General features: G+C 36.4%; 51 protein-coding genes (2 of these 51 running past the window's edge). 39 read left to right on the top strand and 12 right to left on the bottom strand.

Annotated elements, in window-relative coordinates; genetic code table 11:
* The 17 genes from CQA43_RS05540 to CQA43_RS05455 form a co-directional block, all read left to right on the top strand.
* Nucleotides 1-600, top strand: the 3' portion of a protein-coding gene (locus tag CQA43_RS05540) for an MFS transporter (RefSeq protein WP_245944236.1). It extends 549 nt beyond the left edge of the window; only the last 600 of its 1,149 coding nucleotides appear in the window; its start codon lies beyond the left edge, outside the window; its stop codon occupies nt 598-600.
* Entirely contained in the window at nt 597-2,966 is a 2,370-nt protein-coding gene (locus tag CQA43_RS05535) for a dynamin family protein (RefSeq protein ID WP_115551608.1), read from the top strand. Before CQA43_RS05540 ends, CQA43_RS05535 begins: the two co-directional genes overlap by 4 nt.
* Nucleotides 2,960-5,008 carry a dynamin family protein gene (locus CQA43_RS05530; protein WP_115551607.1) on the top strand — a complete coding sequence of 683 codons (2,049 nt, stop codon included), beginning with the start codon at nt 2,960-2,962 and terminating at the stop codon, nt 5,006-5,008. Before CQA43_RS05535 ends, CQA43_RS05530 begins: the two co-directional genes overlap by 7 nt.
* 83 nt (nt 5,009-5,091) lie before the next feature.
* Nucleotides 5,092-5,901 (top strand): J domain-containing protein, encoded by an 810-nt coding sequence (locus CQA43_RS05525; protein ID WP_115551606.1) that lies wholly within the window; start codon nt 5,092-5,094, stop codon nt 5,899-5,901.
* A gap of 9 nt (nt 5,902-5,910) precedes the next feature.
* Nucleotides 5,911-6,789 (top strand): hypothetical protein, encoded by an 879-nt coding sequence (locus CQA43_RS05520; RefSeq protein WP_245944235.1) that lies wholly within the window; start codon nt 5,911-5,913, stop codon nt 6,787-6,789.
* Between the two features lies 1 nt (nt 6,790).
* The gene (locus CQA43_RS05515) at nt 6,791-7,660 is read left to right on the top strand and encodes an NAD(+)/NADH kinase (protein WP_115551631.1); all 870 of its coding nucleotides are present in this window, start codon (nt 6,791-6,793) and stop codon (nt 7,658-7,660) included.
* Nucleotides 7,660-9,228, top strand: coding sequence for a DNA repair protein RecN (locus tag CQA43_RS05510; protein WP_115551605.1), 1,569 nt, complete (start codon nt 7,660-7,662; stop codon nt 9,226-9,228). The genes CQA43_RS05515 and CQA43_RS05510 overlap by 1 nt, the downstream gene beginning before the upstream one ends.
* A 9-nt stretch (nt 9,229-9,237) precedes the next feature.
* Nucleotides 9,238-10,569, top strand: a complete 1,332-nt coding sequence (locus CQA43_RS05505; protein WP_115551604.1) for an NFACT family protein — start codon at nt 9,238-9,240, stop codon at nt 10,567-10,569.
* Between the two features lie 2 nt (nt 10,570-10,571).
* Nucleotides 10,572-10,898, top strand: a complete 327-nt coding sequence (locus CQA43_RS05500) for a hypothetical protein (protein WP_115551603.1) — start codon at nt 10,572-10,574, stop codon at nt 10,896-10,898.
* A 154-nt stretch (nt 10,899-11,052) separates the two neighbouring features.
* Nucleotides 11,053-12,393, top strand: a complete 1,341-nt coding sequence (locus tag CQA43_RS05495; RefSeq protein ID WP_115551602.1) for an MATE family efflux transporter — start codon at nt 11,053-11,055, stop codon at nt 12,391-12,393.
* A 391-nt stretch (nt 12,394-12,784) separates the two neighbouring features.
* Nucleotides 12,785-14,077 (top strand): serine--tRNA ligase, encoded by a 1,293-nt coding sequence (gene serS, locus CQA43_RS05485; protein ID WP_115551601.1) that lies wholly within the window; start codon nt 12,785-12,787, stop codon nt 14,075-14,077.
* A 4-nt stretch (nt 14,078-14,081) separates the two neighbouring features.
* Entirely contained in the window at nt 14,082-16,454 is a 2,373-nt protein-coding gene (locus CQA43_RS05480) for a tetratricopeptide repeat protein (RefSeq protein WP_115551600.1), read from the top strand.
* A 109-nt stretch (nt 16,455-16,563) separates the two neighbouring features.
* Nucleotides 16,564-18,030, top strand: coding sequence for a TolC family protein (locus CQA43_RS05475; RefSeq protein WP_245944234.1), 1,467 nt, complete (start codon nt 16,564-16,566; stop codon nt 18,028-18,030).
* A gap of 1 nt (nt 18,031) precedes the next feature.
* A complete protein-coding gene (locus tag CQA43_RS05470; protein WP_115551599.1) occupies nt 18,032-19,294 on the top strand; it encodes an efflux RND transporter periplasmic adaptor subunit in 1,263 nt (420 codons plus the stop codon).
* Nucleotides 19,294-20,073, top strand: a complete 780-nt coding sequence (locus CQA43_RS05465; RefSeq protein ID WP_115551598.1) for an ABC transporter ATP-binding protein — start codon at nt 19,294-19,296, stop codon at nt 20,071-20,073. The genes CQA43_RS05470 and CQA43_RS05465 overlap by 1 nt, the downstream gene beginning before the upstream one ends.
* A gap of 8 nt (nt 20,074-20,081) precedes the next feature.
* Nucleotides 20,082-21,302 (top strand): ABC transporter permease, encoded by a 1,221-nt coding sequence (locus tag CQA43_RS05460; RefSeq protein ID WP_115551597.1) that lies wholly within the window; start codon nt 20,082-20,084, stop codon nt 21,300-21,302.
* Nucleotides 21,303-21,664: 362 nt separating this feature from the next.
* Complete coding sequence (locus CQA43_RS05455; protein ID WP_115551596.1) at nt 21,665-23,110, top strand: major outer membrane protein; 1,446 nt, start codon at nt 21,665-21,667, stop codon at nt 23,108-23,110.
* A 137-nt stretch (nt 23,111-23,247) separates the two neighbouring features.
* Here the strand turns inward: CQA43_RS05455 and CQA43_RS05450 are convergent, their stop codons facing one another.
* A complete protein-coding gene (locus CQA43_RS05450) occupies nt 23,248-24,024 on the bottom strand; it encodes a sulfite exporter TauE/SafE family protein (RefSeq protein WP_115551595.1) in 777 nt (258 codons plus the stop codon).
* A 96-nt stretch (nt 24,025-24,120) separates the two neighbouring features.
* On the opposite strand from CQA43_RS05450, the gene selD reads away from it, so the two are divergent.
* Complete coding sequence (gene selD / locus CQA43_RS05445; protein ID WP_115551594.1) at nt 24,121-25,194, top strand: selenide, water dikinase SelD; 1,074 nt, start codon at nt 24,121-24,123, stop codon at nt 25,192-25,194.
* Between the two features lie 188 nt (nt 25,195-25,382).
* On the opposite strand, the gene rpsU is transcribed toward selD, so the two are convergent.
* Nucleotides 25,383-25,595 carry a 30S ribosomal protein S21 gene (gene rpsU, locus CQA43_RS05440; protein WP_006803152.1) on the bottom strand — a complete coding sequence of 71 codons (213 nt, stop codon included), beginning with the start codon at nt 25,593-25,595 and terminating at the stop codon, nt 25,383-25,385.
* 187 nt (nt 25,596-25,782) lie between these two features.
* Between rpsU and ccoG the strand changes: the two genes are divergently transcribed.
* The 4 genes from ccoG (at nt 25,783) to prfB (ending at nt 30,450) form a co-directional block, all read left to right on the top strand.
* Nucleotides 25,783-27,150: a cytochrome c oxidase accessory protein CcoG gene (gene ccoG, locus CQA43_RS05435; RefSeq protein ID WP_115551593.1), complete on the top strand. Its 1,368-nt coding sequence runs from the start codon at nt 25,783-25,785 to the stop codon at nt 27,148-27,150.
* A 69-nt stretch (nt 27,151-27,219) separates the two neighbouring features.
* Nucleotides 27,220-28,284, top strand: a complete 1,065-nt coding sequence (locus tag CQA43_RS05430) for an AI-2E family transporter (protein WP_115551592.1) — start codon at nt 27,220-27,222, stop codon at nt 28,282-28,284.
* A gap of 51 nt (nt 28,285-28,335) precedes the next feature.
* Nucleotides 28,336-29,334, top strand: coding sequence for a tRNA 2-selenouridine(34) synthase MnmH (gene mnmH, locus CQA43_RS05425; RefSeq protein ID WP_115551591.1), 999 nt, complete (start codon nt 28,336-28,338; stop codon nt 29,332-29,334).
* A 15-nt stretch (nt 29,335-29,349) separates the two neighbouring features.
* Entirely contained in the window at nt 29,350-30,450 is a 1,101-nt protein-coding gene (gene prfB, locus CQA43_RS05420; protein ID WP_115551590.1) for a peptide chain release factor 2, read from the top strand.
* Nucleotides 30,451-30,643: 193 nt separating this feature from the next.
* Here the strand turns inward: prfB and murJ are convergent, their stop codons facing one another.
* Nucleotides 30,644-32,095, bottom strand: coding sequence for a murein biosynthesis integral membrane protein MurJ (murJ, locus tag CQA43_RS05415; RefSeq protein WP_115551589.1), 1,452 nt, complete (start codon nt 32,093-32,095; stop codon nt 30,644-30,646).
* A gap of 96 nt (nt 32,096-32,191) precedes the next feature.
* Between murJ and CQA43_RS05410 the strand changes: the two genes are divergently transcribed.
* Genes CQA43_RS05410 through yedF form a run of 5 tightly spaced genes read left to right on the top strand, consistent with a single transcriptional unit; the run spans nt 32,192 to nt 37,323 of the window.
* The gene (locus tag CQA43_RS05410; protein WP_115551588.1) at nt 32,192-33,979 is read left to right on the top strand and encodes a flagellar assembly protein A; all 1,788 of its coding nucleotides are present in this window, start codon (nt 32,192-32,194) and stop codon (nt 33,977-33,979) included.
* A gap of 10 nt (nt 33,980-33,989) precedes the next feature.
* Nucleotides 33,990-34,571, top strand: coding sequence for a Holliday junction branch migration protein RuvA (ruvA, locus tag CQA43_RS05405; RefSeq protein ID WP_115551587.1), 582 nt, complete (start codon nt 33,990-33,992; stop codon nt 34,569-34,571).
* A gap of 13 nt (nt 34,572-34,584) precedes the next feature.
* Entirely contained in the window at nt 34,585-35,913 is a 1,329-nt protein-coding gene (gene rimO, locus CQA43_RS05400) for a 30S ribosomal protein S12 methylthiotransferase RimO (RefSeq protein WP_115551586.1), read from the top strand.
* On the top strand, nt 35,900-36,979 hold the full coding sequence (gene tilS / locus CQA43_RS05395) for a tRNA lysidine(34) synthetase TilS (RefSeq protein WP_181881635.1): 1,080 nt from the start codon (nt 35,900-35,902) through the stop codon (nt 36,977-36,979). Before rimO ends, tilS begins: the two co-directional genes overlap by 14 nt.
* Before the next feature lie 11 nt (nt 36,980-36,990).
* Nucleotides 36,991-37,323 carry a sulfurtransferase-like selenium metabolism protein YedF gene (gene yedF, locus CQA43_RS05390; RefSeq protein ID WP_181881634.1) on the top strand — a complete coding sequence of 111 codons (333 nt, stop codon included), beginning with the start codon at nt 36,991-36,993 and terminating at the stop codon, nt 37,321-37,323.
* Here the strand turns inward: yedF and CQA43_RS05385 are convergent.
* The 7 genes from CQA43_RS05385 to glyS form a co-directional block, all read right to left on the bottom strand.
* Complete coding sequence (locus CQA43_RS05385) at nt 37,313-38,380, bottom strand: glycosyltransferase family 9 protein (RefSeq protein ID WP_115551583.1); 1,068 nt, start codon at nt 38,378-38,380, stop codon at nt 37,313-37,315. The two genes, yedF and CQA43_RS05385, sit on opposite strands and share 11 nt — an antisense overlap.
* Nucleotides 38,352-39,290, bottom strand: a complete 939-nt coding sequence (locus CQA43_RS05380) for a lipid A biosynthesis lauroyl acyltransferase (RefSeq protein ID WP_115551582.1) — start codon at nt 39,288-39,290, stop codon at nt 38,352-38,354. Before CQA43_RS05380 ends, CQA43_RS05385 begins: the two co-directional genes overlap by 29 nt.
* Nucleotides 39,287-40,312, bottom strand: a complete 1,026-nt coding sequence (gene waaC / locus CQA43_RS05375; protein WP_115551581.1) for a lipopolysaccharide heptosyltransferase I — start codon at nt 40,310-40,312, stop codon at nt 39,287-39,289. Before waaC ends, CQA43_RS05380 begins: the two co-directional genes overlap by 4 nt.
* Nucleotides 40,309-41,793 (bottom strand): Ppx/GppA phosphatase family protein, encoded by a 1,485-nt coding sequence (locus CQA43_RS05370; RefSeq protein ID WP_115551580.1) that lies wholly within the window; start codon nt 41,791-41,793, stop codon nt 40,309-40,311. The genes waaC and CQA43_RS05370 overlap by 4 nt, the downstream gene beginning before the upstream one ends.
* A 15-nt stretch (nt 41,794-41,808) precedes the next feature.
* The gene (locus CQA43_RS05365; protein WP_115551579.1) at nt 41,809-42,060 is read right to left on the bottom strand and encodes a YfhL family 4Fe-4S dicluster ferredoxin; all 252 of its coding nucleotides are present in this window, start codon (nt 42,058-42,060) and stop codon (nt 41,809-41,811) included.
* Nucleotides 42,061-42,176: 116 nt separating this feature from the next.
* A complete protein-coding gene (locus CQA43_RS05360; protein WP_115551578.1) occupies nt 42,177-42,842 on the bottom strand; it encodes a beta/alpha barrel domain-containing protein in 666 nt (221 codons plus the stop codon).
* An 8-nt stretch (nt 42,843-42,850) separates the two neighbouring features.
* Nucleotides 42,851-44,908, bottom strand: a complete 2,058-nt coding sequence (glyS, locus tag CQA43_RS05355) for a glycine--tRNA ligase subunit beta (RefSeq protein ID WP_115551577.1) — start codon at nt 44,906-44,908, stop codon at nt 42,851-42,853.
* Between the two features lie 121 nt (nt 44,909-45,029).
* On the opposite strand from glyS, the gene CQA43_RS05350 reads away from it, so the two are divergent.
* From CQA43_RS05350 to CQA43_RS05295, 12 genes are all read left to right on the top strand, one after another.
* Complete coding sequence (locus tag CQA43_RS05350) at nt 45,030-46,379, top strand: PAS domain-containing sensor histidine kinase (RefSeq protein ID WP_245944233.1); 1,350 nt, start codon at nt 45,030-45,032, stop codon at nt 46,377-46,379.
* Between the two features lie 156 nt (nt 46,380-46,535).
* Nucleotides 46,536-48,125, top strand: coding sequence for a methyl-accepting chemotaxis protein (locus CQA43_RS05345; RefSeq protein ID WP_115551576.1), 1,590 nt, complete (start codon nt 46,536-46,538; stop codon nt 48,123-48,125).
* Between the two features lie 105 nt (nt 48,126-48,230).
* On the top strand, nt 48,231-49,025 hold the full coding sequence (locus CQA43_RS05340) for a putative metalloprotease CJM1_0395 family protein (RefSeq protein WP_115551575.1): 795 nt from the start codon (nt 48,231-48,233) through the stop codon (nt 49,023-49,025).
* Between the two features lie 46 nt (nt 49,026-49,071).
* Nucleotides 49,072-49,764, top strand: coding sequence for an AzlC family ABC transporter permease (locus CQA43_RS05335; protein ID WP_245944232.1), 693 nt, complete (start codon nt 49,072-49,074; stop codon nt 49,762-49,764).
* Between the two features lie 9 nt (nt 49,765-49,773).
* A complete protein-coding gene (locus tag CQA43_RS05330; protein WP_181881633.1) occupies nt 49,774-50,115 on the top strand; it encodes a branched-chain amino acid transporter permease in 342 nt (113 codons plus the stop codon).
* 10 nt (nt 50,116-50,125) lie between these two features.
* The gene (locus CQA43_RS05325) at nt 50,126-50,467 is read left to right on the top strand and encodes an arsenate reductase family protein (RefSeq protein WP_115551573.1); all 342 of its coding nucleotides are present in this window, start codon (nt 50,126-50,128) and stop codon (nt 50,465-50,467) included.
* Between the two features lie 4 nt (nt 50,468-50,471).
* Complete coding sequence (locus CQA43_RS05320) at nt 50,472-51,857, top strand: SH3 domain-containing C40 family peptidase (RefSeq protein ID WP_245944231.1); 1,386 nt, start codon at nt 50,472-50,474, stop codon at nt 51,855-51,857.
* Entirely contained in the window at nt 51,844-52,599 is a 756-nt protein-coding gene (locus tag CQA43_RS05315; protein ID WP_115551572.1) for a metal ABC transporter ATP-binding protein, read from the top strand. Before CQA43_RS05320 ends, CQA43_RS05315 begins: the two co-directional genes overlap by 14 nt.
* Complete coding sequence (locus tag CQA43_RS05310) at nt 52,592-53,950, top strand: FAD-dependent oxidoreductase (RefSeq protein WP_115551571.1); 1,359 nt, start codon at nt 52,592-52,594, stop codon at nt 53,948-53,950. The genes CQA43_RS05315 and CQA43_RS05310 overlap by 8 nt, the downstream gene beginning before the upstream one ends.
* A complete protein-coding gene (locus CQA43_RS05305) occupies nt 53,919-54,758 on the top strand; it encodes a metal ABC transporter permease (RefSeq protein WP_245944230.1) in 840 nt (279 codons plus the stop codon). Before CQA43_RS05310 ends, CQA43_RS05305 begins: the two co-directional genes overlap by 32 nt.
* A gap of 11 nt (nt 54,759-54,769) precedes the next feature.
* Nucleotides 54,770-55,000, top strand: a complete 231-nt coding sequence (locus CQA43_RS05300) for a DUF5408 family protein (RefSeq protein WP_115551569.1) — start codon at nt 54,770-54,772, stop codon at nt 54,998-55,000.
* Nucleotides 55,001-55,055: 55 nt separating this feature from the next.
* On the top strand, nt 55,056-55,973 hold the full coding sequence (locus CQA43_RS05295) for a DMT family transporter (protein ID WP_181881632.1): 918 nt from the start codon (nt 55,056-55,058) through the stop codon (nt 55,971-55,973).
* Between the two features lie 21 nt (nt 55,974-55,994).
* Here CQA43_RS05295 and CQA43_RS05290 read toward each other — a convergent pair whose 3' ends face one another.
* Both CQA43_RS05290 and CQA43_RS05285 read right to left on the bottom strand, forming a co-directional pair.
* Nucleotides 55,995-57,332 carry a type IV pili methyl-accepting chemotaxis transducer N-terminal domain-containing protein gene (locus CQA43_RS05290; protein ID WP_115551567.1) on the bottom strand — a complete coding sequence of 446 codons (1,338 nt, stop codon included), beginning with the start codon at nt 57,330-57,332 and terminating at the stop codon, nt 55,995-55,997.
* 2 nt (nt 57,333-57,334) lie between these two features.
* Nucleotides 57,335-57,671 carry the 3' portion of a Crp/Fnr family transcriptional regulator gene (locus CQA43_RS05285; RefSeq protein ID WP_245944229.1) on the bottom strand. 326 nt of this gene lie beyond the right edge of the window, so only the last 337 of its 663 coding nucleotides appear in the window; the start codon falls outside the window, past its right edge — the gene reads right to left on this strand; the stop codon is at nt 57,335-57,337.

Genomic DNA, 57,671 nt, shown 5'->3' with positions numbered 1-57,671 from the left:
ACAAATGCAAAAATCACACCAAAAATTGTTTTGGAGCTACTGAAAGATAAGCGATATGCAGTGCTTTATGCGGGGGCTTTTTTGGTGTTGTTTTGTTTTCAAGGCGCGCTAAACTTTATGCCTTTTGAAATCAAAGCCTTAAACCCAGACATTACCCCAGCACAGATTGGTTTTTTGTATCTAGGATATATTATTGGCATTGTTGCCGCGCTTTTGGTCGGGCGCATTAAAAGGTTGCTTGGAGGGGATTTGCGTGCAATCATTTTTGGCTTTGTGGTTTTTGGAATCGCACCTTTGATTATGCTAATCAAAAGCTTTTGGTGGCTCTTTTTTGCGGTGTTTGTGATTTGTATTGGAATGTTCATTGTGCATTCTGTTTTGTCTGCATTTGTGAATTCTATTTCTAGTGAGAAAAAGGGAATCACAAATGGCTTGTATCTTGCGTTTTATTATACAGGTGGCACGATTGGCACGACAATGCCGAGTTATCTTTATTATCATTTCGGTTGGGAAGTGCTTTGTTTGTTTTTGAGTGGGATTTTGTTTGCAAGTGCGTTAATGTTTTATAAAATTAGTCCAATCTTTAAGGAGGCAAAATGAAAGAGCTAGGGGAATATTTAGAATCAATCTTTAAAGAAATCGTGCCACTAGGGAATTTGCATATTTTAGAAAGCGAAAAAGCAAGTGAGATTGTAGCGATTTTTTTAAGTCAAGATTTGCATAGTTTTAATGTTTTTTGGCAGAGTGCTGTGCTACAAAATCTTTGTGAAAAATATTGCAAAACCTTAAGCTTTAAAGGAATCTTACAGGTGCAATACACCTTGCTTCTCAATATTCATAAAGCCTTTGAAAGAGAGCCAAAAAGAACGCAAAATCTGCTCAAAAAAGTTTTGGAAAACCTTGCTTTGCTGGAGCAACATAAGGTTGCAAAAGGAGAATTTTTAGAACAAATCAAGGCGCATTTAGAAAGGATTGCACATCAAGAAATCAAAGAAGTAGAGATTCTACAAAAACAACAAGAATCCACTTTGGATTCAAACTTTTTGCAAGATTTTTGGGGAAATAGTCTAAAACTCCTAGAGCAAAAAAAGGCAGTTTTGCAGGCAATGCAAGCGCAGAATCTTCTTAACCTCTCCTCAAGTTTAGCGGAGTTGGAATCTCTTTTGTTAAAGCTTAAAAATCAGCATTTTTCTATCGGAATCACAGGTGTGTTAAGCGCAGGGAAAAGCACGCTTTTAAACGCACTTTTGGGGCAGGAGATTTTGGGTAGCTCTACGATTCCAGAGACTGCAAGCTTGACGCTTCTAAAATACGCTCAAACACCTAGTGCGCAAGTGAGCTTTTGGAACAAGGCAGAATGGGAAGATTTGAAATCTACAATAGAAGATTCTACACTTGCTGAACTTTTAAATAATGCGGAATTTAAAGAGGTTTTGGAGAAATTTGTGCAGGATTCTACACAGAGTTTAAAGATTTCTTTGCAAGATTTACCCAAATACACTTCGGCAAATCATTCTAGCAGATTATGTAATCTCATCAAGGAAACCATACTCTTTACTCCTCTGAAATTCTTGGAAAATAAAGTAGAAATCGTAGATACGCCCGGACTTGATGACCCTATCGTGCAAAGAGAGGAAATCACCAAAGACTATATTTTGGGTTGTGATTTGCTCATTCACGCAATGAATGCGGCACAGAGTGCGACACAAATTGATGTGGATTTTATCTTGCAAACTTTGCAAAATGCGAATCTCTCAAGGATTTTGATTATCCTAACGCACGCGGATTTGCTAGAGACAAAAGAATTAGAATCTGCTCTGAATTACACGAGAGAAAGCATTAAAGCGCGTTTAATTCAGAGTATGTCTAAAGACAATGCGGAATTAATGCTCCAAAGGGTAGATTTTATTGCGCTTGCGAGCTATCCTGCCTTGCTTGCTCAAACCAATCCACAAAAAGCAAAAGAATTAGGCTTTAGCCTAGAATCGTCCAATTTTAATGCGTTGCTTGATTATCTCAATCAAACCTTGTTGGGTGGTAATAGCACCAAAGCAAAGGACTTGATTTTTTTAAGTGCGCAAGGGTTTGTGCGAGTTTTTGAAAACATCAAATCGGCTTGTGTTTTAGAAAAAAGTTTGCTTTTTGCTAAAGAAAGTGAGATTAAAAAACTTATAGAGGAAGCCAAAATAGAGCAAGAGCAGAGTCTGACAAAACTTCAAGAAACTAAAGAATCCCTAAACAATGCGACGCAACAATTACAAACTTATCTTGAAACTTTGCAAAAGGAACTTAATCAAAAGCTAGAACTTTCTAAAAATATTTTGAGTGAAAGGATTTTTGCGGATATTGTTTATGATTATGATAAGGGTAAAACGCCAAGTTATGAGCGATTGCAAAGAATCTTGGATTTGGGGTTAAAAGATACTTTGAGTGATATTTTGCGTTTTTGCACCCAAAGTTTGGACAAAAAGATTACGCAGTTACAAAGTCAGTTTGAAACGCAGGTGCAAGTAGGAGAAAAAGACTCTAGCATTTTGGAGAATTTTCATCTTCATTTTGATGAAAGTCTTTTAAGAAAAACTGCATTAAAGATTCTAAAATCTATCACAAAATCCGTGCAAAAGTTTGGCAAAAATCAAAGAAGTGAGCTTAAAAGCGCATTGGATTTAGATTTTGAAGCGGGGTTTGTGGAGTTTTTTGCGATGATTATCACACAGAATAAGGCATTAGAATCTAAACTCACAGAGAATTTTAAAAATTTTCTTGAGGATTTAGAGACAAATTTAAAAATGGACTTGGAAAACAAAGCAAAAATTTTGCAAAATGCTTTGCAAAATTCACAAAATAGTGCGCAAGAAAAATCCCAAAAGGAAAGTTTATTAAATCAAAACGAAGCAGCATTAGAGGAGGCTTTGCAGAGTTTTAAAGCCTTGCAAAGCTATGCTACAAGGAGCGCAAAATGCTAAAACAATATTTAAAAGAATGTGAAATCTTGCAAGCAAAAATTGCACAAAAATCTCCTACGCAAAGACTGATTCTTGCTTGTCAAGATAATTTAAATCCTAGTGATTATACTTTGAGTTTTTTTGAAAATTTACAGCAAAAAGAAGTAGAGCCTATGCAAATTGCAATTATCGGGCAGTTTTCAAGTGGTAAAAGCACTTTTTTAAACGCACTTTTGGGGCAGGATATTTTACCTACAGGGATTACCCCGATTACCTCAAAAGTATGCAAAATTTGTTATGGAGAGGATTATATTTTAGAAATTCTCTACAAAGATGGGCGCAAAGTCTTACAAAATATAGATTTTTTGCATAAACTCTCGCGTGAAAATTCTCAAAATATCCATCATTTTTGTCTTTATGCCCCGATTTTGTTTTTGAAAGAAATTAATTTCTTGGATACACCGGGCTTTAATTCTCAAAATTCTGATGATACACACACGACATTAAAAATCTTAGAAAATGTAGATGGAATTATTTGGCTCACTCTTATTGATAATGCGGGAAAAAATAGTGAAAAAGCGTTACTCAAAGAGTTTATTACGCATTTTGCGCAAAAAAGTCTTTGTGTTTTAAATCAAAAGGACAGACTAAAAGACGAACAAGAAGTGCAAACAAGCTTAGAATATGCAAAAGTGGCATTTGAGGGAATTTTCTCTGAAGTGATTCCAATCTCTGCTAAACTCGCATTAAGCGCAAGATTAAATACCCCGCAAAAATTCCTTGAGAACAAACTTCTTTCTTTTGCGCAAATAATCCAAACGCTTGCCTTGCAGGATTCTAATGGGGATTCTAAAAAGTCTCAAAATCCGCAAGATATTATGGAATCTTTGAATGCAACTTATCAGAATTTACAAGAGGGAATTTGGCAAGAATTAGAAACATTAAACTCTCAAAATGCGGAACAGCGAATGCAGGATTCTAATATGCCTTTGATTTTTGACTTTCTAAATCAGACTATTAAGCCCAAGGCAAGTTTTGCTAAATCTTATAGCACACTTAAAAAACTTCGCGAAATGCACATTTTGCTACATTTACAATATCATAAAATTAACCAATGTTATTTAATCTTGCAAAGAACTTTACAAAAAAACCTGCAAGAGTGTATTGCAAATTGCGCTCTTTCACAAGAAAAGGAACAAAAAATCTTTAATGATTTATATATCGGGTTGGATTTGTGGCTAGATACGCTTGCGCAAAGAATCTTTAGCGCATTGGAGAAAAAGCCCTTTACTTTTGCACAAAAAGAAAAAGGTCTTTTGCGCACAAAGTCTGTTGAAACTAATAAAGAAGTGGTAATTCTCCCAATAGAAAAGCTACATATAGAATTACAAAACCAAGATACGCAATTAGTGAAAGATTATAAGGCGCTAAGTGTGAAAATTAAGAACTTTTTGGATTTGTTTGTGCGCTCTATTGGGCAAAATACCAATGCCTTAAAACAAGAATTAGCAAAATGGCAGCATAATGCCCCCAAAAATATTGAGCTTTATCTTGTCGCACCTCAAAGTCAAGCATTGGGAAATTTGCGAGAATTTGCTCAAAATTGTTACGAAAATCTACTAGATGATTTTAACAAAAATGCTCTTGTTGCAACCTCTTATTTGCGTAGTGAATTGAATGTCTTAAGCAATTTTCTAGCTCTTAGCTATAATAATGCAATAGATTTGACTTTGAATCGTTTGGATTTAAAGATTAAAAATGCAATCACTAAGCATAGAGAAAATCAAGAGGAGTTTGCCTTGTTTAATCCGACTTTGGAAAATGTGCGAGAGAGTTTAAATGAAACTTTTTGCTTTGAACAATTTCAAGCGCGTCTTTTTGGACCAATGAATTGCCTTAAAAAAACTTATGCGCAGTTTTTGAATCAAAACGAACAAACCACACAGGATAAAATGCAATTAATTACGCAAGCCTCTTTTGAACTTAAGAAAGAAATAGATAAAATTATGCAGAATCTCACAGCAATTAAGGCAGAGCAAAAGAGTGTTGATATTCAAAAATAAAAAAGTGGAATTAGAATTGCTTAATCTACTTTAACACGCCAATAATGGCGACGAATTTAGGATTAAAGACTGAAGGGAAGTTTATGAAAGTAGAGCTCTTAGAGCCATACATTCAAATCAGCATCGAAAAAGAATCGCAATTTTTAAAACGTGCGGTGGATTTTGCTTATAAGCATTTTTCCAAAGCCTATCGTCTTTCAAGCTCTGTGCTAATCTTAGACGATGGCGAACGTTACAAAAAAGACTATTTTTTGAATTGGGCATACCATGTCGCAATGCAAGAGGAAGCCAAAAAAGACAGCGAGGATTTCCAAACAATTATTGATAGCAGTTATTTGCCTATTCGTATTAAAATGATTGAAAATCGGGCGGTATTGGAACATATTATTGTGTCTTTGCAGATTATTCAAAGCTCTTTTGGTAATTCGCAAGTATGCTTGAAACTCAATCGTCCAAGTCGTCTTGCAAGAAGATATTTGAGTTCTTTATTTCAAGAATTTGTGCTAAGCTATACAAGACAGGAGATTTTCTTGGATTCTAGTAGCCCTTATTTTTGGGAGAAGCTCATCGGCGCACTTTCAATCAAAGTGATTCATAATATTGTGTTGGATTTTGATTACGAAACTTTTAAAACGCACAATACTTTTGAATGCTTTGAGGAATATTTAACCAAAGAGGAAAAAATCCTTAAAAAAAGCTATAAGATTCTAGGTTGTGGCTATAATGATGATTTTGAATGTGTAAAAAATCGTTATATTGAACTTGCTAAAATCTATCACCCAGACAATGTTTATGGGCAAGATAAAAAAATTATTGATGGCTATGCGGAAAAATTCCGCTTAATTAACGAAGCGTATGAAAATATTAAATCCAATTTCAAACGCGTAGCATAAGGAGTGAAAATGTCTAATGCAACACAAAAAGAACCTAATTCAAATGAAGATGTATTTTCTACCACGATTCCAGACAATATTTTTGATAGTTTTGAGGAATTTAAAGGCGAGCCACAAGAGAAACAATCGGCAAAGCCAAAGGAGAAAGCATATGTGGAATATTCTTTAGAGGATTCCCAAGAAGATTCTAATAAAGGACGTTTTTTGGCGTATTTGTTTTTGCTTATCGTGCTAGTTGGGCTGATTTTTGGTGGAGGATATTATTTTCTTACACAACCTAGTGGAGAAGCTTTACTAAGCAAAGCACAAGAAATATTGGGATTCCAAACACAACCTAATTTGCAAAATGGAATCGTAGAATCACAAAGGGAAGCCATAAGTGAGTTTGCTAAAGAGGAGGAGATTAAACGCCTACAAGAAGCACTTTATCAAAAAGAAAAAGAGCTTGCAACGCTTTCGCAGTCTGTAGATAGCTTGAGTTTATCTGTCAAAGAAATGCAAAACGCAAATAGTGCAAACTCCAATACAATGGCTAGGTTGCGCTACACAATTAAGCCTAAAAAACAAATCATTACCGAATGTTTTTCTATGGGAGTTGGAACTTGGGAGATTCCACAAAGTTGCTTGCTCTCCATTGCGACAAAAGTAGATAAAGAATTGCAAGCAGATAAGCGTGTTGTTGCCTTTGAAGTGCAAGGAATCGTAGATACGAATCCTTATCGTGGATTGTCGCCAGAGCTTAAGCAAGAGGGACTTGCAAGCTTCCGCGCGTGGAACGCGATTCGTGCAATTAATGCCAAAATCCCTAATGCAACAGTGTTTGAGGGTCCAAGCTTGCAGTTAGAAAATAAACGCGGATACAGCATTAAAGCTTATTTTGTTGAATAAAATGAATTTAAATCCCCCCATTCACACTTTGGGCGTGTTTTTGCGCCCTTCAACTCCGGAATTGAAAGCTTATTTTTTAGAATTCCAAAGTTTGGCTTTGGATTTAGGTTTTAATGTTATTTTGGATTCTTTAAGTGCGGGAATGATTGGTATGCGTGGGTTGAACTTTGAAGAGCTTTGTATGCAATGCGATGCGTTAATTTCCATTGGAGGAGACGGCACATTGATTTCAACCGCACGACGTTCTTTCGCATTTGGTAAGCCAATTTTGGGCATTAATATGGGGCATTTGGGATTCCTTACGGATTTGCAAAAAGACGAAGTGGAATCCTTTTTGCCTCATCTTAAAACAGGAAATTACAATATCGCAAATCATATGATGCTAGAGGGAAAAATACAAAACAATCAAAAGAATAATGCGAGTTTTTTTGCCTTAAATGATATTATTCTTACGCGTTTAGACGAAGCTTCTATGATTTATTTAAAAGCATATATTGATGGAGAATATTTTAATGCGTATTATGGCGATGGATTGATTATCGCTACACCTACGGGTTCTACGGCGTATAATATTAGCGCAGGCGGTGCGGTGGTTTATCCCTTTTCTCGTAATTTGCTTTTAACTCCCATTTGTGCGCATTCTTTGACACAGCGTCCGCTGATTTTACCAAGTAGTTTTGAGATTCAAGTAGAGCTTGGTGAGCAAGGACGTTGCAATGTAGTAATTGATGGACAAGAGAGCAAGCCCTTGAAGTTTGGTGAGAAAATCGCAATTCGCGTTCAAGATAATGGCGTGAAACTGATTCATAATGCACATTGGGATTATTTTAAAATCTTGAAAGAAAAATTCCATTGGGGAGATTTTGAATAATGCAAAAGTTGCTCCTTCATCAAATCACCATTAAAGATTCCCCAATTTTTAAACAAATAACTTTTTCCCCTAGTGCGCATTTTAATGTTTTTAGCGGGGCAAGTGGAGCAGGGAAATCCGTGCTTATGGAATCTATCCTTGCTCTTTTTGGTTTGCGTGAATGCAATGCGCAAGTTTTAGAAGCAACTTTGGAATTACAAGGATTTGGAGAGGAGTTTAAGGGGCTTTTTGATGAGGGAGAGATGATTTTGACTTTGACCAAAAAAGACAAGATTCGCTTTTTTTTGAATGCGCAAAATGTCCCTAAAAAGAAAGTTCAAGCACTTTTTGCCCCCTTTTTGAAGCATTTAAGCACTAAAGCGGACGATGTGATAGGTGTAGAAAATTTATTTTTGATTTTTGATTCTTTTTGTTCCTCTAAGGATTCTAAATACAAGGTTTTATTGCAGGCTTATAAGGATTCTTTTGCACAATTTTTAGATGCAAAGGCTGCGCTTAAAAAACTGCAAGAGGAAGCATTAAAGGTTGCAGAGCTTAAGGAATTTGTGCGCTTTGAGATTCAAAAGTTAGAATCCCTTAATCCAAAAAAGGGGGAATATGAGGAGCTTTTGGAGCTCAAAAAAGAGATTTCAAAGAAAGAAAAAATCAATGAAAGTCTGCAAGGAGTGCAAGAGTTTTTAAGTCATCGCTCCAAAGTTTCCCATTTTCTAAACTTGCTTGGAAGTGAAAATGATACGATTTTGAATGCCTTAAACGAGTTAGAGGCATTGTGTGAGCAAGAAAGTGAGAGATTGGGGGAGTTAGAGAATATTAATCCTGAAGAGATTTTGAATCGTTTGGAATCTCTAAGTGCGCTAAAGCATAGATATGGAGGTGTAGAGGAGGCATTGGAATACTTGGAATCTAAAAAGAAAGAATTAGAAAAATATGAAAATTTGGATTCTATTTTAAAAGATTCTACTTTGCAATTTGAATCTGCTAAAAAAAGTTTGGTAGAAAGCGCGAATGCTTTGAAAAAGCTACGAGAAAAATATCTTTCTAGCTTTAAAGAAACTTTAAGTAATGCGTTAGAATCCCTTAAAATGCCTAAGGCAGAAGTTGCTTTACATCCTATTGAAGAGGTGGAATCCTATCAGCCTTTTGGCAATCAAATCTTGGAGATTTCCCTAAATACTGTGCTTAAAAATCTTAGTGCAGGGGAGTTTAACCGATTTCGTCTTGCACTTTTGCTTACACAAAGCGTGCAAGAAAAAAATCAAGCCATTATTATTTTAGATGAGGTAGATGCGAATTTAAGTGGCGAGGAATCCCAAGGGGTCGCAGAAGCTCTTAAGACACTCTCTGAAAATTATCAAATCTTTGCGATTTCTCATCAATCCCATATGCCAAGTTTAGCTGATACACATTTTTTGGTTCAAAAAGGTGCGCAAGGTTCAAAAATCATTCCTTTGGACAAAGAGGGCAGAATCCGCGAGATTGCGCGTATGATTAGTGGTAATGAAATCACAAAAGAGGCGTTGGATTTTGCTATGAAATGTATTGAGGGAAATCAATACAAAAAATCTTAAGATTCCAATATGAATCTCTTAACATTGCGAAAATTTGCGCATTATTTAAAGCAAACGCCACCCCTTAAGCTGCGCTCTATTTATAGAATCGCGGACAATTTGTTTAAAATTGATATCAATGGCGATTTGTTTTTTGTGGATTTAAGTAAGGGCAAAAGCACGATTTTTATCACGCAAGAAACGCTCCTTTGCTCTAAAGTTTATCAAGCTCCTTTTGATAAAAGCTTGCAAAAATATTGCTTTAATTCTTGGATTGTAGATGCAAAGGTAGATGGTAATAATCGTATTTTGCAACTTGTCTTGGAAACCAAAAACAGCTATAAAACTTCCCAAGTCGTCTTGCAGGCTGAATTTACGGGTAAAAATACGAATCTGATTTTGCTAGATTCCAAAAATATTGTGTTAGATGCCCTGCGACATCTTACCAAAGAGCAGTCTTTTCGTGAAGTAAGAATCACAAAACCTCTTTTGCCGCTACCACAGCCTACAAATACGCCAATGCTGAAAGAAGAGGGAGAGTTGTTTGCCACACTTGAAAACAACTTTAAGATTCTAAAGGCAAAAGATTTGCAGGCAAAGATTGCCAAGTCTAGTGCGCACCTTTCCCAAAAAATAGCCCAATTACAATACCATTTGGAATCCTTAGAAGATAGGAGTACCTTAGAAAACAATGCAAAAAAAGAAGCTTATTTGGGGCAGTTGATTTTACAAAATCTTTATTTGTATCCAGATTTTAAGGAAAGAGAAATTTGCTTGGAAAATGAGAAAATTCTCTTGCCTCTGCAAGCGCATTCTTTGAGCCATACAGCGCAAATTTTCTTTGAAAACTCCAAAAAACTTGCCAAAAAAGCCAAAAATATTCATCTACAAACACGCAATTTGGAGGAAAAAATCTTTTTTTATCAAAAACTGCTTCAAATGATACAAAATGTAACAAATTTGAATGATTTACAAATTTTGGATTCTAATTTGCAAAAGAAATCTAACATAAAAGAAGCAAAACAGAAACAAAAATTCTTTGAAAGTTTTTTCATAGAGGGCGTTAAAGTCTCTATTGGTAAAAATGAAAAAGAAAATATTGCATTACTTAAAGTAGCGAAAGCAGAGGATATTTGGTTGCATATTCGTGGAATCCCAAGCTCGCATTGCATTATCCATTGCGGAAAGGCTAAAATTTCTGATATAATCTTACGCAAAGCCGCGCAAATTTTAGCAGGATTTACAAGAGATTGTGATGAAAATTACGCAGTGGATTACACTAAGCGTAAATTTGTTAAAATCACTTTAGGTGCAAATGTCGTTTATGCCAAAGCTCAAACGATTCAGCTTAAAAAGGACTAATTATGGCAGTTTCTCCTATTGGCAATATCACTCATATTCATCAAAATGCCCAAGTGGGTTCTGTGCAACATGCAAATTCTCAAGTCAAACTTGACTTTCAGGCAATGGTAAATTTGCAGGAAATGCAAGATAAACAAGACGAGATTCAAGAAGTGCGCCCCGCTGAAGAAGTGCTTGAAACAAACGATGAACGTGAGGGAAATGGTAAAGAACCAGAGCAAGAAAAGGAAAAAAAGCAAGAAGAGGAATCGCAAGATACGCAAGAATCACAAGATTCTATACAGACAAAAGAAGATGGCACGATTGTGCATTTGAATATTTCTGTGTAAAACCTTATTTGTATTCCCACGCGATTTCTTTTTAAGAATCTCGCAGGATTTTGTTACAATTTGATGTTATGTTATTGTCCAAAAACACAAGAAAGAATCTTAAAAATAATTACAATTTAATTGATTTGTTAGCTAAGAAGCAAAAAGGAAGAAAATGCGCGATAAAATACGATTTTATTCCAAAGAGCGTAGCCATAGAATCCTAAATATCGCAATTCCCTCTGGTTTAAATTCGCTTTTGGATATTATTAATCTTTCCATAGACTTGCTAATGATTGGCACATTTGGAGCAAGTGCGATTGTTGCTGTGGGAGTGAGCTTAAACTTCATTATGTTGCTTTTTGCCTTTAGCACGATTATTTTTGTCGGAAATAGTGCTTTGGTTTCACGATTTTTGGGAGCAAACGACAAAAAGGCTGCTAATGAAGTAGTAATGAGCTTGAGTTTCGCCGCTTTTGTCTTTTCTCTGCCTTTAATGCTGTCTGCGTTTTGGGGCTTTGAATTTTTCTTTGCTTGGATTGGGATAGAATCCCAAGCACACGAAATCGGAAGTAGTTATTTAAGTGTCGTGCTTTTTAGTGTGCCTTTATTGTTGATAAAGCAAGTAAGCATTTCTGCATTTTCAGCAGCTGGAGCAACGAAGCTACCTTTTTATATTAAAATTGTCATTACACTTTTAAATCCCATTGTAAAATATACTTTGATTTTTGGATTCCTTTTTGTGCCTGCATTGGGTGTTGTGGGTGCAGCAATTGGAACTTTGGTGGTTAATTTTTTAGAAACCTCCGCTTTGTTTTCTTGCCTTTTATTTTACAAAAATAGCCCCATTTCGCTTAAAGGTAGAATCAATTTTGATTATATTAAACGCGCTTTTATTGTTGGAATCCCTAGCGGTTGTGAGCGTCTTTTTACGCTTTTTGCAATCATCGTGATGACGAAATTTGTCGCGTTTTATGGGACTTACGATTTAGCAGGCTATCAAATCGCTACGAGAATTGAAGGATTTGCTTTTATGCCCGGATTTGGTTTTATGATTGCTGCAATGGCACTTATGGGGCAGAATCTTGGAGCAAAAAAACCATTAGAAGCAAAATACTCCACCCTCAATACTCTACTGCTTGGCGGAATCTTTATGGGGATTGTGGGGTTTTTTATGAGTGTTTTTGCTCCCTTTTGGTCTAGTTTTTTTAGTGAGGATTCCGCTACGATTCTCGCAAGCGTCCATTATCTTGTGCCTATTGGAATCTCACAAATTGCTTTTGCGTTTATTTGTATTCTTGATGGTGCATTGCGTGGAGCGGGCATTACAAAAATCACGCTTGTGATTAATAGCATAATGATTTGGGGCTTGCGCGTTGTGCCTTGTTATTTTATTGCTACAAGAGGTTATCCCGCAATTTATATTTATCTTTGCATTTGTTTGGAAACTTTCTTGCGTGCGTTTGTGTATTGGAAAATTTTTCAAAGTGGTATTTGGAAAAACCAAAAAGTCTAAGAAAATAATGCAAAAAATAGGCTTAAATTAGAAAAAATGTAGAGCAAGATGATTCCAGAGCAAAGCAAAAAAGCTACTGCAAAGAGAATCTTTTTTTCAAAAGAAGTGAGTTTTCCTCCACTTTTACTGACTGAAATTGCGGTAATTGCCAAAACTACAATTGATACTAAACATAAAATACCAAGCACAATTGCAAAATTTCCAACTGAATTCAATTTTAATTCTCCAAAACAAATTATTTTTAGATTAAACCCAATTCTTTTAAAGCTTAAACATAAATTTAGATTATACATTATTCTTGCATAATTTCGAATGATTTTTATAAATTTTTTAGTGTGTTTTAACAAGCCTTAGTGTAGAATCTAGCCATTTAATTTTTTTGGGATTTATTATGATTGATTTAAAACTTCTTACAAATCACTTTGAAGAGGTGATGGATAAATTGTCTAAACGCAATATTGACGCAGTGTTTTTGAATACATTGCGTGAAAGCAGTTTGAATTATAAACAAAAAAAATCTGCTTTAGAGGAATTGCAAGCCACGCAAAATGCCAAAACTAAGCTATTTGCCAAAATCAAACAAGAAGGGGGCGATATTAATGCGCTCAAAGAGGAATGCGATTTGCTAAAAGGGCAAATTGCGCTTTATTCCCAAGAAGTAGAATTGTGGGAAAATAAATTGCAAGAGTTTTCTCATAATATTCCTAATATTCCTGATTCTAAAACGCCTTTTGGAAAAGATGAAAAGGATAATGTTGAGATTAAAAAAGTATTAGAACCTACACATTTTGATTTTAAACCCAAAGAGCATTGGGAGCTAGCGGAGCAAAATGGGTGGATTGATTTTGAGCGTGGAGTGAAGCTTGCAAAAAGCCGCTTTAGCGTATTTATGGGGATGGGAGCGAAGTTGGAACGCGCACTTATTAATTATATGCTGGATTTTAACTCCAAATGTGGTTTTAGTGAGATTGGAACACCTGCAGTTGCGAATGCACAAACTCTCTTTGGCACGGGTCAGTTGCCAAAATTTGAAAATGATTTGTTTAAAATATCAGAATTTGAAGAAGAGGAATCCAATGAAAAAAATGCTAAAAAAGGACACGAGCTTTATTTGATACCTACAGCAGAGGTAACACTCACGAATCTTTATCGTGATGAAATCTTAGACGAAGAGGAATTACCTCTTATGCTGACGGCTTATACGCCTTGCTTTAGAAAAGAAGCGGGAAGTGCAGGGCGAGATACACGCGGAATTATCCGCCAACATCAATTTGATAAAGTAGAGTTGGTTGCGATTACAACACCAAAAGAAAGCGATATGATGCAAGAGCGCATGATTGCGTGTGCTTCAAAGCTTTTGGTTTCTTTGGGGCTTCCACATCGTTTGGTGCAGCTTTGTGGAGGGGATTTGGGATTTTGTGCAAGCAACACGGTGGATATTGAAGTATGGTTACCCGGACAAAATTGCTATCGTGAAATTAGTTCTATTTCCAATACACGCGATTTTCAGGCAAGACGCGCAAAGATTCGTTATAAAGATTCTAAAAAGAAAAATCAATTAGTCCATACCTTAAATGGTTCAAGCTTGGCTGTGGGGCGCACATTGGTTGCGATTATGGAGAATTATCAACAAAAAGATGGGAATATTAAGATTCCTTTAGTTTTAGAGCCTTATTTGAGGTAGTTTTATGCCACAAAATCAAGAAAACAATCAAGTGATTCAGCTTGATGACAATTTTGGTGTTTTAGATGATATTTTAAAAAAAGAACCACAAGAATCTAAACCGCAAAATAAAATTGAAAAACTTTTAGAGTTTTTCAATCAGCATAAAAAAATAAGTGTTATTTTGGCAGTTTTATTTGGGTTTTTTATACTTGGATTTATTTTTTTGATTGGTTTAGTTTTGACGCGTGAAGTTCAACCACCACAGACACAAACAAATGCCTTGCCACCCATAGATTTTAGTATTAAAAAAGGGGAAGACATTATTACAGATGCCGAAAACTTAGAGGCACTGATTAAAAAAGCAAATTTTCTTTACACTAACGGCAATAAACTAGAGGCATTGGATTTGTATAACAAGATTTCTAATTATTCTGAAGGGCTTTCTAATTATAATTTAGGTGTAGCGCAAATGGAAGAAAAATCCTATTTGGAAGCGTTAAATTCTTTCCAAAAAGCTATTGATTTAGGGGAAGATAGAGTGATTAGTTCGTTGAATGCCGCGATTTGTTCGTTGTATCTACAAGAACCCTTGAAGTATCGTTATTATCTGCAACTTGCGCAGACTTATCTTCCAAAAACAGGGAATTTGCCTATTTATTCCTATCTATATGCGCTGACAAATTTTTATTTGGGTAATTATTTGGAAGCTTTTTCTTCTTTGATTCATCCTTCTTCCGATTATTATCAAGAGGAAACAAATCAGCTTTTAGCCACAATGTATGCGTATTTTAATAACAATTATAAAGCCATTGATGCGTTAAATAGAAATTCTACTGACCCAAAAACTTGGTTTAATCTTGCTTTGCTTTATGCGCGCATCGGGGACTACAATGAAGCAAACAAGCTTCTAACGCAAAGTATTGATACATTTGGAAGCACTTTGGAATCCGATATTGCCTTAATGCTTGTGAAACTACAATTAACAGAATATAGTCAGGCTGCGCGGCTTGCAAATAAATATTCTCAAAATCAAGAAGCGTTAGACCGCAATCCTTATCCGATTCAAATCACTTTGCGTGATGATTTTTTTAATATTGATGTTGCACAAAAACGTTTTTGGGATAATTTTATAGGGCAAAAGCTCAACGCCTATAATGTTTTGTTTTATTTTGCCTCTTATAAAGTCTTTGACGCTAAAGAAGCTTTTAATGTGATTCAAGAGGGTGGCATTAATATTCGGATTGAGAATCTGCAAGAGGCAAAAGAGATTCTACTGCGCGGACAGACGATTTCAAGAATGAATCGCAATATTGCTAATGCGATTTTAGAAACGCTTAATGGAAATATTCGGAATGCTAATGCCTTATTGCTAGAAGTTGTTAATGCTTATCCCAATCATTCTATTTTGCATTACAATTTAGGACTAAATTATGCGCAAATGGGTAATTTTGACGCGGCTTATCAGCATTTTTTACGTTCTTTTCACTTGAATCCAAAAGACTTGTATGCAGGAATTTTTGCCCTTATCACTGCCAAATTAACCTATCGCGATACGGGGCGATTGGAAAGTGAAATTGGAAGAGAAATTGTCAATTTTCAAGGCAATGCCGAGGAGCAAGAATTTATTCAAGCTTTGTTAAATTTCGCAAGAGATGGTATTCCAACGCCTTTGCAGTCTCTTGAAAACAAAGAAGACAATGTTGCGATTTATTATGCTTTGGATTTTGCGCAAGGCGTGCAGATGAATAATCAAACCTTGCTTGTGAAATCTGCAGAGGGATTGAAACGGCTCTATCCTAATGACCCCATTAGCAATCTTTTATCGCTTTTGGCTATCAATTATCAAGATGAGCCTAAATCTCTTGCTTTGAAGTTGCAAAATTATTACCAAGACCCAAAAATTAACCGCGATTCCATTTATTATGGAGCGTCTGTTGTGCGTGAAATGTATATTGAAGTTGCGCATATTATTGGGACTTTGCATTATGTTCAGCAAGATTTGGATATGCGTCTTATTACCGAACAAAAAGACGCACGCGGGGTAATTCAGGCTTTGGCATTGACTTATTTGTATTTACAGGAATTTGAAAAATCTTTTACGCTTTATAACAGCTTGATTGATGATTTTAAAGAGCAAGATACGCAAACGCTCTTTTTGGGTGCGGTGGCTGCTATTGGCGCAGGACATATTGAAAATGCCTCTACACTTTTACAGCTTTCCAAATTGGAAGCGCCGACAAATTATGAAACAAGAATCGCAAATGGAATTTTATTCCTGCAAGAAAAAAATTTTAGTGCCGCCGCTTCGCAATTTACAACCATTGCCGCTTCTAAGTTGCGCTCTAAATACTTTGATTTTAAAATCAACACGCAACAGATTTTGCAGAATCCTTAAAGTTTGTTTTTAATTCATTGATTTTGTAGAAGTTGTTTTGGTTGATGAAAAATTCACATTTGCTTTAGGGTTTTGGTATAGAATGTTGGCTTTATTTTAAGGAGATATTTTGTTGCAACAGATTTTGCATAAGATTTCGTGGAGACATTTTATAATCTTAGTATTTGCAAGCGGAATGTTTTTTGGCTGTGCTGCAAATTTGCCAAAAGATTCAGAAATCACTCAAGCACTCCCACAAACTTTCCAAAATACCGCTTTAATCAGCGTAGATATGGAATCCCAACCTCTTGCCAAAGCGTCGCCAATAGAGCAAATGAATCTTTTGTTTAACGATTCTACTCTAGCAAATCTTTTTGAAATTGCTTTAGGCAATAACTTGGATTTGCAAATTATGAATACAAGAATCTTGCAGGCTAAGGCGCAACTTAAAAGTGCGTGGGGAGCAATCTTTCCAAGCGTAGATGGAAGTGTTAATGCCAACGAATCGCATACGCGCACCAATACAATACCCATACAGAAAACTCAATCTTATACCTCCGCAGTAGGCGCGACACTCTCGTGGGAAGTGGATTTGTTCGGAAGATTACAATATGCCAAAAATGCCAAAGCCTCTCTTTATGAGAAATCCTTGCAAGATTTGGAAAATGCTAAAATTACGCTTTTAGGTGATGTAGCGATTCTTTATTTTACATTGCTTGAATCCTCTTGTAATCTTATTTTAACGCAGGAAAATATTGTGCATTATCAAGACGCTTTGGAGCTGACGCGTTTAAAGGTTGAAAATGGTTTGCTAGATAGCACAGAGCTTTTTGAAAAACAAGATTTATTGACGAATGAACAAAATACTTTAGAATCCCTAAAGAGCGCGTTTGAGGAAAATAAAAATGCTTTATTGATATTGCTAGATACATTAGAACTTCCTTTTGTGGTGGAATCGCAAATCTCTCCAAATGCACCAACGAAACTGCATTTGGATTCTATGCCTGCAAATGTTTTGCTTGCGCGTCCAGATATTAGAGCAGCACTTTTTAGTTTGTATGCGCAGAGTTATACAAAGGCAAATGCTAAGGCAAGCTTGTTTCCTGTGTTATCTATTAGCGCAAATTTAAACGAGATTTTGGATTCTAATGCGCAGGCAAGCGGGAATCTTGCGTGGCAATTTGCTAGCTCCCTTACCGCGCCGATTTTAAACCGCACACAATTAACGCAAAATTATTTTTTGCAAGATGCACTTTTGAAAGAATCTTATCTCACGCTTCAAAAATCGCTAAAAAATGCCTTGAGTGAAATTGAAAACACAAGTTTTAATGTCAAAAGCACAGAATTGCAGCTGCAAAATAGCCAAAAACGAGCAAAAAATGCGCAAAGTTATTTTGAATTTTCTTCTAGTCGTTATTTTGTGGGATTGATTGATAACTTAGAATATGCTCTTAATGCCGCTGCATTTAATAATGCACAAAAATCACTCAATACTGCAAAATTTGAGAATCTCAAAGCTTTTGTTTTGCTTTATAAGGCTTTTGGCGGAGATTTAAATCTCATTTCTACGACTAAACATTTAATAAATAAGGAATAAAATGCAATCAACAATAGAGATTTTGAAAAATTTAAATCCAAAGAAAAATTACAAAAAAACTTTGATGATTTGGGGTGGAATCGCAGGTTTTGTAGTTTTGTGTATTGCACTATTTTATTGGTGGCAAACAAGAGAGCCAAATTATCTTTATACAACACAAGAAGCAACTTTAGGAGATATTTCTACAAGCATTAGTGCTAATGGCACGCTTTCTCCAACACACGAAGTGTCCATTGGTTCGGTGATTTCTGGAATCGTGCTTGAAGTGCTTGTAGATGTGAATGATAAGGTGAGCAAGGGGCAAGTGCTTGCTAAAATTGATAGTGAAAGTATTGAGCAAGACCTCTACCGCTATGAGGCACAACTTCAGAGTGCAAAGGCGCAATTAAAAAGCGCAAAGGTGGGTTTAGAGGAAAAGGCTTGGCAGTATAAGCAACTTCAAACGCTTTTTAAAACTACTCAAGGTAAAACACCCTCTAAACTTGATTTGCAAACCGCAAAAACGAATTATAATGCTGCTTTAAGTGAGGTGGAGTTGCGTCAAGCAAATATTAAAGAGATTGAAACTGCGATTCGTTCTACACAGGTAGATTTGAAAAATGCGCATATCACAACGCCAATAGATGGGGTGGTGCTTAGTCGCTCCATTGAAGTAGGGCAGAGCGTTGCGGCAAGCTTCCAAGCACCAGAATTTTTTATTGTTGCAGAAAGTTTAGAGGAAATGGAGTTAAATGTTAGCATTTCTGAAGCAGATATTGGCAAAGTTAAGGTGGGGCAAAATGTAAAGTTTAGTGTGGATTCCTATCCTCAAAAGACTTTTGAAGCGGTGGTAGATAGAGTGAATTTTGGTGCGAGCGAAAGCACAGACAACATCGTGAGCTATGAGGCGCGTATTTATGTCAGCAATCAAGATTTGTTGCTAAAACCCGGAATGAGTGCGACTGCAGATATTGTTACAGATTCTGCTAAAAATACCCTTTTGATTCCCTCTAGTGCGCTTTATTTTACTCCAGCAACCTCTAAGAAAGATTCCGCAAAATCCTCTTCAAAATTAAGTTCTTTTGGTTTAGGTATGCGTCCTCCACGCACACGTGGAGGTGGAAGCAAGCAGCAAGCAAACTCTAGTGTTTGGATATTGGAAAATGGTATGCCTAAGGAAGTTTCTGTGGAAGTTGGCATTAGTGATGGAATCTCAACGCAGATTTTTAGCGATTCTATTCAAGCAGGAATGCAAGTGATTATTGCGCAAAAAGAAGAGAAATAATGTCTTTTATTCGTTTGCAAAATATCCATAAAACCTATGGAAAGCCACCCAATCTTTTTGAGGCATTGCGTGGGATTAGTTTAGAGATTGTGGAGGGTGATTTTGTCGCGCTAATGGGTCCAAGCGGGAGCGGCAAAAGCACTTTGGCGAATATTCTCGGTTGTTTGGATAGCCCAAGTAGCGGAATTTATGAGTTTTGTGGAGTAAATGTTTGTGATTTAAATCTGAAACAAAAAGCCCTTTTGAGACGACACTATATCGGCTTTATTTTTCAAGGATTCAACCTTTTGCCGCGCACGACTGCACTAGAAAATGTTGAACTTCCTTTGCTTTATCGCCAAGTGCCCAAAAAAGAGCGTATTAGACAATCTATGCAAGCACTTGAAATGGTAGGTTTAGAAAAATGGTATAATCATCAAAGCAATGCTTTAAGCGGGGGACAACAACAGCGCGTGGCGATTGCTAGAGCAATTGCTTCCAACCCACTCTTTTTGCTCGCCGATGAACCAACAGGGAATTTAGACACTAAGCGAAGCATAGAGATTATGGAAATCTTAGCGCGGTTAAATGCAGATTCTAAGATTACGATTCTTATGGTAACACACGAGCCTGAAATGGCGCGGTATGCTACGCGCGAAATTATGTTTTTAGATGGCTTGGTGCAAAGCGATTCCGCAAATACCCAACCCCAAAGCATACGAGATGCTGCACCTCCTATTGAGCAAAGCGAAATATCTCAAAACATAGAATCTAGTAGTGTGCAAGCACAATACAATTAGGAATAAATATGATTCTAAATGCCTTTTTTCTCGCTTTTCGTCAGATTAGACGCAATTTTTTGCGCGCACTTTTAACAATGCTTGGGATTATTATTGGTGTGGGAGCAGTCGTGATTATGATTACACTTGGAAATGGCACAACGCAAGTGATTACCGAGCGTATGAGTAGTTTGGGTAGCAATATTTTGCTTGTCTTTCCTGCGCGAAGTCAAAACATAGGCGGTGGAGGAAGAAAGCTTTTTAGCCTAGAGAATATCAAAGAATTAAATATTCAAGTTGGACATATTACACGCGCGATTGCACCGATTGTGGCAACTTCTGCTCTTGTGCAATTCCGACAAGAAAACACGCAAACCCAAATTCAAGGCGTCAATACAGATTATTTTGTCGCTACAAATTGGGATATCTCTTATGGGACAACTTTTGGTGCGCAAGATTATCGTGCAGGAAGCAATACTTGCATTATTGGTGCAAGTGTGAAAAAAAACCTATTTGATAAATCCTCTACAAATCCACTAGGAAGTAGAATCCGATTGGGCAATATTGTGTGTGAATGTATCGGAATCTTGGAGGAAAAGGGGCAAGGAGCAATGGGAAATGACCAAGATGATGTGATTTTGCTGCCTTTGAAAACTTATCAACGCAGCATCTCTAAGTCTAGCACATTGTATAATATCTCAAGATTGATGATTTCGCTTAAAGACAATGTAGATTCCACACAAGCCACGATACAAATCTCAAATGCTTTGCGTGAGATTCGTAATGTGCGTGAGGGGCAAAAAGATGATTTTGAGATTATGGACACAAAGCAAATCATAGAAATGATGCAAAACACCACTGCAAATTTAACAATTTTTTTAGGGGCGATTGCAGGGGTGAGTTTGATTGTCGGAGGAATCGGGATAATGAATATTATGCTAGTTTCTGTAACAGAGCGCACGCGAGAGATTGGCACGCGTTTGGCGATTGGCGCAATGCAGAGTGAAGTGTTGTTGCAGTTTTTGATAGAAGCCTTGAGCCTTAGCGCATTGGGTGGAATCTTGGGAGTAGTTTTGGCGTTTGTTGGTTCGCTTGGAATCTGCTATGCTATGGAATTGCCTTTTAACTTTGATTATACAATCGCATTGGTCGCCTTTGTGTTTTCAGCTTTTATGGGAATATTGTTTGGTTATCTCCCAGCAAGACGCGCCTCAAGGCTGAATCCCATTGATGCTTTGCGCCACGAATAATGTTTATGGAATCCTGAAAATAGGATTCTGTATTATAAACTACCATAAAAATTTTTAAATTTTCTCACAACAATAAAAATACAAATCAAAAAATTTTGAAACAATGCAAACAATGAACTTTCAAGCAATCAAAACACAAAAAGAAAAAAGCAGAGAAACACATTAAATTAAAAATTTCTTAAAAAAGCACTTGACACCCCCCCCCCCCCTATTTGCTAAAATTTTGGTCTAGCTTTGTTAGGTTAGAATATTCCAAAGCTAGATCTTACTTGATTGATTAGGGTGAGGGTGAAGCTTACAAAAGCTTTGCCTAAGCTCTAAAGCAGTTGTAATTTCGAAATTCTAACAAAAAGGAGATTAAAATGAAATTTCTAAAACTTAGTTTAGCAGCAAGTGTTGCTTTGGGTGCATTCTCTACTGCGAGTTTTGCTCAACCTTTAGAAGATGCAATTAAGGGAATTGATGTTAGTGGGTATCTAAGATACAGATACAATGATGATAGATATGATGCCAATGGATTCAATAAAGATTCTGTGGCTAATAGCAACGCTACTCACCGCTGGAAAGCAGTAGCAGACTTCAAAGCTCCTGTAGCTGATAATGTTGCATTCAACTTAGGAATTCTTTACAACAACGAATCCAACAATGTAAATCACGGAAACACTTATCCCGGTATAGGTGATGGTGAAGGTTCAGGCAAAGACGGAAGCTTTGGTGTTAGCACATTCAATGCAGTGATTACTCCTGATAGCACAGCTACAACTGTTATTATTGGTAAGCAAAGATTAGCTACTCCTGTAACAAGCGCAGGCGATGATGATAGAGGAACAGGTATCCTAGCTCTTAATAGTGATTTAGAAGGCTTTACTTTTGCAGCAGGTGCATTTGACTCTTGGGCAATTGATGACTTAGAATTAACAAGAGGTTATACTTCAGGTGGTAATGATGGCGGTTCTATCACTAAACCCCTCTATGCTCTTGCAGGTATCTATGGTGTAGATACAGCTTATGGACACTTTGGTGCTCAACTTTGGGGATTCTATATCCAAGATGCAGTAGATGCACTAGGATTTGGTGAATTAAGCTGGAACAATGCTACTTTTGATGTTGCATTACAATATGCTTTAGCTAAACTAGACAATAGCAATAGTTCTATTCTAGGTGCATTACACCCTAGCGTAGTTGGTACAAACAACTTGCAAATTGGTAGTGTCGCCAACAGAGCAAACATTGCTGAAGCAAACGACTTGTTCGTGCTTAACTTAGGTGCAAACTTCGCTCAAGAGTATAATGTTCCACTAGATGTTAAACTTGGTTGGGTTACAAACTTCCAAGACGGAACAGCAGTAACATTGAACGATGATGGCACAGCATTCAAATACGCTGGAGCAATCTGGTGGCAAAATAATGCAACAGGCATTAGCACTTCTGCACTCTTACCAAGAGGCGTGCATGGTTTCGGAAATGAACAAGAAATCAGTGTATTCTATGGTGCAATCGGTTATTCTATGGTAGATAGCAGATTAAGAATCGGACTAGATTATGTTTGGGGTAACAACGAAGTAACTTCAGGAAATGTAACAATTAAAGATACAGATTTCCAAGAAATCACTCCAAGAATCAGCTGGAAACACAACAAAAACCTTACAATTAGTGGCTACTATGCTTACTTGATGACTGATGCGGATGGTTATGCTGTAAATGGATACTCCATTGATGCTGCTGGTGTTGCTACTGCTACTACTTATAATGCAAACGACGATGAAACTCGCCAAAGAGTGCGTGTAGAAGTAAAATACAGCTTCTAGTGTTTCTCCTTTGATGAGGGTTCTCCCTCATCATCTTTCTTATTTTCTTTTTATTTCTTTCTTTGCAAGGGCTTTGCCTGAAATAATCTGTAATTTGAATCTCGCCTTTTACGATTCCATTGCAATGCGCACAACATTTAACTCCAAAACATTTTTTTAAGCATAATGCTAAGCACGAGGCAATACATCATAAGTAGTGCGTATTTGTGTTTTTTGGCGTCTATGATACTAAGTAGCCAAATCCCAATGCGCACGCCAATGAGCGAGGCGATTCCCACGATAATGCCTTGTTTATAGTCCGCATAGCCGTGCATTGCTAGGGAAGTAAATCCCGAAACAGAGGAAAAAATAATAAAGAAAAGCGAAAGCGGAATGATTTTTTTGCTACTATATCCCAAATAATAGGCAAGAAGTGGAGACAACATCATTCCTCCACCGATTCCAAGTGAAATTGCAAAGACGCCTACGACACAGCCGCAGCTGATGAGAAATAGTTTTGCGCTGATTCCATTGCCTAAACGGCTTTCTCCGCCATAAGCATTTGCTTTAAAAAATTTCACCAATGAATAGAGAATAAACAGCGTGAAAATTCCCTCTAAAATATTAGATGGAATCCTATCCACAACTACGCCACTAAATGCTGCGCCGATTAGTCCTCCAAGCCCCACATAAAGACTATCTTTGAACTCTAAATTATTTTGGCGGTAATTGATGTAAGAGCCATAAATGGAGGAAAAAATCATCTGCATAATAGAGATTCCAATCGCAATTTTTATGTCATTTCCTAGTAAAATCATCAAGGGCACAATAATTGCTCCGCCACCAATTCCAAAGAATCCCGCTAGAATTCCTGTAAAAATTCCAATGATAAAAAGTGTAAGAATAAATGAAAAGTCTAGGACTAACCATTCCATATAAAAGCCTTAAAAATTTTATACAATTTTGCCAAAAAATAATTAGAAATAAGGTAAAATAGTTAAAATCCCTATTAAACGATTTGGAAAAATAAAATGCAAACAAGCAAAGAAGAAATTAAAATCACACAATTTGTTAAAGTTGCCGGTTGAGCAGGTAAAGTAGGTCTGGACGACCTCTCACAAATTGCTAGCTCCTTAAGCAACGAAGAAAATGCAAATGTTTTGGTAGATTTTAGAGGCAACGAAGACGCTGGGGTTTATCAGCTCACGCCTGATTTAGCCCTTGTGCAGACAGCAGATTTTATCACGCCTGTGGTGAATGACCCTTTTGTCTATGGGCAGATTGCCGCGGCAAATGCGCTAAGTGATGTGTATGCAATGGGTGGAGTCGTGAAATGTGCCCTAAACCTTATGATGTGGGATTCTTGTCGGATTCCGCAAGATTATGCGCAAGGTATTTTAGAGGGCGGATTATCCAAAATCAAAGAAGCCGGAGGTGTGCTTATTGGTGGGCATACGGTGTCGGATAATGAGCAAAAATACGGCTTGAGTGTGAGTGGAATCATTCACCCAAAAAAAATTTGGCGTAACAATGGCGCACAAGTTGGCGATGTTTTGATTCTCACAAAGCCTATCGGTATGGGTGTGCTTACAACTGCATTAAAGGCAAATATGCTAGATTCTAAAGTCGCAGACAGAATTGCGCAGATTATGGCGACACTCAATCGTCGCGCTTGTGAGATTGCAAGTGTATTTACTATTCACGCTTGCACAGATATTACAGGATTTGGGCTTTTGGGGCATTTGAACGAAATGCTGAATCCTAAAATTAACATTCGTTTAGAATCTGAAGCAATTCCTTTGGTAGAGGAAGCAATTGAGTTTGCAAAAATGGGAATTATTCCGGGCGGAAGTTGTGGCAATGAACGCGCGATTCAGCATTTATGCGAATTTAATCTCTCAAAGGATTCTAAGTTTAAAGACTTAGAAATCTTGCTATTTGACGCACAAACTTCGGGCGGATTGGTATTTGCCCTACCGCAAAAAGAAGCAAATGCACTGCTTGAGCGATTGAAAAATGAGGGGATAGAATCTGCCCAAATCATCGGACACACTGAATCTTTTTTGAAAGATTCCACTACAAAGGCAAGGATTTTTGTAGAATAGTTTATCGTTTGGATTATCCTTGCAAAATACAAGAGACAGCAATTCATAGTGTAGAATCTCGCTTTGGAGCAATCTTTTTCTCCACGAACTTTGCAAGAAAAGCTAGAAAACGAATTATTAAGGAATATTTGGAATCTTATAAGAAAGAATTGTAAGAAATAAGATTCCATAGAGGAATCTTATTGTTTTTAGAGCCTTGATTCGTAGCGACGAAGCATATATAAGCGTTTGAGCATTTTTTTGCGTGCGCTGATTTTTTGCTTTTTGCGCTTTTCAGTTTTTGGTTCAAAGAATCTTCTTGCGCGACTTTCAGTTACAACAAGGTTTCTATCGGCTTGTTTTTTAAACTTTCTATACGCATCATCAAAAGATTCATTTTCTCTGACTTTGATACCCGGCATCTAAATCACCACCTTTGTGTGTAAGATTTAGCTTTTATAAAAAAGCCTCGTATTTTAATATAAAAATTTTAAGAATCCATTAAAATGAATGTAAGAAAATCACCCTAAAGAAAAATAAAGTTTAATTTTTACTTTTATTATGGTAATATTAATCTTTTACTAAAAAATCAAAATATTAGGAGTAAAGATGGTTGAGAATGTAAAGGAACGCTTATATTTCAAGCGTCGTTATGTGATGTATGGAATTACCACAATTCTGTTGTTCTGCATTCCTTTTATTAAAATTAATGGCAATCAGATTTTTTTATTGTCTTTTGACCGCAAACAACTGCATTTGCTAGGGGTTGCTTTTGATATGCAAGAACTTTATCTTATGCCTTTTTTGTTGATTTTAATGTTTTTGGCGATTTTTTTTATGACAACACTTGCGGGACGCGTATGGTGTGGTTGGGCTTGCCCACAGACGATTTTCCGCGTATTGTATCGCGATTTGTTAGAGACAAAAATTTTGGGCTTGCGCAAAAGAATGGAGAATCGCCAATTAGAGCCTGATATGAGCTTGGGGAGCAACAAAGTTAAAAAAGTGATTTCTCTTGTGATTTTTGCTTGTCTTGCTTTGGTTGCAGCGTCCAATTTGATGTGGTATTTTGTGCCACCAGAAGATTTTTTTAACTATATTCAAAACCCTTTAGAGCATAAATATTTATTTATTTTTTGGTTAGGATTTACCATTGCACTCATTGCGATTGTGGTATTTATCAAAGAAAACTTCTGTATTTATATGTGTCCTTATAGCCGTGTTCAGAGTGTTTTGTATGATAATGATACTATTATGACGGTGTATGACTATAAAAGAGGTGGAGAAGTTTTTGATGCAAAAGGGATTAAACTATGGAAAAAGCCTGAAGCACTAAATGCAGAATGCACCGGTTGCGAAGCCTGTGTGAAAATCTGTCCTACACATATTGATATTCGCAAGGGAATGCAATTAGAATGTATTAACTGCCTTGAATGTTCAGATGCTTGCACAAAGGTAATGGGAAAACTCGGTAAAATGACTTTGATTTCTTGGACAAGTCCGCAAAGTATTGAAGACCGACAAAAAGTGCGTTATATGCGCTTTAAAACAATTGGTTATATTGTTGCAATGGTGGTTGTGTTTTCTGGGCTTTTGATGATGAGTTCTAAAAAGGAAGATATGCTTTTAAATATCAATCGACAAGAACTTTATACGATTCGCGATAATGGGCGCGTGGAAAATTCCTATGTTTTCTTGTTTCAAAATACGCAAAAACAAGCTTATGATTTTTATTTTGAGGTGCAAAACAATGCAGAGATTCAAATTAAGCGTCCAAGCAAACCCTTCCGCATAGAAGCAGGCGAGAAATCCAAACAAGTCGTTGTGCTTTATACGGAAGCAAATTTGGCTAAAGATGCGCAAAAAGATACACATATTCCATTAGAAATCAGAGCCTATGCGGTAGATAGCCAAGAGCCTATTGAAGTTTTCAGGAAAAGTGTGTTTATTTATCCACCAAACAAATCTTTGCATTAAGTGATAATAAAGAATCGCAAGCACAAAATTTTGTGTCTTGTGATTTGGATTTTTGAATAAAGGTAAATTATGCAAAAAGGTGGAATTTATTTTTTTCTCGTTATTTTTGCTCTCACATTGTTGGCTTTATTGAAGCTTTATTCTCCATTTTTAATGAATCTATTGATTGCATTCTTGCTATTTATTGCAACACAGAATGTTTATTATGTGATTTTAAAATACATAAAATCTCCGCTTGCTTCCACTTTTCTAATGACTCTTTTGTTGATAATTCTTTGTTTTTTGCCTATTTTTTATATTCTTTTAAATTTATTGAATTTGGCAACAAATTTGGAGTTGGGAAATTTTCAAAATTTTTTATTGGATTTACAAATGCATTTGGGAGAATATGGAAAAGAGATTTTTGCTTATCTGCCGGATTTATTGCAAAAGGAAATCAATAATTGGTTGGCACATCTTTCTGGGATTGATTGGACTGAAGTCGCCAAACGTAGTATAGGAATTGTTGCAAAAATTTCTCAAAATAGTTTATATTTTTTGAGTGATACTCTATTTATCCTAGTTTTTTTATTCTTTTTTTATTATTATGGCGGTGCATTGGGTCAGTATTTTTTGGGGTTGATTCCGATTCAGCCCACTTATGTCAAATCTCTTTATGAGGAAGTGAGTGCAGTGATTAGTGTTGTATTTTATTCCTCTATTTTTTCTATGCTTTTGCAAGGCGCATTGTTTGGAATCCTTATGGCGTTTTTGGGTTATAATGCACTTTTGTTGGGTGTTTTTTATGGTTTTGCTTCGCTCGTGCCTGTGGTGGGTGGAAGTTTAGTTTGGTTGCCTGTTGTTGGATATGAATTGTATTTAGGGAATTATAGTTATGCAATCCTTATTACGCTCTATTCTATTATTGTTATCGCAACTTTAGCAGATAATGGCGTGAAGCCTTTTATTATCAGTTTTATCAATCGCGTATTGATAAAAACTCCGCTAAAAATTAACGAAATGTTAATTTTCTTTGCTATTATTGCAGGGCTTACGAGTTTTGGCTTTTGGGGCATTGTATTTGGTCCAGCAATTACAGCGTTATTTATTGCATTGCTTAGAGTTTATAAGATTCTTTATCAAGACAAAGTTTAGACAAGAAATCCGAAATGATTTTGCGATTCTATTTTAAATATAGAGGAAAAAATGACAAAAATAATTCCGCCCAATAGTTTTTTAAATCAAGATTTATCTTTAATTATAGATGTGCGCTCTCCTAGAGAATATGCAGAATCTCATATTGTAGGAGCGCAAAATTTTCCTGTTTTAAATGATGAAGAACATCAGCAAATTGGCACATTGTATCGCACGGATTCTTTCAAAGCAAAGGTTTTGGGTGCTAGTTTTGTCAGTCAAAATATTGCAAAACATTTATTGACTTTAGAGACAATGGTAAGCCCTAAAAAACCCTTTGGAATCCATTGCGCACGCGGTGGTATGAGAAGTCGTGCGTTTTTTATGGTTTTGGAAGCTATTGGTTACCAAGTCGTGCTTTTAGAGGGTGGTTATAAAGCTTACCGCAACGAAGTGTTGAAATATCTTGATAGTTTTCCTCCCCATCGCTTTGTTACGCTTGTGGGTCAAACCGGGAGCGGTAAAAGCGAGATTATTCAAGGATTTCGTGATTCTTTGGATATTGAGGGAATCGCAAAGCATTTAGGTTCAAGCTTTGGCGCAATTTGTGGGGAGCAACCTAGTGTGAAGAGTTTTCAAAATCTGCTTTTTGCTCGTTTGAAAGACTTAGAAAATGCTCCTTTTGTGCTAGTGGAAGGGGAGAGTAAGAAGCTTGGAAATTTGATTTTGCCCACTCCGCTTTATCAATCCTACCAAAAAGCACCAAAGATTCTAATTGTCGCACCTTTGGAGCAAAGGGTGCAAAGAATCGTGGCGCAATATGGTAAAATTTCATTACAATTTTTTGAGGATTCTATGCAAAAAATTTCTCCTTTTATGAAAAAAGAGTTTTGGTATGAAGCCAAAAAAGCTTTTTATGTGGGGGATTTAATGCGTGTAGCGGAGATTTTGCTAGTGGAATATTATGATAAAGTGTATAAAAAAGAATCCTATGTTTGTGCAATTTCTTATCAGAATCTTTCGCAAGTGATTACAGAGATTGAAGCATTTGCTAGAGAATTTTACAACTAAAATCAAAGGAATCGTTTGGATAATTATGAATATGGCGAGTTATTAAAAGAGCTAGAAATTAAAAGACAAAATATAGAAAAAATTATGCAACCCAAACTTTTGGAAAAGCGTATTTTGGAAATCGCAGATTTAGAGCAGGCAAAGGAGTTTTGGGAGGATACCAAAAAAGCGGGTGAATTGCAAAAAGAGAAAAAGAGCTGTGAAAGAAAGCTAGAAAAATACAATATGGCAAAGTCTGCATTGGAGGACGCTAAAGAATTGTTTGAGATTTCTCAAGATGATTTGGAGAGCTTAGAGCTACTTTTTGCAGAATCCAAAGAGCTAGAAGAGCAGATTAAAAACGCAGAAATTGAAGTGATGTTAAGCGGGGAATTGGATTCTAATAACGCGATTTTTACAATTACTCCCGGAGCGGGCGGGACGGAATCGCAAGATTGGGCAAGTATGCTTTATCGTATGTATTTGCGCTGGGCAGAGAGAAAAGGCTTCAAGATGGAATTGCTTGATTATCAAGAGGGAGAGGAAGCGGGCTTGAAAGATGTTAGCTTTATGATTAAGGGAGAAAATGCGTATGGATATGCAAAGGTTGAAAATGGAATCCACCGCCTTGTGCGCATTTCTCCTTTTGATTCTAATGCTAAGCGGCATACAAGCTTTACTGCGGTGCAGGTGAGTCCAGAGATTGACGATAATGTTGAGATTGCTATTGAAGAAAAAGATTTGCGGATTGACACTTATCGTGCTTCAGGAGCGGGTGGGCAACATGTGAATAAAACAGAATCTGCGATTCGTATTACGCACCTTCCCACAGGAATCGTGGTGCAATGCCAAAACGATAGAAGCCAACATAAAAACAAAGCCACTGCACTAAAAATGCTAAAATCTAAGCTTTATGAGCAAGAGATTCAAAAACGCGAGGAGAAAAATGCAAGTGAGGATAAAAGTGAGATTGGCTGGGGACATCAGATTAGAAGTTATGTTTTAGCCCCTTATCAGCAAGTGAAAGATTTGCGCTCTAATCTTGCATATAGTAATGTAGAAGCTATTTTAGATGGGGATATTGATTCTATGTTAGAGGGTGTTTTGATTGCCAAAAACGCAACAAATGGGCTCTAAAGTCAAAACAAATTTTAAAGAGGTAAATATGATTTTTTAATTATAAAAAAGTGGGCAAAAACGAATTTCAGAATGTAACACTAAAAATGCTCTCGTGAGTGTTGGTGTGGTAATCCATAGTCCGAAGTTTTGCCAACCAATGGCATTGCTAATCACAACTAGATTATTTTACTTTGCTTATGCAAGTTACTAATTATAAGCTAAAAACATAAGTCTTAAAAGCAATAAGTATCAAAAATTCTACACTCAAAAGGAAACAAAGAATCAAAATCCATTTGGGATTCCATAAGATATTCCAAAAGTGATTCCAACCAAAAAAATGCAAAGTCAAAAAAAACACAAAAAACCCGCTAATGCTTCCACCTAGCGCAAGCCCTATTGCGCCAAAATACTGCATAAGAACAAAGGAGCAAAAAGTACCAATAAGAAGTGAGAAAGCCGAGATTTTAGCCGCTAATGCTTGTTTGGATTTAGAATAGAGCCAAAGTGAAAAAATCCGCGCCAATCCAAAGGGGAGCAAACCTACAAGATATGCGCCAAAAACACCCGCACATAAGAGTGTGTCTGTGCGTGCAAACTTGCCCCGCTCAAACAAAAGCCAAATGATTTCGTTTTTGAGCAAATAGCCACCAAGCACACATAAACTTAGCAAAATGCTAAGCAGCCAAAAAGAGCGAGAAAGCTCCCTTAAAGCAAGGGATTCTTTGGATTCCTTGATATATTTTGCAACCATAGGAAACAAGGCTGTGGAAGTCGCAATCGCAAAAATTGCCAAAGGAAGCTGAAAAATACGATTAGCATAATAAAGATACGAAATACTTCCGCTTGCGAGAAAAGAGGCTAAAAGCGTATCAATAAAAGAAGCGAATTGCGCAGTGGAGCTACCAAACATTGCAGGAGAAAATTGCTTGAAAAACTCCTTGACATTTCGGTTAATAGAATCTTGTTTGGAGGTTTTTTGAGCATTTTTTAAGTTGGGTTGTGGATTTTTGTATTTTAACTCTTTAAATCCTACATATAAAAGCTTAAAGAATCCTAAACGCCACATAGGATAACAATGCAACAAGATTTGTGCGATTCCACCTGCAAGCACGCCATAGCTTAGAGTTAAAATGGCTTGATAGGATTCACTGCCTCTTGCAAGGAGCAGAGCAATAATCATCGCAAGATTGAGAAGTGCAGGAGAATAAGCCCAAGCGGTGAAGTTGCGTTTGTATTGTAGCATTGCGCCAAAGAGTGTTACGATAAAAATAAGCAATAAATACCAAAAGTTAATGGCAACTAATGGTGCGGTAAGGGCGATTAAATCATCAGAAAATCCAAATGCTAGCAGTTTTGTGAGTGGCTTATTAAACACACATACAACAACTGAAAGACAAAGCAAGATAATACAAAAAATCAATCCAATCTTGAGTGCAAATCCTCCGCGCAGACGCGCATTAAAGAATCCTGGTAAAAAAGCTTGATTAAACGCACCCTCGCCAAAAACACGACGAAAGAGATTAGGTAGCTTAAAAGCCACAAAAAACATATCACTATAAATACTAGAGCCTAGAATCGTAGCGGTGAGCAAATCACGAAAAAAACCAAGAATCCTTGAAGTGAGGATTCCGCTGCTATTGGTAAAAAAGGCTTTGAAAAACATTCGGTTCTCTTTTGTCGCAAAATTGCGGATTTTAAATTAATTTTATAACAATTTAGGATAAAATTAATTTATTTTTGCATAAAAGGTTTTAGAAATATGTTAAAAAATTCTTTGCGAACATTTAGACCTTACTATGTTAATGAATGCGAAGATATTAAATTTGCCATTAAGCAAGTCTCCTCTCAATTCAATATGGACGCAGATTCCTTTGATTTTGAATTGCAATCTATCACTACTTACAAAAAAAATCTTTATGACTATGAATCCCAACTGATTCCTGCACAAGAAGTAGATGCGTTTTTTAGCAATCGCGATAATATGCTAGAACCAAATCTCGTGATGAATCAACGATATTGTATTTTGATTAAAGAAAAAGAACGCAAGGAAACACGATTCCATTTCACGGCAGACAAAGCCTTTAGCGAGGCATTTTTGACTTTTCGTGTGGGGTTTAATTATAGCAAAGAAGATTTTGATAGTGTGTATATGCAAATCAAAAAAGAAAAGGCACGGAATAGGATTTTATGCTTTAATGAAGCGCAAGAAAAAAGCGCGTTAGAAGAGTTTTTGCAGACTTTGGAATATCCGCTAAGACAAGATGTGAAATACAAAATTTTAAGTGGCGTGAATCTTATCCCAAGTGTTGAGGGAAATTTGGAGTTTAAAAAGGACATTACAGGACAATTCCAAACGGTGCTAAAAGATGATGTAATTTGCGAATATCAAAAGCCATTACAAGGCAAGCCCGGACGCAATATCCGCGGAGAATACATTATTCCTCAAAGTCCAAAAACACTACACCAACCTTGTGCCTTGCAATATGATAAAGAAAGTATCGCACTTAAAGAATATCCTTGTTGTATTTATTACGTCAGTGTAATTGGTGGAATCTTAAAATATGAAGATGGGTTTTTGTATGTTAGGGATACCTTAGAGACGGAATCTGTAACACTCAAAACTACTGGTTCACTCATCGGCAATATTAATAGTGGCACAATTATCAATATCACACAAAAAGACGCAATGAAAGAAGCCTTAGGGCAAGGAATGAAGATTCAAGCGGGGGAAGTGAATATTGAGGGAAATATTGGTCCTAATGCAGAGATTAATTCAAAAGAAGTGCGTATTGGAGGCTTTACGCATCAAAACTCCAAAATCTTTGCCAATGATGCAGAAATCGCGACACATAAGGGTTATGCAAAAGGCGAGTATATCAAAGTAGAAATGCTTGAAACAGGGATTATTGAAGCTAAAAAGGTGGAAGTAGAGCATGTCTATGGTGGCAAAATTTATGCAGAAGAGATTGTGATTAAAACTTTGCATTCCAATGCGTTTTTGTATGCAACCAAAAATATTCATATCACCAAAATGGAAAAAGGCGAAAATAAATTTTTCCTAGCAGCAAATTATAGTCCAGCAGGAAAAGAAAAGTATAACGCACTTTTCAAGCAAAAAAATGAATCTATTAAAGAAGCAATTCGTATGACAAAAGAGCTAAAAGTTGAGAGTTTAGAGCTTAAAAAGCTTAAAGCTACCGCAGATGAGATTCGTGGAACTTTGATTCATTATAAAAACACTAAAACCACGCCTCCTAGCTATCTGTTAGCGAAATTTGAGGAATATCATCAACGCGTGCTTGCGCTTAAAAATAAGCGGCAAAGAATCAATGAGCTAAGTATGGATTTCAAAAACGCGCGCGAAGCACTTAATGTATTAGACGAATTGACAAAAAATGCGACGATTACGATAGAGAGCGGTTGGATTGGATATAATGAAGTGCATTATGTCTTTTATTCTCCTAGCCGTGAATTACTCTGTGTGCCAAAGCCCGGCGAACCTTCTAAAGTCGTATATCAAAAAGACAAAATTCAGCTAATTTTATAAAGGAATCTTAATGATTATTGCATTAGAGGGGGAAATTTTTATCAAAGAACCAACGCGTGTGGCTTTAAAATGCACAGGTGTGGTGTATGAAGTGTTTGTTTCTTTGCAAACCTTCAATCAGATTAAAGCCAAAGTGGGCGAAAAGCTAATCTTGCATATTTCACACATTATTCGTGAGGACGCGCAGATTTTATTTGGGTTTGTAGATTTAATGGAAAAAAGCCTTTTTGAGCGTCTGATTAAAATCAATGGCGTAGGTCCAAAAGTTGCAATCGCAATTCTTTCTACTTTTAGTCCTCAAACTTTTGCAAAAATTGTAGAAAGCAATGATGTGAAATCTATGCAAAGAGTACCGGGAATTGGTCCAAAGAGTGCGGGTAGGATTCTAGTAGAGCTTTCTGGTTGGTCTTTGGAATTAACACAAAATCATAATATGGGAGTAGCGGAGGATTCTAATTTGCATCAAGTGATTTTGGCTTTGGAGTCTTTGGGATACAAAAGTGATGTGATTCATAAAGCGACAAAAGGTTTAGAGAACGCAGAAGTCGGTGAAATGGTCAAAGCAGCTTTGAAAAAAATGCAAACTTTATAAATTTAGGAAAAAAATGAGCAAAAAATTGCACTTAGTCTCACTAGGTTGCACAAAGAATCTAGTGGATAGCGAAGTAATGCTTGGGGCTTTAAGTGAATATGAAAATACGCAAAACTTAAGCGAAGCTGATGTTGTGATTATTAATACCTGTGGATTTATTGAAGCGGCAAAACAAGAAAGTGTCCAAAGCATTTTGAATGCTTTGCAATCAAAGAGAAAAGATGCAATTCTTGTTGCAAGTGGTTGTTTAAGCGAACGCTATGCAAAAGAATTAAAACAAGAGATTCCAGAGATTGATATTATTACAGGTGTGGGAGATTATGATAAGATTGGTGAGCTAATAGAATTGCGCAAAAATGGAAAGGTTCTTTCAAGCCAAAAGGGGGTATTTTTAGCAAATGAAAATCATAAGCGTGTCATTAGCGGCTCTAAAATCCACGCATATATTAAATTATCAGAGGGTTGCAATCAAAAATGTAGTTTTTGTGCGATTCCAAGCTTTAAGGGCAAATTGCATTCTCGCACTTTAGAATCTACACTTAAAGAAGTGAAAAATTTAGTCAAGCAAGGTTTTAGGGATTTTAGTTTTATCGCGCAGGATTCTAGTTCTTATTTGCGTGATGTTGGGGTTAAAGACGGATTGGTGCAACTCATTGAGAGCATAGATAAACTTGCAAAAGAGGGATTGGAAATCAAAAGTGCAAGGATTTTGTATCTTTATCCCTCCACAACTTCTAAGCGTTTAATTACCGCAATTTGTGATTCTACAATCTTTCAAAACTACTTTGATATACCTTTGCAACATATTAGTCAAAAAGTCTTAAAAACAATGGGGAGAGAAGGAGAGTTTCAAGAGTTGCTACAAGCTATGCGTGCAGTGCCAAATAGTTTTGTGCGCACAAGTTTTATTATCGGACACCCAAGTGAGGAGGAGGAGGATTTCGGGGAGCTATGTGATTGGATTCAAACTTTTTGCTTTGATAGAATGAATTTCTTTGGATTCTCTTGCGAAGAGGGAACAAAAAGTGCGCAATTAGAACAAGTGTCGCAAAAGACGATTAATGCGCGATTGAAGCGGATTAATAAGATTTTTTTAAAGCAATACAAAAAAGATTTAGAGGCTTTGGTGGGCAGTGAAATCCTTGTGATATTAGAGGGAAAATCCGCGGAATCGGAGTATTTTTATAGCGCAAGAGATATTCGTTTTGCTCCTGAAATTGATGGAGAGATTCTGATTAACGACAAGGAAATCAAGGAGGATTTAGAGATTGGGTACTATCGTGTTAAAATTACAGAAGTCGTAGGAGAAAATGTGTTAGGTTGTGTGCTTGGGCGAGCATAATTTTGAGATTACATTAGAGTTTGTAGAGGAGCTAAGAGGGAGCAGGAATCTCTTAGCATTCTCTGGCGGGGTGGATTCTAGTGCGTTGTATTTTTTGCTCAAATCCTATCAAATTCCTTTTGATGTGGCAATTATGAACTATGGTATGCGCAAGCAGGCTGCTTTGGAGGTTTCTTATGCGCAAAATTTGTGTTTAATGGATAATAAGCGGTGTTTTGTGGAGTATGCACCCAAAATACACAATAATTTTGAAAGCAATGCGCGTAAGTTGCGTTATGATTTTTTTGAAAATTTGATTATGCATTTTGGATATTCTCATCTGATTTTGGCACATCAGCTAGATGATATGTTGGAGTGGTTTTTAATGCAGTTTTGCAAGGGAACAAATTTGCAAAAAATGCAAATGTCGCCCAAATACAAGAGGATTTGCATTAGAGAGATTCAGCAAGAAAAAATCAGTTATTGGATTGTGCGTCCTCTATGGCAGGTCAGTCACGCGGAAATTTTAAAATATCTCCAAAAAAATCATTTTTTTTATTTTGAGGATTTTAGCAATCTCAATCCGCGTTATCAGCGCAATTATTTTAGAATCAATTTTACCAAAAGGCTTTTAAGTGAGTTTGAAAGCGGAATCGCATTTAGTTTAAAAGAGCTTTGTAAGGGATTTCAACAAGAAAGTGTTGCGCCTACAAATCAAGTTTTTGAGATTCCAACTTTAGGTAAATTTTGTGTGTTGGGATTGGAATCTTTAAACAATGCTTTAGAATCTGTGGATTTGGTGTGTAAAATTTGTGGTGTTTTGCTCTCTCGTGTGCAAAAATTGGAATTAAAGCGACTTTTGGAGGAAAAAAGTTTTTCACAAGTTTTTAGGCATAAAATCGCAATAGAAAAAATAAAGGGCAAAATATTCCTCTCCACTTATACTTATTCTTTGGTAATTATCCCTAAGAAATTGCGCGAAAAATATCGTTGTTTGGGGATTCCAAAGAAATTCAGAATCTTTTTGTTTCAGGCTAGAAATTTAGGTTTTGAACAAAGAGTTTTAGATAAAATTATAGAATCTTAAAGGGAGAGAAAGTGAAAAAGGTTTTATTGATTAAAGACGACTCAATCGGTGAAAATAGCGAGCTTGGACGCAAGCTTATCTTGGGATTTTTAAGTACAATGAAAGAATGCAATCCGCAACCTCAAGCGATTTATTTATTAAATCGCGGTGTTTTGTTGGCTACAACGAATGCGGCAGGGGTTGAAGTCCTGAAATCTTTAGAGGCGCAAGGGATTGCAATTTTTTCTTGTCAAACTTGTTTGGAACATTTTGGACTTTTAGAATCTCTCAAAGTCGGTCAAGTTGGCAATGCCAAAGCTACACTTAATGCACTTTTAAATGCAGAGGACGCAGTTAGTTTGTAGGCATAAGAGGTGTAAGAAAGTCTTGTAAAGTTTTTAGTGCAAGATTTTCGTCTAGCTTACCAAGCAAGCAATCACTCTTTTTGCTTCCATTGCAGCCGTCTCTGTCGCAAGGCACGCAAGGTAATGGCTCTTGATAGACGCAATGTTTTCCCATACTTTGGATTCCATTGCGCGCAAGATAAGTGGAATCTTGTAAGTCATTATCCCAAGGACCCCAAGTCATAGGTGATGTTGGACCAAAAAATGCAAAAGTTGGAGTGTTGTTTGCCGCACTTAAGTGCATAACGCCTGTATCTACACCGATAAACGCTAAGGCTTTGGAGTTTAGCAAAGATACTTCACCTAGCGATAAATTGCCATTAAACACAATGGGCTTGCTTTTAGTTAGCTGTAAAATGTGCTGAAGTTTTTCGGATTCCCTTGGGTCATTTGAAGTAGTGAGAATGCAAGGGAGTTGGTAGGTTTGCGTGATGAAATCAATGATTTTTGCGCAAAAACTATCCTCTATACATTTAAAAAACCAGCTACTAAAGAGATGTAAATGCACGAAATATTGTGGGAGATTCTTAAGTTTCTCGCAATCTAGTGCGATATTTGCACAGACACATTTAGAGAGAATAGGAATCCCAAGCGCACGCAAGGCTTCTAGGTTATATTCAATCGTATGTTGTCCTCCTTTGTAGGGTAGCCTTAAGTTATAAATAGATTTAGACCAAAAGCTATGGGGCGGGTATCCAACGCGAATCTTAGCTCCGCTCCAAAAACTCAAAAATGCTGTGCGCTCCCCACTGCCTAAGCCAATTACCATATCATATTTTTCTCGCTTGACAGCATAGAGTAAGGAGATTTCGGCTTGTAGTTTTTGCCAAGGATTTTTCGGACGTCTTAGGCAGTGAATCTTGCGCAAATGCTCGCGGCTAATTGCGCCTTGTGTGCCGTCATTAACAAGTATATCAATAATACATTCTTCTCCATAATGGGCTTTTAGATTGGAAAAAAGTGGGCTAATTAGTAAAACATCGCCGATTTTATTTAGTTTGATGATGAGAATTTTCATAGATATGCTCGTATTGATTTTTGAATTTTTTGTGAAACCATAGCCATTCTTTTGGATTTTCACGAATAGTTTGCTCCAAAATATCGCTTTGGATTTGTGTTAAATTCTGAATATCGGCTTGTAAGTCTCCTGTTTCTTGAAATTCTATGGGAGGCAGAACTTTGATGAGGATTTGACGATAATCTTGAGAATAGGAAGCAAAAGCATGCACAATTTTGGCGTGATATTTCAAGGACAAAAGAGATGCAATGGGTGTGTGTCGGACATTTTTATCAAAAAACTTTACCAATAACCCATCACTCTTGGCAGTATTTTGGTCTGTTACAGCCCCAATTACCTTTGTTTTGTTAAGTGCTTTGACGAGTCCTAGCATTGCACCTTGTTTGTTGAGAATCGTGATATGGAATTTAGAACGCGTTTCTAAAAGATAGCGATTCACCCAAGTGTTTGGCGTCATTCTCGCCACAGCGGTAATGGGGTGGTTGAAATGACAAGTAAAGGCGGGAGTAGTGTATTCCCAGTTGCCATAATGCGCGGTAACAAAGATGATTTTTTCACCATTTCTTAGCAGGGATTCTATGATTTCGCCATTTTCAAAGCGCGTTGTTTGGAGAATTCGCTCTTTAGTGCTTACAGAGAGCATAAAAAAGCTGATAGAATTATATACGAGATTGAGGTAATTGCACTTTAGGATTTCGTGTTTTTGGGCATTGGTTAGGGAGTGATTGTAGGCAAAATCCAAGTTTGCTAGCAAATCAAACTTGCGCCTAGAATCTAGCAGATACAAAAAAAATGCGATTCCTTTTGCCAAGCTAAAGCGCAAGAAATGGGGCAAATATAGAAAGAAGTAGCCCAATCCTTGCAGAAAAAAAAGAAATAAAAATTCTTTAAAGGATTGAAAAATTTTCATTGCTTCTCTTTTGTTTGGTGTTTGAGATTCCCCTCCAAAATCGCACAAGCAAGTGTGCAGATACGAGAGGGGGAAATCTCACGAATGCTAAAATCATCTTTTTTGTAATTTGCTTGTTCATTGGCACTAAGATAAAGGTTTTGTCGTGTGCTAAGGTTGAATCTTTGTGCTGGTGTTGCTCCAAAAAGTGTGATAGAGGGGCGATGGAATGCCCAAGCAAGATGTGTAATACCTGTATCACCTCCAATGACTAAATCCATTTGTGCCACGAGCATTTTGATTTGATTTAAATTTAAGCTATGGATACTTTGGAATCGTGTATTTTTTGGGTTTAGAATCTCTAAGGTTTCACGACTTAGGAAAAGCGGTGTATAGGATTTTGCGTTTAGGAGTGAGGCAAGCTCCACGAAAGATTTTATGGGATAAGTTTTGTTGGGCTTGGAAGTCTCTAACACACAAAGAATTTTTTTGTTTTTTGGCAAGTCAAAAGGTAGGAAAGAATCTTGGAATCCTAAGAAATTTTGAGGGTTTTTTAAAGTCTCTAAAGTGGGAATTTTCAAGCCAAATGCGCTAAAAGCCAAAGTTGCATTACGTAATAAAATATGTTCTTCATAAGGGATTGGGATTTTTTGGTGATAAAAAAAGGTTGCGAGAGATTCTTTAGCGGTTTGAAATCCTATAACTTTGTTTGTTGATAAAAGCTTGCTTATCAAAGCAGATTTTAACAAACCTTGCAAGTCTAATACAATATCATAGGATTCTTGCTTTAGAGTATGGTAAATTGCTGTCAAAGCATAGAATTTCCTAGAAGCAATCGCCTCTTTCAAAGGCAATGCGATGAGTTTATCAATCAAAGGAGAATCCTCCAAAATCTCACTAAAGATTTTATCAATATACCAATGCAAAGTAACTGCATAAGTTGGTTTGAGGGATTCAAGAAGTAGCGGCAATAAGCTCGCACTATGGATAATATCTCCAAGTGAGCTTAAGCGGACAATGGCGACTTTCAGCGGAGTTTTCATTGGTTGGCTTTTGTGGTTTGAATCAATGCAATTTCTATAATAGGGCTTGGAGGAATCAGTTTAGAAATTTGCTCTCGCACAAGATAGGAAAACTCTGAATGTGTAATCTGTAAAGTATATCCATTTTGACTTGATTCAAAGGAGAATTGAAAGTTTTTTGGTATTTGATTCTTGCTTAGGATTTCGCAAAGCCCTACAAAAAAGCTAAGAATCTTAATCACTTTGATTTCAGGCAATAAATTAGCATAAGTTAAAGTCTGTGGAATCTTTTTAAAAGCGAACTTTACAAGTGTTGCAATCAATAATCTGTCTTGATGACTTAAACCATAACTTAGGGCATTAAATAAAATGTAATTTCCGTGATGACTTTTTTCATAAAAATTAAGCGCAATTCCGATATTACATAATTCCGCACTAACGCTTAAATGTTGTTGGTAGGAATCATGGATTAATGGGATTTTTCTTTGAGCTTCAAAAAGCTTGAGCGCAAGGGTTTTTTGTGAATTGGATTGTTTGAAATCACGGATAAAGCGGTCTTTTAGATTCCGCACACTAGGATTGAAGTTCGGAGGGAAATGCCCATTTTCATAGCGCAAAAGGTCATTCAAAAAAACACCCTCACGCACTCCAACTCCGCTTGTAACAACATTTTCGGCTTTGAAGTGCAATAGGGCAAGATGAAAGATTAAAGCTCCCCCTTGAATGGAATCAATCCTGTCTGCTTGAATGCCGAGTTGTGGCAATTCATCTGGTTTTGCGGTGTAAATTTCACGAAAAAACTCGTGGTGTGTTGCAAAATCGTATTCAAAAGCGTGCAATGTGTCTAGTGGATAGTTGATTTGCTTTTGAATGATTTTGCTCAACGCCCTTGCAGTTCCACCAATCCCAAAAATTCGTCGATGATGAAAATGAGAGGGAAGTTGCGCAAGCGTTTGTTGGACAAAATTTCTTGCGCCTTGTAAGTCTCCTTTGTCAAAGAATAATTCTTTTAATCGGATTGTCCCTATATTTAATGAGATTTTATCTACTACTTTGGAATTTTCTATTAGCGCGCATTCCGTGCTTCCACCGCCAATATCAATCGTAAGACCTTCGTGATAGGGCAAAAGATTAAGCGCGCTTAATGCTCCAAAATATGCTTCTTGTTCTCCTGTGATAACCTTGATTTTCAATCCAATCTTTTTTGCAAGTTTTAAAAAGTCTGCTTTGTTGGGCGCATCACGCACTGCGGAAGTAGCGACACATAAAATCTTGCGTGCTTTATGTAATTTAGCAATCCACAAAAAGTCTTTTAAGGCGCAAAGAGCACGTTCCATTGGTTTTTGTTGCAAATAGCCTTGATGTTCATAAGTGGATTCAGAGATTCGGACTTTGCTTTTGGATTCATAAAGCAAATGGAATCCCAAATGGCTTGTTTTTTCAAAAATTGCCATTCTCGCAGAGTTTGAACCAATATCAATAATTGCAGTGATTTGTGCCACTTTTGTTGCCTTAGTCTAATCTTCTTGGTGTAATTGAGAGTGTTTGAACTTTAGCTCTTCTAGGGTTTCTACATTATCAGGGTCGGAGATTATAGCATCTACTGGGCAAACAGATAGACACGCAGGCTCATCATAGAATCCATAACATTCTGTGCATTTTTCTGGGTCGATTGTGTAATGAGGGTCTCCCTCTTCAATCGCTTCATTGGGGCATTCTTCGCGACAAGCATCGCAGGCAATACATTCTTCATTAATCATTAAGGACATAAATTACTCCACGGAATCAATAAATTTTAAAATCAGGTTTTTAACTAAAAAATTCTAAAGAATTACTTAAAAATTATTTTTCATTTTATTTATTTTTGGAATAATAAGACAAGAATTTATAATTCTAAAATGGTAATGTCAAGTGCTTTGAAGTAATTTTGGTGGCTTTCTTGGAAATTTTTTGGAATCTTGCTTAGGATAATTTTGTTTTTTGGAATCATAGAAAGGAGCGAAAAATTTTCATTTAAATCCAAAATATCGGCTTTAGAAAAAATTGCTTTGGTAAGATCTTCTTTGGATTCTATCCGAAAGATTATGCTTAAACCTATTTTTGTAGCGTAATCGCTTAGATTTTTGAGCTGTTTTTGCGTCAAAAATTTGGGCAACAAAACAACGCTATCTGCACCATAAACAAGGGATTCTAAAAGTTGATAAGAATCTAAGATTAAAAAATCATAAATCAGCGGAATACTCACATAGCGGCGAATATAGGTTAGAATCTCCAAAGATTCTACAAAAAACCCACAAGCTCGGCTCTCATAGTCTTTGGCTGTTTGCAAAAGTGAAATTTGCGTCGCGCTAGTATCCAATGTTTGCAGAGAGAAGTCATAGAGAATTTTAGGAGTAGAATCCACAGGTTTTTTAAAGATTTCAGGTAGAGGGCGTGGCTGATAAGGTGTGTAGGCGAGTGTGTGCCCAAGCCATTCTTGTGGAAATTTCTCTTTTTTTTCTGAAATGGCTTGTTGAATTTTTGCAATTTCAATTTCAGTAAATACGCGCAAACTATACCTTACAGACTGATTTCTTTAATCTCTGCAATCTCTAAAAATGCCTTATAAATCCTTGCAATCAAATGTTTGCGGTTGTTTTTGAAATCCTCATCGGGGGTATTTACTAGTACCTTGTCAAAGAATCTATCCAAAATGGGGTTGAGTTTAAGCAAGGAATCTAAACGCGTAGCATAATCGCAGCCTTGAAGATTGCAGGAATTAAAGGCTTGATAGAGTTCTATTTCTTCTGGAGCGAGTAATTTTTCTTCTTTAATGCTTAAAGGAGAATCCAAACAAACTTCTTTTGTGATGTTTGCAAGCCGTTTAAAAGTCTGGGACAAGAGCTTCTTGTCTTGATTTTTTAGTGCGGAATCTAGCGCAAGGAGTTTTTGAGAAATTTGCACTAAGTCGCGCTCGCCTGTTGTCAAAACAGCGCGCAAAAGGGAGGCATTGAAATTTAGCACAGAATCTAGTCTCTCTAAAATAAAATTTTCAAGCAATTTTAAATCAAAAGGCTTATAGAGTGGAGCAAGTTTTTCTAAAATAGTTTTTAAATCAAAGGGTAAATTAAAATGCAAAACGATTTTAATCACTCCATTTGCCGCACGCCGCAAAGCAAAAGGGTCGCGTGAGCCACTTGGAATCTTGGCAATACTAAAAAGCCCCATTAGATTATCTAGCTTATAAGCAAGTGCAATGAGTGCGCTGATGAGATTGGAGGGCAAAGCACTTTCTTCGGAGTTTGGTAAATATTGTTCTAAAATTGCAAGGGCGATTCTATCATCATAGCGTAAGTCTTTTGCGTAATAATATCCCATAATACCCTGTAATTCGGTAAATTCATAAACCATTTCGCTCATTAAATCTGCCTTGCTTAATGTTGCGGCTTGGTCTAAAATCTCTAAAAGAAGTCCGAAATTTGGCTCTAAAGCAGAAAGTTGTGTTTGGAATAATGTGCTTAAAACTTGAATGATTTTGCGTTCGCGCTCTGTTTTTTCCCACATAGAACCCAAACCCTCTACAAAAGTAACTTCTTTCAATCTTTCGGGTTGAAAGCCTGTCTTCAAGTCATTGTGATAGAAAAACAGAGCGTCTTCTAAACGTGCGCGTAAGACTTTGATATTTCCCTCTACAATGGCTTTTGGATTCTGCGCTAGGCTGTTGGAAACAACGATAAAGCCGTGGTAGAGTTTTGAATCTTTGTAAGTAGCGAAGTAACGTTGATTCACTTTCATTGAAGTGATGATACAAGGCGCAGGAAGTTCCAAGAAATGTTCGCTAAATTCGCCAAAAAGCGCAGTAGGATATTCAGTGATACTGACGATTTCTTCTAAGAGTCCTGTATCCATTTCTACCTTAATGCCTCTATCACTTTCAATTTGCCTAATTTCTTCTAGTATTTTTTCTTTGCGCTTGGTTTGGTCTAAAATCACGCCGCCATTGCACAAAGTATCAAAATAATTTGGAATATTTTGAACTTCTAAGGGTTCAAAACTGATATTGCGATGCACAAAAGTTTGTGCTTTGGATTCTATGCCATAAAGTTTGAGAGGGACTAATTGGTGGTTGAACAAACATAAAATCCAAGATATAGGACGAATAAAGGAATCTTTCAGGCTACCCCAACGCATTGTTTTGCCAAAATTTAGAGATTCTAAAAATTCTTGAATCATTGCCTCTAAGAGATGAATTGCTGGTATTTGTTCGGCTTGTTTTTGGCAATAGAGAATCTCTTTACCCTCTTTTGTTGTCGTTATAACTTCTTTTTCCGTGATTCCACATTTTTTGAAAAATCCCAACGCTGCTGGAGTGGGCGTGTTGTCTTTATAAGCAATATTTAAAGGAGGACCAAAAAACTCTAGCACTTGCGTATTTTGAATTTGTGGAAAATCTTGAGCAATTATCACTAAGCGACGCGGTGTGTAAAAAAAGTCAAATTCACAAGGCAGACGATTGGCTTTTAGGATTTTTTGAAATTTGCTTTTGATATTTGGAAGTTCAGCTAAAAATGGAATCGCAGGTAATTCCTCTGTTCCAATTTCAAGCAAAAGCGGACTTGTGTTTTGTGCAGTTGTCATTATTTCCTCTATTTTAAAAAATTCTGAATATTGTAACAAAATAAATACAATAAAAAACTTTAAAATCATAAATATTGAATTTAGGATATAATAATTAGTGAATCAAATGAAAGGCAATGAGATGGAGTGGCTGACAAATTGGAATGAGAATTACTCGCTTGCGATTCTATTTTTCGGGTTAGCAATTTGTTTTTTTGGCGTGATTGTTTATCTGTTTATGAATTACAGAAGGCTTTTAGGGGAGATAAAAAACAAGGAAAAACTTGAGAATGAATTATTAAACAAAAATACACGAATTGAAAGTTTGAGCAAAGAACTTGCAAATCAGATTGAATATGAAATTGCACAGAGACTAAAAAGTGATTATACGCACGAATATTTGTTTGAAAATAGTCTCAATGCCATTATTTTGACGCAAGATGAAGACTTAAAGATTATTAGACGCAATCGCGCAGCTTTGAAATTGTTTGGAAAAAAAATATTAAATCATAATATCTTAGAATTATTTAGCGATAAAGCACACAAAAAATCTGTGTTTGAGAAAATTACGCAACTTAAAACAAGTAGATTGCGTCAGAATTTCCGCTTGGATTTGTGTGTGGAGGATTCTATTACGCCTGTGGTTGTATCTATTTATTTTATGAATTTTGCACAAAAAATCACTCTGTATTTTGCATTTGTGGATATTTCAGATATTGCGAAATTAGAAAACGAATTGCACAATAAACGCATTGCATTAATGCAAAAAAATAAAGAAGAAGCAATGGGAAAAATGCTTGGAAATATTGCGCACCAATGGAAACAACCATTAAATTCTTTGTATTTGCTTTGTCAGAATCTCAAGGAAATGCATCAGTTTGATGAATTAAATAGCGAAAATTTTGAAAAATATATTCAAATGATGGCACAGCAAATTGACTTTATGTCCAAAACAATTGAAGCATTTAGAGAATTTTATAGCCCAAGTAAAAATAAAGAGGAATTTGAAGTTTATTTTGCAATCAAGGAAATGCTAGAGCTGTTTTATGGGCTTGTAGATAAAAAAATCAGTATCAAAATGCAGCCTTGCAAGATTAAAAAATCATTAAAAATTTATGCAAATAAAAATGAATTGCAACAAGTGATGATTGTTTTGTTGGATAATGCGATTGAAGCAGTAAGAGAGCGTTTGAATAATGGAGAGATTAAAGAGGGTAAAATTCGTATTGATTGTGCAATGGAGGAAAATATTGCAGGAACAAAAATCTGCGTGATTCGTGTGCAAGATAACGGCGGAGGCGTTAGCGCAGAAGTAACAAGAAAGATATTTGAGGCATTTTTTACAACCAAAAGAAATGGTAGTGGAATGGGATTGGCAATGGTGCAAATGATTTTAGAACGTATGGAGGGCAGAATCCTCTTTGTCAATGAAAAAGAAGGAGCGGAATTTAAGGTAGAGTTGCCTATGCAAAATCTCACACAAAATACATAAGGTTTGGAATCTAAAAATAACATAATTTAAACTTATAACTTAATTATTTTGGATAAAATAAAGTTTAATTAGTTTTTTATAGCAGCACCTATATAATAAGACAACATTTATAAGATTAAGTTTTGCTAGGGATTTTGAGTTGGGAAAGGGACATTTATGTTAAAGACAATCCGGTCTAAAATCATTGTGATGATTGTTGTGTTTTTGTTAGCCCTTTTGGGAATGGTGCATTATAATTTATCCAATGGATTTAATAATATTGCCAAAAGTAGTTCCACAAATGAGCTTCATCAGTTAAACGCAATGCTTTTTGAGGGGTTAAAAGTTGCGATGAATACAGGAGACCCAGAGATTATTGGGAGCTTTATTGAGGGTTCTAAAAAAGTGCCGGGTATTACAAATATGGAACTTTTCCCCTCTCAAGCAATTATTGATTTAATGGGTTTAAAGAAAACTTACACGACGATTCCGGAAATTTTAGAAGTTTTTAAAACCAAAAAAGAATTTATTAGAATCTATAAAGCGGAAAATGACCAAGGCTATTTAATGGCAAAGCCGCTTATCGCAGAGGAATCTTGTTTGATGTGTCATGCGACTTCGCAAGTGGGTGAGGTGCTAGGAGTAGCTGAAATGCAAATTTCAAGCCAAGAGTTAATGAGTCGCTCTAGCGAAATTCAACTTACGATTCTGTTTTGGATGATTAGTGTGAGTGTCATCGCCTTGCTCGTGTTGCTCTTTTTGTTTAATCGTTGGGTATTTAACCCTATTTCCAATCTCGCAAATGTGGCTTATGACCTTTCTCAAGGAGAGGGAGATTTAACCAAACGTTTGCCAATCAAAAATGAGGACGAAATTGCAAAGGCAAGTACGTATATCAATGATTTTATTCAAAAGATTGATAATACCGTTGCCGACGCTAAAGACGCAAGTCATCAAAATATTTTACAATCCACGCAACTTTCTAATGCGTCCAAAGAAATTGATGAGCGCATAGAATGTCTTGTGCAAATCGTAGAACGTAGCACAAAGCTTGGTAATAATATTGAACTGATGTTAAATGATTCTATGTCTTTGGTGCAGAAAAGTGCGCACGATATTCAGGATTCTGCGAAGCAGCTTTCAAGAACAAAAGCGCTTTTGCTAAAAGTCATCAATGAAGTGCAAGGAAATGTCAGTACAGAGCAAAGTATTGCGGAACGTCTCGCGCAAACCGCACAAGAAACAGATAAAATTAAAGGCGTTTTGACTATTATTGCCGATATTGCCGACCAAACAAGCTTGCTCGCCTTGAATGCAAACATAGAAGCTGCACGTGCGGGAGAAGCAGGAAGGGGATTTGCTGTCGTAGCTGATGAGGTGCGCAAGCTTGCGGAACGCACTCAAAAAAGCTTGAATGAAATCAATGCCGTGGTAAATACGATTATTCAATCTGTCTCTGATGCCAATAATGCAATGGGCGCGAATGTTCAAAACACCGTAAGCATAGCAGATGCTTCCATAGAAAGCACAGAAGATTTAGAAACAAGTGTTAAATCCCTAGAAGACGCAGTAGAAGCTTCTTCTCAATCTTTGCAAAAAACGAATGAACTTTTTACTGCGGTGAATGATATTCTAAAACAAGTGGGAGAAGTGCAAAGATTGACAGATGAAAATAGCAAAGCAGTGCATTTGATTGATGGAATCTCTAAAGAAATTTCCCAAAAAGCTAGTGCATTAAATAACCAATTGGATTCTTTTAAGGTTTAGATTTGAAAGAAATCTTAAACCTTGTCGTAAAGAATCATTAAATTTATAAATTCTTATTCTAATTTTAGCTATAATTTTTAATAAATAGATTAAGGAGATACAAGAATGCAGATAGGAACGAATATCTACTTTAATTTGCAAAATTACTCCAATAATTTTAAAGCACAAGATTTAGAAAATGATTTTAGTAAGCTAACAGAAGCGCAAGAGGCGCAATCTAGCGACACGACAGAGGAATCGCAAAACACAGATATAAGTGCGCCGGAAGCTCCCAATGGTGAGAAATTAGATGCAAGTGAGCAACAATATGTGCGTGAGTTAGCAGCTATTGACGCAAGTGTGCGAGCGCACGAAGCTGCACATGTTGGTGCGGGTGCAGGTGTCGTAAGCGGTGGAGCGAGTTTTGGCTATACACGCGGACCTGATGGTAAAATGTATGCAACATCAGGTGAAGTTCCAATCACTATGAAAGAGGGTAGAACACCAGAGGAGACTATCCAAAATGCGCGTCAGATTGCCTCTGCTGCAATGGCTCCAGCAGACCCTAGTCCGCAGGATTACAAGGTTGCTGCAAATGCCGCACAAATGGAAGCCCAAGCAAGGAGTGAGCAAGCACAAGAACGAGCACAAGAGCTTAAAGAACAGACGGAAGAGAGCGAAGAATCCCAAGAAACAGATTCTACAAAAGATTCTGTCGCGATAGAGAATAGGGCAAAGCAGGATTCCAAACAGGATTTTGTAACCATAAATGATGCAGCTAATATGAGTAGTGCAAATGCAGAATCGCAAAATACTACCAACGAGGAACAACAAAAAAAACTTCTTGAATATATAGTGAAAAGCTATGTTGCAAATGCAGTGAGCAATTCTTACACTCCGCAGTTTGAGATTGCAGGCTAATAGATGATTTTTTCTTTTTTGGGTTGCGATATTGTTTAGAAGTTTTGTGCAAACTTTACCGGTTTTTATGGGCTATTTGCCACTTGGAATTGCATTTGGGATTCTGTTTTCTAAGTTGCATTTGGCTTGGTATTTTGGAGTCTTGAGTGCAATTCTGATTTTTACAGGGGCAGGGCAGTTTTTGCTTATCTCTTTGCTTTCCATTCATGCAGGATTTTTGGAAATTGCTTTAGCTTCTTTTTTGTTAAATATTCGCCATATGTTTTATTCCCTTGCAATTACAGATGAAATTAAGAACTTTGGGATTGGCAAATATTATATTTTATTTGGTTTGACAGATGAAACCTTTGCAGTGTTAAAAACAAACAAAGAAACTTTGAATCTTACACAAAAGGAAATGGAGATAAATTATCTTTTTATTACTTTTTTTGACCATATTTATTGGGTTTTGGGTTGTGGAATTGGAATCTTTTTGGGAGAGCAATTAGGATTTCAGCCACAGGGAGTTGAGTTTGCGCTTACAGCCCTTTTTAGCGTGCTAACACTTGCGTTGTTGAAAAACTCCAAAAACAGGAATCCTTTTTATATTGCTTTGGCGCTTGGAGTTGTGGGACTTATGATTTTTCCCAAAGAGCAATTCTTGATTTTAAGTATGGTATGTGGAATCGTGATTCTATTGATTTTTAGAAAATGGATTGCGAACAATCTGAAGCCACACAATGTATCAGCAGAGAATTAAAAGGCAGAAATGGAAACACAAATAAGCGAAAATTTAACTTCGGCTTATATTTTTTGGGCAATTTTTGCTGCATCGTTTGGTACGGCTTTGACGCGGTTTTTGCCCTTTTTTGCTTTTAAAAATGCGACGAATCAACCGCTTTTGCGCTACTTGCAAGAAACAATGCCTTTATTGATTATGACGCTTTTGGTTTTCTTTAGTTTAAAGGATACGACTTGGAGTGAAACTTATGGGCTTTATGAAATGGGTGGAGTCGCTTGCGCAACCCTATGTTTTATGCTTACTAAAAACTCTGTATTAAGCATATTCGCAGGAATTATTTTTTATATTTTTGCATTAAAAATATTTTAAAAGGGATTAAATGGTAAAAATTTATGGAATTAAAAATTGTGGAAGCGTGAAAAAAGCATTAAATTTTTTGGAGTCTAAAGGAATCCCTTATACATTGATAGACTTTAAAACAACGCCACCTACCCCTCAAGATTTGGAACATTGGCTGAAATTTGTTTCTTTGGAAGTGCTTTTCAATAAAAAAGGCACAACTTATAAGAAATTGGGGCTAAAAGAATTGCAATTAACACCTGCAAAAATAAAAGAATGGCTAATAAAAGAGCCGATGTTGATTAAGCGACCAGTAATAGTGCATTCTAATGGAGTTATTGTAGGCTTTAATGAAGAGACTTATCAAAAGATGCAAGGATAAATCAATGAAAATCAAAAATGTGCGCATTATTTCTTTGATGTTGGCACTCTTTGTTGCTGCAATTTTAAGTGGTTGTGCGACAAAAGCAATAAAGAATCCTCAAGATATTGTAGTCCCCTTGCCCCCGCAAGATTTAAGCCTGTTTGTAAAAGAATCGCATAGTTTGGATAACACCAAAAAACTTGCTTTAAAGAAAGAATATTTGACTTATTTTTTCTCTCCTTTTGACAAAAAACCTAAACATAATGTTAAGGAGCTTCAATGGGGTTTAAGAGAAGCTTATCAAGATTTGGGGTTTGGAGAAAATTTACTTCCATATCAGAAAGAAGAAATTGAAGAGTTAGAATTTGAAGCAAATTTGGAAGCCTATCCAAGCGCGAAAAAACCAGCAATTATTACACGCAATTCTAATTTGCGCGTTTTGCCAACAAGCAAACCTCAATTTTCCAACCCAAATCAAGCAGGAAAAGGATTCCCCTTTGATAATTGGCAAAATTCTGCGATTTATGTAGGCACTCCCGTGTTGATTACACATTATTCGCGTTCGGGCAAATGGGCATTCGTTGAAAGTGGTTTTGTAAGTGGGTGGATTTTGGCATTAGATGTTGGAATCTTAAATGATAATCAGGTGCAAAGTTTAAGGCAAATGCAAGATTTTTTAGTTGTTAGGAAGGACTTAACGCCCATTAAAAATTCTCATCAAGAATATTTGGAATCTGCGCGTATTGGAATGCTTTTGCCGTTGCTTGGTAGCACAACAACACAATATGAAAGCCAGATATTTTTACGCAATTCTCGTGGATATGCCTACACGCTTAAAGTAGCATTAAATCAAAATGCTTTTGATAAATTTCCGATGAATTTTTCTGCTCAAGCAGTTGCTAGCTTGGCACAAGGAATTGTGGGTGAAAAATATGGTTGGGGTGGAATGTTTGGAAATCGGGATTGCTCTATGTTTTTGCGTGATATTTTGGGAAATTTTGGATTTTATCTTTTGAGAAATTCGCAAGCGCAAATGAGGCAAAAAAGTATTCAAGAAAGTCAGGATTCCACATTGTATTTTGATTTGAGCCATTTGAATGTAGAGCAAAAGAAAAATTTTATCCAACAACAAGCTGTACCTTTCGCAACATTGCTTGGTATGAAAGGACATATTATGCTTTACATTGGAGAGTTAGATGGACAAATTTATATTTTGCATGACATTTGGGGTTTAAGAACGCTACAAAATGAAACACAAGAGGGAAGAAAAATTCTTGGTAAAGTTGTGATTACTTCAATTGAAATTGGCAAGCATATACAGGGCATTCATCAGGATAAATTGCTCATTGACCGCATTTATGGTATGCGAAATTTGTTTTTAGAAAGTGAATTTGATGGCACAAAATAAGAACGATAAAAAAATTATTGAATGCAAAAATGTTAAATTTTATTTTACCAAAGAGCGAATTTTGTATAATGTGGATTGGACGATTTGTGAAGGTGATTTTTGGGCAATCATTGGACCAAATGGTGGTGGTAAAAGCACATTAGCGCGTCTTTTGGTTGGATTGCTAAAGCCAACAAGTGGAGAAATTATAAAGAATAAAGATTTGTGCATTGGCTATGTGCCACAAAATACTTTTTTAAATCGTCATTTTCCCATTACAGCACTTGAGGTTGTAATGATGGGGTTTTTAAAACCTAATTTTTTTGGTGGATTTTTACCCAAAAATGCAAAGAAAATTGCAATGGAGAGGTTAGAGCAATTCCATTTGGAATCCTTTGCGCATAAAAAAGTCGGTGAGCTCTCTGGAGGACAGAGACAAAGAGTGCTGATTGCGCGTGCATTATGCGGTAACCCCAATCTTTTGGTCTTAGATGAGCCTACGGCAAGTATTGACCAAAAGAATCAAAAAGAAATTTATGATTTGTTGCGACAAATCAATCAAGAAAAGACTATCCTAATGATTAGTCATGATGTGTCCGTTTTGTTAGGATATGCAAAAAAAGTTTTATATGTGAATAAAGAAGTTACAACGCATAACTTACCAAGTGATGCGAATGTTTCCTCTAGCATAGGGGATAAACATTTCTGCGAAGTAGAGCTTATGGGTTTGTGGCACTCTAATAGAGGAGGTAAAAATGAATAATTCTTATGATGTGGCAATTATTGGTGCTGGAATTTCAGGAAGCGCGTTGTTTTATGCGCTAACGCATTATACAGATTTAAAGCGAGTGGTTTTACTAGAAAAATACGAAGCACCCGCTACACTTAGTTCTAGTGGTAATAATAATTCTCAAACCATTCACGCAGGTGATATTGAGACGAATTATACTTTTGAAAAAGCAAAAAAGGTTGCAAGGTCAGCAGAAATGCTAGTTTCTTATGCTTTATTTCATCAACTGCAAAACAAAAGTATTTTTGAATATCAAAAAATGGCGATTGGGGTAGGGGATAAAGAAGTGGAATTTATGCAAAAACGTCACGAGGAATTTAAGGGGATTTATCCGAAATTGGAATTTTTTACCAAAGAGGACATTAAAGAGATTGAGCCTAATGTCATTAAACTAGCAGACGGAAGCGATCGCGCAGAGAATGTGGTAGGTTCTGGAACACGCAAAAGCTTCTGTGCAATGGATTTTTGTTCTGTGGCGCATCATATGGTAGAGAAAAGTGTATTTGGCGAGCATCAAGCAATTTTTAACTATCAAGTGCAAGATATTATTAAACAAGGCGATGGGAGATATACAATTCGCGCAAAAGGTAAAGAACCCCTTAGTGCCTCTTTTGTGCTAGTGAATGCAGGTGCGCATTCATTATTTTTAGCACAAAATATGGGATTTGGTTTAGATCTTGGTTGCTTGCCTGTGGCGGGAAGCTTTTTCTTTATTCCCGGCGACAAGCTAAGGGGTAAAGTTTATACGGTGCAACACCCTAAACTACCTTTTGCGGCGATTCACGGCGACCCTGATGTTGTAGCAAAAGGCAAGAATCGTTTGGGTCCAACTGCTCTTTCTTTGCCTAAATTAGAGAGATTTAAGCCCGGAACTTATTTGGATTTCTTTAAAACCTCTGGATTTGGAGAAGCGGCTACAACAAAAATTATGTGGGATTTATTTTCAGATAGTGAGATTCGTAATTATATTTTACGAAATTTCTTGTATGAAGTTCCTATGATTGGGAAGAGATTTTTTATCAAAGAAGCGCAAAAGATTATCCCCTCTATCACCTTAGAGGATTTGACTTATGCGAGCGGTTTTGGTGGAATCCGCCCACAAGTGCTTGATAAAAAAACTAAAAAACTTGTTTTAGGAGAAAAAAAGATTAAAAGCGGAGAGGGAATTACATTTAATATGACACCAAGTCCTGGTGCAACAAGCTGTATGCGCAACGCATTGATTGATATGATTGAGATTGCGGAATATCTTAATGCAACGATTAAAATGGATATTATCAAGACTGAATTAAATGAAGAAAGCTTGGAGTGGCTCGTTGATTGAACTTTTGGGATATACTTTTGTGCAAAACGCTCTTTGGGGTGCATTTTGCACAAGTATTATTTGTGGAATTATCGGTACATTGGTTGTAACTAATCGTATGGTGTTTGTCGCGGGTGGAATTGCACATAGCGTTTATGGAGGGGTTGGAATTGCAGCATTTTTTGGCTTACCGATTCTTGTAGGAGCTACGGGATTCAGCATTTTTTGTGCGATTCTTTTAGCCTATATGTTGCTTTTTGCCAAAGAACGTTTGGATTCTCTTATCGGCTCATTATGGGCTTTTGGTATGGCATTAGGTGTGATTTTGGTAGAATTAACGCCGGGCTATAATAAAGACTTTATGGGATATTTGTTTGGTAGTATTTTGAGTATCACAGAGAGTGATATTTATTTGATGGTTGGTTTTGGTCTCTTTTTGATTGCTTTTGTAGGGTTATTTTATCGTATTATTCTTGGAATCTCGTATGACAATGAATTTACTCAATTACAAGGCATTAATACAAGATTCTTTAGCATTCTTTTAATGATTTTGATTGCTTTGGGAATTGTGATTTCTATGCGTTCGGTTGGCATTATTTTAATCGTTGCACTTTTGAGTATCCCTGCTTATTGTAGCGAGATTTTTACAACTTCTCTTGCAAAAATGATGTTTGGAGCAAGTTTGATCTCATTTGTGTGTATGCTATGTGGAATCGCAGTGGCTTATTTTTATGATTTGCAAGCAGGAGCAAGCATTGTGATGATTTTGGCAATTTTTTCCTTTTTCTTGGCTGTTTTTCATCGTTTTTATAAATTTCAAACTATTTAAAAGGATTTCTTATGCAAGAAAATAAACAAACTACCCTAGAAAAGGTGCAAAAAACAGCATTAAAGGCAGTTAAAATCTCTCTTATTGCTTGCGTGATTATGATTGTTTTTGTTTCCTTGAGCCTTTGGGTGTCGCTTAATCAAATCACAGCGACAGCAAATCTTGTAAAAATGCAAAAAGAATATGCACTGCGCTTAGAAAAATTAGAAAATACTCTTGATTCTTCAAGGGTAAATCAATAAAATTTGCATAGTATTAAGTTAGCCTAAGAATCTATGATAAGGTTTCTAAAGAATTATGAAAAATATCCTTTTTTATATTTTACTTGTAATGGCGATGGGTTTTTGGGGTGCTTCTTGGGCTGCTAGTAAGGTTTTGATTGAATATGCAAGTGCAGATGTAGTTGCCTTTTGGAGGTTTTTCTTTGCCTTACTTGCTTCTTGTGCGATAGTCTTTTTTCTCAAGATTCCTTTGCGAATTGACAAGTCTGCATTGAAGTTTTTATCGTTTGCAGCTTTTTTGAATTGTTTGTATTCTATTATGTATTTTATCGGTTTAAATTATGGCAGCGCGGGAAAAAGTGGAGTGCTTGTAACAACATTAATTCCGATATTTGCCTATCTTTTGACTTTCGGGTTTTATAAGCTCAAAAAAGATTCCACAAGAGTGATGAAAAAAAATGAGATTTTGGGTTTATTTCTGGGAATCCTTGCGGGGATTTGTTTGCTAGATTTAGGAAGTTGGCAACAGCTTTTTGGTAAATCCAATGTATTTTTTGTTCTTTGTGCGTTGGATTGGGCAATTTTAACCCTTGTTTGTCGCAATCTTAGAATTCACCCTGTAGCAATTAATCTATACATTACTTTTTTAAGTGTGTTATTGTTTTCGCCTATTTTTTTCTTTCAGCCTAGTATGTTGGATATTTTTACCTTTGAGTTTAGGTTTTGGTGGATGATGTTTATCGTGGCGGTATTATCTACGGCTGTGGGAACGAGCATTTATTATATGGGAGTGGCACGCGTAGGGGCAACGCAAGCAAGCTCTTTTAATCTGCTTGTGCCAGCCACTGCGTTATTAAGCAGTTTTATCATTTTGAGAGAGATTCCAAGTGTTTTAACATTGCTTGGAGGAAGTCTTGCAGTTTTTGCGACTTATCTCATTAATCTTTATCAGCCCAAACATTTTAGTTGGAAGTCAAAAAAGCTTGAGGAATAGATTCAAATATCTTGTTTGCAATTAGCAACAGCTTTCAATTTCTTTTAAAATTCTATGGAGTTTGTCAAGTAATCTAGCAGTGATGATGAGCTGTTCGCTAGATTGGATTGCAATATCTTCACTTAGGTTAATGCTGTCTTCTATGCTCTTGCGTCTTTCCTCACTGATTTTTGCAAAGGCAAGTTTATGCCGAATCTCTTCACTAATATTTTCAATCTCTTCACTAATGAGTTCGCTTAAATGAATGGCTTGTTTGGAAGTTTCTTTGGTTTGTTCTAGGCTTTGCAAAAAATGTGAAAGATTCTGTGAGGCTTGAGATAGCTCGCTTTCTCCTTCTAGCTGAATTGCTTCGGTGAGATTTTGGTTGAGTTTGCCACTTGCGAGGAGTTTGGTTTTTTGCAAAAAGCGTCCCAAATGTGCCCTAATGTTCAAGAGATTATAAATAGAGTAGAATCCAAGCAATATCATAATAAACGCCGCGACATATTGAAATTTCTCCAAATAGGCGCGTTGGTGGATAGAAATGTCAGAATAAAGATTCACCGTCCAATCAATTTCATTTAAGATAGCGGTATTTTGCGATGTAATTTGTTTTAAATCCTCTACAATATGTTCTTGTAGGTTTAAAACATTATCAATATGTTTGGAGTAAGTTTGCCAAAATTCATAGGCTTCTTGAATGGATTTGGCAAGTTTTGGAAAATGTTTGTAGTTGGCATTTTGATAAAAATTTGTGATAATGGTATGATAAAGCGCATGACTCTCTTTAAAAGCACGATAAGATTTGTCATCCCAAATATGAAAATAACGTGTCATCAGATATGCCATTCGCTGTGTGAGCATTCGCTGACGCCCAGAATCATCAATAAGATGGGCAGGCATTTTGGATTCTACCATCGCTTTGACGATGTTATCGGAGAGAAATAACATTTTGATGTTATTTTCGTCCAAAAATTTCCTATCCTCATAAAGTTTGCTAGAAGTAGATTTAAAATCCTCTACAATGGTTTTAAAGTGCGTCCATTGCGTCGTAATTGCTTCTAGCTTGGTGATAATCGTTGTTTTGGTGGGAGGATTAATATTTTTTTGTGGATTGCCAAAGCGCAAGGTGTTTAGGTTGTTTTCAAACTCTTCTAGGGCAAGGTTAAGTGCGGTGTAGTCTTGGCTATTTTGAGAGTTAATAAGGAAAATTTCTTTTGTGATTTTTTGCGTGAGCATTCGCTCTTTTCCTGCAATATTGATGATATAGCCATCTTGGATTCCAAGTTGGTTGATAAAGATTACTGAGAGAATCATTACCCCAACACAAAAGGTTGTAAGAATCCCAAGTATGATGAGGCGCGTTACAATTTTTGTCATTCTTAATCCTGTTTAAAAATATTATGAAGTTTTTGTGGATTGATAATCTCAATCTTACCTTGTTTGTTGGTGAGTAAAATATTATCACGATGAAGTTTTTTTAAAGTTCTAGAAAGTGTCTCGGGCTGAATATTTAAAAAAGCAGCATTTTCTTGCTTTTTGTGTGCATTGAAACTATCTAAATGAAAATAAAGCGTATAGGCTATTTTTGCGGTGCTATCAAAAATGAGATTCTTTTGAATCACCTCCTCAAAAAGTGCGATTTTTTTTTGAGTTTCTTTGAAAAATAAAGCTAAAATACAAGGATTCTGCTCTAAAATTTGCGTTAGTTTTATACCA

Source organism: Helicobacter ganmani (genome assembly GCF_003364315.1).
Lineage (GTDB): Bacteria > Campylobacterota > Campylobacteria > Campylobacterales > Helicobacteraceae > Helicobacter_D > Helicobacter_D ganmani.
Note: the sequence above shows the minus strand (reverse complement) of the source record. Positions and strands in the feature narration are given on the sequence as shown.

Coding starts and splice junctions, on each gene's coding strand:
- CQA43_RS05535 (WP_115551608.1), top strand. CDS start 597: ATGAAAGAGCTAGGGGAATATTTAGAATCAATCTTTAAAGAAATCGTG.
- CQA43_RS05530 (WP_115551607.1), top strand. CDS start 2,960: ATGCTAAAACAATATTTAAAAGAATGTGAAATCTTGCAAGCAAAAATT.
- CQA43_RS05525 (WP_115551606.1), top strand. CDS start 5,092: ATGAAAGTAGAGCTCTTAGAGCCATACATTCAAATCAGCATCGAAAAA.
- CQA43_RS05520 (WP_245944235.1), top strand. CDS start 5,911: ATGTCTAATGCAACACAAAAAGAACCTAATTCAAATGAAGATGTATTT.
- CQA43_RS05515 (WP_115551631.1), top strand. CDS start 6,791: ATGAATTTAAATCCCCCCATTCACACTTTGGGCGTGTTTTTGCGCCCT.
- CQA43_RS05510 (WP_115551605.1), top strand. CDS start 7,660: ATGCAAAAGTTGCTCCTTCATCAAATCACCATTAAAGATTCCCCAATT.
- CQA43_RS05505 (WP_115551604.1), top strand. CDS start 9,238: ATGAATCTCTTAACATTGCGAAAATTTGCGCATTATTTAAAGCAAACG.
- CQA43_RS05500 (WP_115551603.1), top strand. CDS start 10,572: ATGGCAGTTTCTCCTATTGGCAATATCACTCATATTCATCAAAATGCC.
- CQA43_RS05495 (WP_115551602.1), top strand. CDS start 11,053: ATGCGCGATAAAATACGATTTTATTCCAAAGAGCGTAGCCATAGAATC.
- serS (WP_115551601.1), top strand. CDS start 12,785: ATGATTGATTTAAAACTTCTTACAAATCACTTTGAAGAGGTGATGGAT.
- CQA43_RS05480 (WP_115551600.1), top strand. CDS start 14,082: ATGCCACAAAATCAAGAAAACAATCAAGTGATTCAGCTTGATGACAAT.
- CQA43_RS05470 (WP_115551599.1), top strand. CDS start 18,032: ATGCAATCAACAATAGAGATTTTGAAAAATTTAAATCCAAAGAAAAAT.
- CQA43_RS05465 (WP_115551598.1), top strand. CDS start 19,294: ATGTCTTTTATTCGTTTGCAAAATATCCATAAAACCTATGGAAAGCCA.
- CQA43_RS05460 (WP_115551597.1), top strand. CDS start 20,082: ATGATTCTAAATGCCTTTTTTCTCGCTTTTCGTCAGATTAGACGCAAT.
- CQA43_RS05455 (WP_115551596.1), top strand. CDS start 21,665: ATGAAATTTCTAAAACTTAGTTTAGCAGCAAGTGTTGCTTTGGGTGCA.
- CQA43_RS05450 (WP_115551595.1), bottom strand. CDS start 24,024: ATGGAATGGTTAGTCCTAGACTTTTCATTTATTCTTACACTTTTTATC.
- rpsU (WP_006803152.1), bottom strand. CDS start 25,595: ATGCCGGGTATCAAAGTCAGAGAAAATGAATCTTTTGATGATGCGTAT.
- ccoG (WP_115551593.1), top strand. CDS start 25,783: ATGGTTGAGAATGTAAAGGAACGCTTATATTTCAAGCGTCGTTATGTG.
- CQA43_RS05430 (WP_115551592.1), top strand. CDS start 27,220: ATGCAAAAAGGTGGAATTTATTTTTTTCTCGTTATTTTTGCTCTCACA.
- mnmH (WP_115551591.1), top strand. CDS start 28,336: ATGACAAAAATAATTCCGCCCAATAGTTTTTTAAATCAAGATTTATCT.
- murJ (WP_115551589.1), bottom strand. CDS start 32,095: ATGTTTTTCAAAGCCTTTTTTACCAATAGCAGCGGAATCCTCACTTCA.
- CQA43_RS05410 (WP_115551588.1), top strand. CDS start 32,192: ATGTTAAAAAATTCTTTGCGAACATTTAGACCTTACTATGTTAATGAA.
- ruvA (WP_115551587.1), top strand. CDS start 33,990: ATGATTATTGCATTAGAGGGGGAAATTTTTATCAAAGAACCAACGCGT.
- rimO (WP_115551586.1), top strand. CDS start 34,585: ATGAGCAAAAAATTGCACTTAGTCTCACTAGGTTGCACAAAGAATCTA.
- CQA43_RS05385 (WP_115551583.1), bottom strand. CDS start 38,380: ATGAAAATTCTCATCATCAAACTAAATAAAATCGGCGATGTTTTACTA.
- CQA43_RS05380 (WP_115551582.1), bottom strand. CDS start 39,290: ATGAAAATTTTTCAATCCTTTAAAGAATTTTTATTTCTTTTTTTTCTG.
- waaC (WP_115551581.1), bottom strand. CDS start 40,312: ATGAAAACTCCGCTGAAAGTCGCCATTGTCCGCTTAAGCTCACTTGGA.
- CQA43_RS05365 (WP_115551579.1), bottom strand. CDS start 42,060: ATGTCCTTAATGATTAATGAAGAATGTATTGCCTGCGATGCTTGTCGC.
- glyS (WP_115551577.1), bottom strand. CDS start 44,908: ATGACAACTGCACAAAACACAAGTCCGCTTTTGCTTGAAATTGGAACA.
- CQA43_RS05350 (WP_245944233.1), top strand. CDS start 45,030: ATGGAGTGGCTGACAAATTGGAATGAGAATTACTCGCTTGCGATTCTA.
- CQA43_RS05345 (WP_115551576.1), top strand. CDS start 46,536: ATGTTAAAGACAATCCGGTCTAAAATCATTGTGATGATTGTTGTGTTT.
- CQA43_RS05340 (WP_115551575.1), top strand. CDS start 48,231: ATGCAGATAGGAACGAATATCTACTTTAATTTGCAAAATTACTCCAAT.
- CQA43_RS05330 (WP_181881633.1), top strand. CDS start 49,774: ATGGAAACACAAATAAGCGAAAATTTAACTTCGGCTTATATTTTTTGG.
- CQA43_RS05325 (WP_115551573.1), top strand. CDS start 50,126: ATGGTAAAAATTTATGGAATTAAAAATTGTGGAAGCGTGAAAAAAGCA.
- CQA43_RS05320 (WP_245944231.1), top strand. CDS start 50,472: ATGAAAATCAAAAATGTGCGCATTATTTCTTTGATGTTGGCACTCTTT.
- CQA43_RS05315 (WP_115551572.1), top strand. CDS start 51,844: ATGGCACAAAATAAGAACGATAAAAAAATTATTGAATGCAAAAATGTT.
- CQA43_RS05310 (WP_115551571.1), top strand. CDS start 52,592: ATGAATAATTCTTATGATGTGGCAATTATTGGTGCTGGAATTTCAGGA.
- CQA43_RS05305 (WP_245944230.1), top strand. CDS start 53,919: ATGAAGAAAGCTTGGAGTGGCTCGTTGATTGAACTTTTGGGATATACT.
- CQA43_RS05300 (WP_115551569.1), top strand. CDS start 54,770: ATGCAAGAAAATAAACAAACTACCCTAGAAAAGGTGCAAAAAACAGCA.
- CQA43_RS05295 (WP_181881632.1), top strand. CDS start 55,056: ATGAAAAATATCCTTTTTTATATTTTACTTGTAATGGCGATGGGTTTT.
- CQA43_RS05290 (WP_115551567.1), bottom strand. CDS start 57,332: ATGACAAAAATTGTAACGCGCCTCATCATACTTGGGATTCTTACAACC.